Annotated in this window: 46 protein-coding genes and 1 pseudogene (1 of these 47 only partly in view); 17 read left to right on the top strand and 30 right to left on the bottom strand. The window is 59.7% G+C overall.

The window, feature by feature from the left end; genetic code table 11:
- Window positions 1–198: 198 nt before the first annotated feature.
- From HB633_RS28345 to HB633_RS28330, 4 genes are all read left to right on the top strand, one after another.
- Window positions 199–1,068, top strand: coding sequence for an ABC transporter permease subunit (locus HB633_RS28345; protein ID WP_255581245.1), 870 nt, complete (start codon window positions 199–201; stop codon window positions 1,066–1,068).
- The gene (locus tag HB633_RS28340; RefSeq protein WP_255581244.1) at window positions 1,065–1,775 is read left to right on the top strand and encodes an ABC transporter ATP-binding protein; all 711 of its coding nucleotides are present in this window, start codon (window positions 1,065–1,067) and stop codon (window positions 1,773–1,775) included. Before HB633_RS28345 ends, HB633_RS28340 begins: the two co-directional genes overlap by 4 nt.
- 86 nt (window positions 1,776–1,861) lie before the next feature.
- Window positions 1,862–2,848: an NrtA/SsuA/CpmA family ABC transporter substrate-binding protein gene (locus tag HB633_RS28335; protein WP_213781482.1), complete on the top strand. Its 987-nt coding sequence runs from the start codon at window positions 1,862–1,864 to the stop codon at window positions 2,846–2,848.
- Window positions 2,848–5,115, top strand: coding sequence for a molybdopterin-dependent oxidoreductase (locus HB633_RS28330; protein ID WP_213781481.1), 2,268 nt, complete (start codon window positions 2,848–2,850; stop codon window positions 5,113–5,115). Before HB633_RS28335 ends, HB633_RS28330 begins: the two co-directional genes overlap by 1 nt.
- Here the strand turns inward: HB633_RS28330 and HB633_RS28325 are convergent.
- The 8 genes from HB633_RS28325 to ahpC form a co-directional block, all read right to left on the bottom strand.
- A complete protein-coding gene (locus tag HB633_RS28325; protein ID WP_213781480.1) occupies window positions 5,106–6,224 on the bottom strand; it encodes an LLM class flavin-dependent oxidoreductase in 1,119 nt (372 codons plus the stop codon). The two genes, HB633_RS28330 and HB633_RS28325, sit on opposite strands and share 10 nt — an antisense overlap.
- A 20-nt stretch (window positions 6,225–6,244) precedes the next feature.
- Window positions 6,245–7,447: an acyl-CoA dehydrogenase family protein gene (locus HB633_RS28320; protein WP_213781479.1), complete on the bottom strand. Its 1,203-nt coding sequence runs from the start codon at window positions 7,445–7,447 to the stop codon at window positions 6,245–6,247.
- A 13-nt stretch (window positions 7,448–7,460) separates the two neighbouring features.
- Window positions 7,461–8,396, bottom strand: coding sequence for an ABC transporter substrate-binding protein (locus tag HB633_RS28315; protein ID WP_213781478.1), 936 nt, complete (start codon window positions 8,394–8,396; stop codon window positions 7,461–7,463).
- A gap of 131 nt (window positions 8,397–8,527) precedes the next feature.
- Window positions 8,528–10,117 (bottom strand): rhodanese homology domain-containing protein, encoded by a 1,590-nt coding sequence (locus HB633_RS28310; protein WP_213781477.1) that lies wholly within the window; start codon window positions 10,115–10,117, stop codon window positions 8,528–8,530.
- Window positions 10,118–10,170: 53 nt separating this feature from the next.
- Complete coding sequence (locus HB633_RS28305) at window positions 10,171–11,247, bottom strand: LLM class flavin-dependent oxidoreductase (protein ID WP_213781476.1); 1,077 nt, start codon at window positions 11,245–11,247, stop codon at window positions 10,171–10,173.
- A gap of 175 nt (window positions 11,248–11,422) precedes the next feature.
- A complete protein-coding gene (locus tag HB633_RS28300; RefSeq protein ID WP_213781475.1) occupies window positions 11,423–11,887 on the bottom strand; it encodes a hypothetical protein in 465 nt (154 codons plus the stop codon).
- Window positions 11,888–12,080: 193 nt separating this feature from the next.
- Complete coding sequence (gene ahpF / locus HB633_RS28295) at window positions 12,081–13,670, bottom strand: alkyl hydroperoxide reductase subunit F (RefSeq protein ID WP_213781474.1); 1,590 nt, start codon at window positions 13,668–13,670, stop codon at window positions 12,081–12,083.
- A 129-nt stretch (window positions 13,671–13,799) separates the two neighbouring features.
- Window positions 13,800–14,363 carry an alkyl hydroperoxide reductase subunit C gene (gene ahpC / locus HB633_RS28290; protein WP_213781473.1) on the bottom strand — a complete coding sequence of 188 codons (564 nt, stop codon included), beginning with the start codon at window positions 14,361–14,363 and terminating at the stop codon, window positions 13,800–13,802.
- Window positions 14,364–14,574: 211 nt separating this feature from the next.
- Between ahpC and HB633_RS28285 the strand changes: the two genes are divergently transcribed.
- Window positions 14,575–15,270 (top strand): NAD(P)-binding domain-containing protein, encoded by a 696-nt coding sequence (locus tag HB633_RS28285; protein ID WP_213781472.1) that lies wholly within the window; start codon window positions 14,575–14,577, stop codon window positions 15,268–15,270.
- A gap of 44 nt (window positions 15,271–15,314) precedes the next feature.
- On the opposite strand, the gene HB633_RS28280 is transcribed toward HB633_RS28285, so the two are convergent.
- Window positions 15,315–16,958: an ABC transporter substrate-binding protein gene (locus HB633_RS28280; RefSeq protein WP_276572790.1), complete on the bottom strand. Its 1,644-nt coding sequence runs from the start codon at window positions 16,956–16,958 to the stop codon at window positions 15,315–15,317.
- A 279-nt stretch (window positions 16,959–17,237) separates the two neighbouring features.
- Here HB633_RS28280 and ribA point away from each other — a divergent pair, with 279 nt between their 5' ends.
- Window positions 17,238–17,888 carry a GTP cyclohydrolase II gene (gene ribA, locus HB633_RS28275; RefSeq protein WP_056365674.1) on the top strand — a complete coding sequence of 217 codons (651 nt, stop codon included), beginning with the start codon at window positions 17,238–17,240 and terminating at the stop codon, window positions 17,886–17,888.
- A 31-nt stretch (window positions 17,889–17,919) separates the two neighbouring features.
- Window positions 17,920–18,393 (top strand): type II toxin-antitoxin system HicB family antitoxin, encoded by a 474-nt coding sequence (locus HB633_RS28270; protein ID WP_346730385.1) that lies wholly within the window; start codon window positions 17,920–17,922, stop codon window positions 18,391–18,393.
- Here the strand turns inward: HB633_RS28270 and HB633_RS28265 are convergent.
- From HB633_RS28265 to HB633_RS28250, 4 genes are all read right to left on the bottom strand, one after another.
- Window positions 18,332–19,054, bottom strand: coding sequence for a 2OG-Fe(II) oxygenase (locus HB633_RS28265; RefSeq protein WP_213781471.1), 723 nt, complete (start codon window positions 19,052–19,054; stop codon window positions 18,332–18,334). The two genes, HB633_RS28270 and HB633_RS28265, sit on opposite strands and share 62 nt — an antisense overlap.
- 94 nt (window positions 19,055–19,148) lie before the next feature.
- Window positions 19,149–19,784: a recombinase family protein gene (locus HB633_RS28260; RefSeq protein ID WP_213781470.1), complete on the bottom strand. Its 636-nt coding sequence runs from the start codon at window positions 19,782–19,784 to the stop codon at window positions 19,149–19,151.
- A 137-nt stretch (window positions 19,785–19,921) separates the two neighbouring features.
- Window positions 19,922–20,407 carry a hemerythrin domain-containing protein gene (locus HB633_RS28255; RefSeq protein WP_255581242.1) on the bottom strand — a complete coding sequence of 162 codons (486 nt, stop codon included), beginning with the start codon at window positions 20,405–20,407 and terminating at the stop codon, window positions 19,922–19,924.
- Between the two features lie 28 nt (window positions 20,408–20,435).
- The gene (locus HB633_RS28250; protein WP_213781469.1) at window positions 20,436–22,727 is read right to left on the bottom strand and encodes an ATP-dependent DNA helicase; all 2,292 of its coding nucleotides are present in this window, start codon (window positions 22,725–22,727) and stop codon (window positions 20,436–20,438) included.
- 109 nt (window positions 22,728–22,836) lie between these two features.
- Here HB633_RS28250 and HB633_RS28245 point away from each other — a divergent pair, with 109 nt between their 5' ends.
- From HB633_RS28245 to HB633_RS28230, 4 genes are all read left to right on the top strand, one after another.
- Window positions 22,837–23,382: a DUF4142 domain-containing protein gene (locus HB633_RS28245; RefSeq protein WP_213781468.1), complete on the top strand. Its 546-nt coding sequence runs from the start codon at window positions 22,837–22,839 to the stop codon at window positions 23,380–23,382.
- 34 nt (window positions 23,383–23,416) lie between these two features.
- On the top strand, window positions 23,417–23,710 hold the full coding sequence (locus tag HB633_RS28240) for a hypothetical protein (protein ID WP_213781467.1): 294 nt from the start codon (window positions 23,417–23,419) through the stop codon (window positions 23,708–23,710).
- An 85-nt stretch (window positions 23,711–23,795) separates the two neighbouring features.
- A complete protein-coding gene (locus HB633_RS28235; RefSeq protein ID WP_213781466.1) occupies window positions 23,796–25,580 on the top strand; it encodes a thiamine pyrophosphate-requiring protein in 1,785 nt (594 codons plus the stop codon).
- Window positions 25,581–25,874: 294 nt separating this feature from the next.
- The gene (locus HB633_RS28230) at window positions 25,875–30,089 is read left to right on the top strand and encodes a CheR family methyltransferase (RefSeq protein ID WP_346730384.1); all 4,215 of its coding nucleotides are present in this window, start codon (window positions 25,875–25,877) and stop codon (window positions 30,087–30,089) included.
- Window positions 30,090–30,097: 8 nt separating this feature from the next.
- Here HB633_RS28230 and HB633_RS28225 read toward each other — a convergent pair whose 3' ends face one another.
- The 9 genes and pseudogenes from HB633_RS28225 to HB633_RS28185 all read right to left on the bottom strand — a co-directional run bounded on the left by HB633_RS28225 (window position 30,098) and on the right by HB633_RS28185 (window position 39,435).
- Window positions 30,098–30,517, bottom strand: a complete 420-nt coding sequence (locus HB633_RS28225) for a cytochrome c (protein WP_346730383.1) — start codon at window positions 30,515–30,517, stop codon at window positions 30,098–30,100.
- Between the two features lie 179 nt (window positions 30,518–30,696).
- A complete protein-coding gene (locus HB633_RS28220; RefSeq protein WP_213781465.1) occupies window positions 30,697–31,800 on the bottom strand; it encodes an acetate/propionate family kinase in 1,104 nt (367 codons plus the stop codon).
- A gap of 4 nt (window positions 31,801–31,804) precedes the next feature.
- Window positions 31,805–34,192: a phosphoketolase family protein gene (locus tag HB633_RS28215; protein WP_213781464.1), complete on the bottom strand. Its 2,388-nt coding sequence runs from the start codon at window positions 34,190–34,192 to the stop codon at window positions 31,805–31,807.
- 169 nt (window positions 34,193–34,361) lie between these two features.
- The gene (locus tag HB633_RS28210) at window positions 34,362–34,808 is read right to left on the bottom strand and encodes a hypothetical protein (RefSeq protein ID WP_346730382.1); all 447 of its coding nucleotides are present in this window, start codon (window positions 34,806–34,808) and stop codon (window positions 34,362–34,364) included.
- Window positions 34,809–34,846: 38 nt separating this feature from the next.
- Window positions 34,847–36,142 carry a sorbosone dehydrogenase family protein gene (locus HB633_RS28205; protein ID WP_213781489.1) on the bottom strand — a complete coding sequence of 432 codons (1,296 nt, stop codon included), beginning with the start codon at window positions 36,140–36,142 and terminating at the stop codon, window positions 34,847–34,849.
- A gap of 67 nt (window positions 36,143–36,209) precedes the next feature.
- Window positions 36,210–36,377: a hypothetical protein gene (locus HB633_RS28200; RefSeq protein WP_213781462.1), complete on the bottom strand. Its 168-nt coding sequence runs from the start codon at window positions 36,375–36,377 to the stop codon at window positions 36,210–36,212.
- A 77-nt stretch (window positions 36,378–36,454) separates the two neighbouring features.
- Window positions 36,455–36,820, bottom strand: a pseudogene (locus tag HB633_RS28195) (DUF3175 domain-containing protein).
- 80 nt (window positions 36,821–36,900) lie between these two features.
- Window positions 36,901–38,442, bottom strand: a complete 1,542-nt coding sequence (locus tag HB633_RS28190; protein WP_213781461.1) for an FAD-dependent oxidoreductase — start codon at window positions 38,440–38,442, stop codon at window positions 36,901–36,903.
- Window positions 38,443–38,514: 72 nt separating this feature from the next.
- Entirely contained in the window at window positions 38,515–39,435 is a 921-nt protein-coding gene (locus tag HB633_RS28185; RefSeq protein WP_213781460.1) for a LysR substrate-binding domain-containing protein, read from the bottom strand.
- A 109-nt stretch (window positions 39,436–39,544) separates the two neighbouring features.
- Between HB633_RS28185 and HB633_RS28180 the strand changes: the two genes are divergently transcribed.
- Window positions 39,545–40,801 (top strand): MFS transporter, encoded by a 1,257-nt coding sequence (locus HB633_RS28180; protein WP_213781459.1) that lies wholly within the window; start codon window positions 39,545–39,547, stop codon window positions 40,799–40,801.
- Between the two features lie 21 nt (window positions 40,802–40,822).
- Here HB633_RS28180 and HB633_RS28175 read toward each other — a convergent pair whose 3' ends face one another.
- Window positions 40,823–41,761, bottom strand: a complete 939-nt coding sequence (locus tag HB633_RS28175; RefSeq protein ID WP_213781488.1) for a hypothetical protein — start codon at window positions 41,759–41,761, stop codon at window positions 40,823–40,825.
- A gap of 322 nt (window positions 41,762–42,083) precedes the next feature.
- On the opposite strand from HB633_RS28175, the gene HB633_RS28170 reads away from it, so the two are divergent.
- Entirely contained in the window at window positions 42,084–42,941 is an 858-nt protein-coding gene (locus tag HB633_RS28170) for an NAD-dependent protein deacetylase (RefSeq protein WP_213781458.1), read from the top strand.
- Here the strand turns inward: HB633_RS28170 and HB633_RS28165 are convergent, their stop codons facing one another.
- Window positions 42,942–43,793, bottom strand: a complete 852-nt coding sequence (locus HB633_RS28165; RefSeq protein WP_213781457.1) for a PA4780 family RIO1-like protein kinase — start codon at window positions 43,791–43,793, stop codon at window positions 42,942–42,944.
- A gap of 760 nt (window positions 43,794–44,553) precedes the next feature.
- Window positions 44,554–44,985, bottom strand: coding sequence for a hypothetical protein (locus HB633_RS31055; RefSeq protein WP_255581237.1), 432 nt, complete (start codon window positions 44,983–44,985; stop codon window positions 44,554–44,556).
- Here HB633_RS31055 and HB633_RS28160 point away from each other — a divergent pair.
- Complete coding sequence (locus HB633_RS28160; RefSeq protein ID WP_255581235.1) at window positions 44,984–46,651, top strand: hypothetical protein; 1,668 nt, start codon at window positions 44,984–44,986, stop codon at window positions 46,649–46,651. The genes HB633_RS31055 and HB633_RS28160 overlap by 2 nt on opposite strands.
- A 373-nt stretch (window positions 46,652–47,024) precedes the next feature.
- On the opposite strand, the gene HB633_RS28155 is transcribed toward HB633_RS28160, so the two are convergent.
- On the bottom strand, window positions 47,025–49,130 hold the full coding sequence (locus HB633_RS28155; protein ID WP_213781455.1) for a phospholipase C, phosphocholine-specific: 2,106 nt from the start codon (window positions 49,128–49,130) through the stop codon (window positions 47,025–47,027).
- 598 nt (window positions 49,131–49,728) lie between these two features.
- Here HB633_RS28155 and HB633_RS28150 point away from each other — a divergent pair.
- Complete coding sequence (locus HB633_RS28150) at window positions 49,729–50,835, top strand: catalase family protein (protein WP_213781454.1); 1,107 nt, start codon at window positions 49,729–49,731, stop codon at window positions 50,833–50,835.
- A gap of 53 nt (window positions 50,836–50,888) precedes the next feature.
- On the opposite strand, the gene HB633_RS28145 is transcribed toward HB633_RS28150, so the two are convergent.
- On the bottom strand, window positions 50,889–51,251 hold the full coding sequence (locus HB633_RS28145) for a glyoxalase superfamily protein (RefSeq protein WP_213781453.1): 363 nt from the start codon (window positions 51,249–51,251) through the stop codon (window positions 50,889–50,891).
- Between the two features lie 322 nt (window positions 51,252–51,573).
- Between HB633_RS28145 and HB633_RS28140 the strand changes: the two genes are divergently transcribed.
- Both HB633_RS28140 and HB633_RS28135 read left to right on the top strand, forming a co-directional pair.
- A complete protein-coding gene (locus HB633_RS28140; protein WP_213781452.1) occupies window positions 51,574–52,011 on the top strand; it encodes a hypothetical protein in 438 nt (145 codons plus the stop codon).
- 223 nt (window positions 52,012–52,234) lie between these two features.
- The gene (locus HB633_RS28135) at window positions 52,235–54,055 is read left to right on the top strand and encodes an FUSC family protein (protein ID WP_213781451.1); all 1,821 of its coding nucleotides are present in this window, start codon (window positions 52,235–52,237) and stop codon (window positions 54,053–54,055) included.
- A 13-nt stretch (window positions 54,056–54,068) separates the two neighbouring features.
- Here the strand turns inward: HB633_RS28135 and cyoD are convergent, their stop codons facing one another.
- The 3 genes in view from cyoD to cyoB are tightly spaced (each overlapping or abutting the next) and all read right to left on the bottom strand, a layout consistent with a single transcriptional unit that may run on beyond the window.
- Window positions 54,069–54,398: a cytochrome o ubiquinol oxidase subunit IV gene (gene cyoD / locus HB633_RS28130; RefSeq protein WP_213781450.1), complete on the bottom strand. Its 330-nt coding sequence runs from the start codon at window positions 54,396–54,398 to the stop codon at window positions 54,069–54,071.
- The gene (gene cyoC, locus HB633_RS28125; protein WP_213781449.1) at window positions 54,399–55,016 is read right to left on the bottom strand and encodes a cytochrome o ubiquinol oxidase subunit III; all 618 of its coding nucleotides are present in this window, start codon (window positions 55,014–55,016) and stop codon (window positions 54,399–54,401) included.
- On the bottom strand, window positions 55,016–55,424 hold the final stretch of the coding sequence (cyoB, locus tag HB633_RS28120) for a cytochrome o ubiquinol oxidase subunit I (RefSeq protein WP_213781487.1). It continues 1,574 nt past the right edge of the window; 409 of the gene's 1,983 nt are visible here — the last part of the coding sequence; the start codon falls outside the window, past its right edge; it ends in the stop codon at window positions 55,016–55,018. Before cyoB ends, cyoC begins: the two co-directional genes overlap by 1 nt.

Below are 55,424 nucleotides of genomic sequence, written 5' to 3'. Positions count from 1 at the left end.
TAAGACGAAACGCGCGAAAGCCTCAAAAGCAGCAACCCGGCATCAACCCCAACCCCCGCGCCACCGTCCTCCCCCTTCTAAGCATAGAAGTTTTATGTGGTTCCAGTATTTTCCCGTTTGTTTAACATCGTGTAGATAGCAGCTTGTTGCTGCTAGCAAAAGCTCGCCGATCACCCGGACAAAAGGAGTCTCCCACCGATGGCAGATGTATTCGCCCGCGGGTCATCCGTTCTCCAGCCCGCCGATGCCGGCACCCCCGCGGCGGCCGCGCGCAAAGGCAACCATGCCGCCCCTTTGGCGCCGTGGCTGCGCTACGTTTCATGGAGCATGCCGCTTTTGCTGCTGATCGTCTGGGAATTGTTCGCGCGTCTCGGCGCTCTGTCGCCAAACGTCTTGCCCGCGCCATCGAAGGTTGCACTTACCGCGTTCCAACTGGTGAAAGAAGGGCGTCTTATCGGCGATATGGCCGTCAGCCTGTTGCGCGCCGCAACAGGTTTCGTGATCGGCGGGTCGATCGGTTTCGCGCTGGGCACGGCCGTCGGCTTTTCAAAAGTCGCTGAGGCGTTTCTTGATCGGAACGTCCAGATGCTGCGCGCCATTCCGTTTCTTGCGGTGTTGCCGCTTGTGATCGTCTGGTTCGGCGTGGGCGAAGCGGGCAAGATTTTCCTCGTATCGCTGGGCGTGATGTTTCCCATCTATATCAACACGGTGCTGGGCATTCGTCAGGTCGATCCCAAGTTGATCGAACTGGGCCGCGTGCTCGGGCTGTCAAATCGAACGCTGATCCGTCGCATCGTCTTGCCGGGCGCATTGCCTTCCGTGCTCGCAGGCGTGCGTTATGCGCTCGCGACCGCATGGCTCGCTTTGGTGGTCGCCGAGACGATAGCGACGAGCACGGGCATCGGCTTTCTTGCGATGGACGCCCGTGAATTCCTGCGCACGGACGTGATCGTGTTGACCATCGTGATCTATGCCGTGATCGGTGTTCTGGCCGATGCGCTTGCGCGCTTTCTCGAACGCCGCTTGTTGTCATGGCACGTGAATTTCGCAAAGGTGCCGCGCTCATGAATTCATTGTCGAAGTCACCGGACGCCGCTGTTGTCGTTCGCAACTTGCGGCGCGTGTACGGCAAGCGTGTCGTCATCGACAGCCTGAACCTGCGGATCGAACGCGGCGAATTCGTCGCGCTGCTCGGCGAAAGCGGCTGCGGCAAGACCACGTTGTTGCGTGCGCTGTCGGGTCTCGATCCTATGGATGGCGGCTCTATCGACGGACCGCGTCTGCCTGCCATCGTGTTCCAGGAGCCGCGTCTTTTGCCGTGGGAAACGCTCGAGCAAAACGTTGCGTTGGGTCTTCCTCCCGGTCCGCAAAGCCGTGCGGCGGCGCAAGCGGCGCTGGAAGAAGTGGGTCTCGGTGAACGTCTCGAAGACTGGCCGCGCAATTTGTCCGGCGGCCAGGCGCAGCGCGTGGCGCTCGCGCGTGCGCTCGTGCAGGAACCTCAGTTGTTATTGCTCGATGAACCCTTTGCCGCGCTCGACGCGCTCACGCGAATCAAGATGCAGCGGCTGGTGAAGCATCTGATCGAGCGTCATCAACCGGGCGTACTGCTCGTGACGCATGACGTGGATGAAGCCATTGCGCTCGCCGACCGCGCGCTGATCATGCGCAACGGCGTGATCGCTGCTGAGTATCAGGTGACGGAGCAGACAAAGCCGGCTTTGCGCGACACGCTGCTCACGCAACTCGGTGTGGACGCCGATACCGCCGCGCACTAATCAGATTACCTAACTAATTTTCATGTTTCCGCGCACCCGTCTGAACGACGGGCGCGATCCCGCTCACCTGTTCTTAACCAAACGCCATGTCAATCGCAAGCACGTCCCTGTGGTCTCGCCGCCGTTTTCTTCAAAGCACTGTTGCTGCATCGGCGTTAGCCACAGGACTTGCTGCGTGTGGCAGCCGCAAGACTGATACCGTTCGCCTCGGCTGGGGGCTCGGCGGCTTGCCGATGCTCGCCAAGGTCCGTGGCGAATTTGAAAAGTCACTGGCGAAAGACAATATCAAGGTGCAATGGATCGGACCGTTTCCGAACCACGCGCCATCGCTTGCGGCTGTCACCGGCGGCAGCGCCGACTTCAGTTTCGGCGGCAGCACGACGCCTGCGCTCGCAGCCATGATCGCAGGTTCGCCACTCGTGTTCACGCAATTTTGCGTGGTCGATCCGCGCAGCACGGCGATCATCGCGAAGGATGGATCGGGCATCGACAAGATCGAGGATCTGGTTGGCAAGACGGTCGCAGTTAACCGGTCGGGCCTCGGCGAGTTCCTGCTTGTTGCTGCGCTCGAAAAACACAAAGTGCCACGCGATGCCGTGAAGATGGTGTACCTGAATCCGCCGGATGCGGCGCCGGCCTTCTCGCAAGGCAAGATCGATGCATGGTCGATGTGGAGCCCTGGCGTCGATATCGCGCGTGCGAATTACAAAGGCCACAACATCTTTTTAGAAGGGCGCGATCTTGATTTCCAGATCGATTTCAATTCGTACGTGACTACGCGCAAGTTCTCCGAAGACAACGCCGATATCGTCAAAGCGGTAAATGCGGCGTATCAGCAGGAGGCAAAATGGGCATCGGACAATTCGCAGGAAGCCGAGACCATCGCGCAGCAACAAGGTCACTACAGCGACGAGGTTCGCAACACGCTTGCGAGCATGCAGCGCAAGTTCAACATGCACGGTGTCGCCGATAAAGCCTTCGTTGGTGAGCTGCAGAAGGCGGCGGACTGGCTCGCGGCACGCAGCGTCCTGCCGCAGAAGATCAACGTTTCGGACTATCTCGCGAAGGTTTGATGACGCGGTACACGGCATCGCATTGGGGCATATACGAGGTTCACGAAACTGGACCCTCGCTGCGCCCTTGGCGCGAGGATCGCGATCCGTCGCCGATCGGTTTGCATATGCTCGACGCTACGCGCAGCGATTTACGCGTCAAGCGTCCCGCTGTTCGGCTGGGATGGCTCGAAGGAAAGCGAACCCGGGCGCGCGGCAAGGAACCGTTCGTCCAAGTCGAGTGGGACGAAGCGCTCGACCTGGTTGCAAACGAGCTCCAGCGCGTACGCGATACCCACGGCAACGAAGCCATCTTCGGTGGTTCATATGGCTGGGCCAGCGCCGGCCGATTTCATCATTCCGTCGGGCAATTGCACCGGTTCCTGAACACGCTCGGCGGTTATGTGCGCAGCGTGGACAGTTATAGCCTTGGTGCGGGACGTGTGCTCTTGCCGCACATCGTGGCCCCGATGGACACCGTCCTCGCCGCTAGCGACGACTGGGACACGCTCGCCGAACACACGCGTCTTGTCGTGAGCTTCGGCGGCATGCCGCACAAAAGCGCGCAGATCGATCCGGGCGGCGCGGGGCGGCACCGGTTGCGCGGCGGGATGGAACAGCTTGGCAATCGCGGCGTACGCGTGATCAATATCGGCCCGTGCAGCGAGGATGTGGAGCAGGGCGGCAACGTGGAGTGGCTGCCCATTCGTCCCAATACCGATACCGCCATGATGCTCGCGCTCGCGCACGGCGTGATCGTCGATCGACGTCAAGACCGCGCGTTCCTGCGAACGCATTGTGTCGGCTATGAGAAGTTCGAAGCCTACGTGCTTGGTCGTATCGACGGCACGCCCAAGGACGCTTCGTGGGCGGCGCGGATCACGGGGGCATCGGCGGAGCGCATCCGGGCGTTGTCGAAGGAGATCGGCTCTGAGCGGACCTTGCTCACCGCAACGTGGTCGCTGCAACGCTCGCATCATGGCGAGCAGCCTTTCTGGTGCGTGATCGCACTGGCCGCGATGCTCGGGCAAATAGGCTTGCCCGGCGGCGGTTTCGGTCTTGGCTATGGCGCGACCAATTCAATCGGGTATCGTGGCGCACGTTTCGAAGGACCGACGCTGCCTCAAGGGCGCAATGCGGTAGGCGCATTCATTCCTGTTGCGCGGATTGCAGACATGTTGCTTGAACCGGGCGCTGCTTTCGACTACAACGGCGCGCGCCATCAATATCCATCGATCAAACTCGTGTATTGGGCGGGTGGCAATCCGTTTCATCATCATCAGGATTTGAACCGTCTGGTACACGCGTGGCAGCGGCCCGAAACCATCATTGCGCATGAACAGTTCTGGAACGCGCACGCGAAAATGGCTGACATCGTGTTGCCGGCGACCACCACGCTCGAGCGCGATGACATCGGTTTTTCATCGCGCGAGGCGCATATGGTCGCTATGCGTCGTGTGATCGAACCGGTTGGCGAAGCGCGCGATGACTTCGATATCTTCAACGCGCTCGCGCAACGGCTGGGTGTGTCGTCCGTATTCTCGGAGGATCGCGACACGAACGCATGGCTCAAAAAACTCTACGATGAAGCGCGCCCGCGTGCCGCGAAGGCGGGCATAGCGTTGCCTTCCTTCGATACTTTCTGGCAGCAGGGGCTGCTGGATTTCGCAGGCCGCGAGGCGCCACCGAGTTTTCTCCGGCGTTTTCGCGAGTCGCCCGAAGCGCATCCATTGCCGACGCCATCGGGGAAAATCGAGATCTTCTCGGAGCGCATGGCGAGTTTTGGCTACGAAGATTGTCCGGGATATCCGTGCTGGTTCGAACCGGCGGAATGGACGGGTTCGAAGTCTTCAGGCGAGGAACTGCATCTGCTGTCCGACCAGCCCGCCACGAAGCTTCACAGCCAGCTCGATCATTCCACGTTGAGCCGCGCAGCGCGGCCTCATGGACGTGAACCGCTGAGCATCCATCCATCGGATGCGGTCCGGCTTGGATTGAATGATCACGATCCCGTGCGGGTTTTCAACGCCCGTGGCGCGTGCATTGCGATCGCTCGCGTCACCGCGACCGTCATGCCCGGCGTAGTGAAGTTATCGACAGGTGCATGGTTCGATCCCGGCGATGACATCGAAAAACATGGCAATCCGAATGTGTTGACCGCGGACCGGCCGGCGTCGAAATTATCGCAAGGGTGCTCGGCGCAAACCTGTTTGGTAAGCGTCGAGCGGTGGCACGGACCCTTGCCCGATCTCACCGCTTTCACGTTGCCGGAGTTCGTTCAGGCCTGAGCCGGTTCGAGTTCCTTTGCCTCGCTCTTGCTATCTTCCTTCGCTACGGCCGCGTGCACGAGCGGCAGCAGGTCGCGTCCATAAGCGAGCGCGTCTTCAAGCGGATCGAAGCCGCGAATCAGGAACGTCGAGATGCCGAGACGGTAATACTCGATCAACGCTTCAGTCACCTGTTCGGGCGTCCCGACCAGAGATGTCGAGTTGCCGGCCGCCTTCGTCAGCGCGGCGATTCCCGTCCACAGACGTTTATCGACAACGGTGCCTTTCGCCGCCTCTGCGAGCAGACGTTGCGAGCCCACGTTCTTCGGGTCGCTCGGACGGCGCGTGAAGTTCGGGTTGCTCGTCACCACTTGCTTCGCACGTTCCAGGATTGATTCAGCCCGGGCCCACGCAGCGTCTTCTGTGGCAGCAATGATCGGCCGCAATGAAAGGCTGAACCGGATTGCGTGTTCGCGTCCGTAAGGCCGGGCCGCTGCACGCACGCGTTCGATCGTTTCCGCGACTTGCGCAAGTGACTCGCCCCAGAGCGCGAAGACATCGGCATGCTTGCCTGCAACCTGGATCGCCGCATCCGACGAGCCGCCGAAATACACCGGCAAATGCGGCTTCTGCACCGGGCGGATCAACGACCGATGTCCACGTACTTTGTAGAACTCGCCATCGTGATCGAACGGTTTTTCGCTTGTCCACGATTGTTTGACGACGTCGAGGTATTCATCGGTACGTTTGTACCGATCGTCGTGTTCGAGGAAGTCGCCATCGCGTTGTTGTTCCGTATTGTCGCCGCCCGAAATGATGTGGACCGCCGTGCGTCCCGCGCTGAAATGATCCAGCGTTGCAAGCTGGCGGGCGGCGAGTGTCGGTGCAACAAAACCCGGTCGATGTGCGAGCAGAATCCCCAGGCGCTTTGTCTGCTGTGCGACGAACGACGCAATCTGGAACCCATCCGGCGACGCACTGGAATGCGCGATCAGCACGCGATCGAAACCACCGTATTCATGCGCTTGCGCAACGGCCGCGATGTACGGCGGATTGACTGCGGGACCTTGCGGCAAGTGGATTTCGCTCGATTCCTGATGGCTGACATAGCCGATGAATTCAACGCTCATGATGTGTTCCCTTGAAGAGATTATTGAAGCGTGGCGAATGCGGCACGGCCGAGGGCGCCCAGCAGTGCATCGTTTTGTGGCGTATGGATCCGCGAGCACAGCACGTCGCGGTGATGCCGTTCAAGCGCGTTATTGCGGCTCAAGCCCGGATTGCCGCTTGCTTCCACGGCAATCTCGACCGCGTTGATGGCATTCTGCGTAACGAGAAACTTGATAGCCGGCGCTTCATCCAGCGGTATGCGACCGTATGCGCCGGCATCCAGCAACACGCGGTTGTTCAGCAGCAATGCATCTATACGTCCCAGTGTCTGCTGGAAACTGCCAAGACTCGACAAGGGCGCGCCAAGGTTCGCAGGTTTGCGATCCGCGGCCCAATGCGCAAACCAGTCGCGCGCGGAACGGGCGACGGCATCATAAATGGATGACAGCAATACGTTCATCCACAACGTGGTGAGCGGGTCCATGCCGGCGACATTCGCTTCGGGATGATTCAGATCGACAGCATGCGCAGCGGGGACGCGCACGTTCTCGAAGATCACTTCATGGCTGCCGGTTGCCCGCATGCCGAGGTGATTCCATGGTTCGCCGAAGCGGATGCCCGGCGTATCGCGATGCACGAGGAACGTGCCGACGCGCGGCGCGGCTTCGTCCGTTCGACCCCAGACGGCGAACCACGTCAGGCCGGGACTGCCGGTTGAATAGATCTTGCTGCCGTTGAGAATCCATGCATCGTCGGAATCGGTCAGGCGTCCTATCGTACCGGGCAGACCGCCGCGCGATGGCGAACCGAGTTCCGGTTCGACGCGCAACGAGTTGATGAGCGCGCCGTTTTCCACCGCGTCGCGCGCGACCTGTTCCTTCAACGCTTGCGGCCAGTTGGGATTGGCTTGCAAACGCAGATGGTAAAGCGATTGCATGACAAGGATCAGCGCCGTCGATGGTTCACCACGCGCGACCGCATGAATGACTTTGCGAACCTGCGGCAACGTGGCCTCGCGGCCGCCGAGCGCGCGCGGAACGGTCAACGCGAGCAACCCGGCGCTGCGAAGGCGCGCCAGATTGTCATGTGGAAAGATCGCGTCGCGATCGAGCGCGCCGGCCGTTGCCGCGAACGCTTGCGTGAGCGCGGCGAGCCATTCATCTGCGGCGGCGCTGTCAAGGTCGGCGAGTGCGTCGAGCGCGGCTGGATCTTGAAGGTCGGTGTCGGGATGCCGTACGGTCATGAGAAAAAATCCGTTAGTGCGCGGTGAATTGAGTATCGAAGCTTGGCGTGACGTCGAGCGTCGTTTTGATCACGCCCGCGCGAACGTACAGGTCGGCGGTGCGCTGCTGTTCTGCGATCACCGTTTTATCGATGACTATTGGTTTGAGCTGCGCCCGCTGATACACGACCTTGAGGACATCGACCGGCAAGTGCGTCACGCGTGACTGGATCGCCGCAACCTCATCCGGATGAGTCAACGCCCAGCGTTGACCTTCCGCCACGCGATGCACGAAGTCATCGATTTGGGCACGCTTGGTTGCAAGCGATGTATCAGTTGCAGCCTGGAAACTCAGGCCGGAGGACAAACCCACGCCATTCGCGACGCTGCGGTTTTTGTCGCGCAATTCGCCGAGTGCAACGTACGGGTCCCACGTGGACCATGCATCGACGTTGCCTGACTCGAGCGCCGACTTGGCGTCGGCGGGTTGCATGTATTGGAACGAAACTTCGGAGAGCTTGATGCCCGCGCGTTCGAGCGTAGCGACAGCAAGATAGTGACCGATGGAACCGCGCGTGGTGGCAATGCGTTTGCCTTTCAGATCGGCCGCGTTTTTTATCGATGAACCGTCCGGCACGAGAATCGCCAGGTCAACGGGTGTCGATCGCGTGGCGGCCACCGCGCGAACTCGCGCGCCTGCGGCGTACGCGAAGATCAACGGGGCATCGCCGAGACCGCCTACATCGATTGCGCCTGCGTTCAAAGCTTCGCCCAGCGGCTGCGCGGCGGGAAAATTGAACCACTCGATCTTGTACGGGACGTCTTTAAGCTGACCGGAGGCTTCCAGGATGCCGCGCGTTTGCAACTGCTGGTCGCCGACTTTCAGAACCGTTTCAGCGTTCGATGCAAGCGGGCAGAGCGCTGTGATTACTGTCAGCGCGGCGATCGACAGGAGACTGCGTCGTTTCATGAATCATCCATGCAAGAGAAAAGATTCACGATACGGACCGTCGTGACATTAGACAAACGCATTGTTCTGCTTTGCTAATCGTCGAAATTGGAATGACGCGCGCGCGGCCCGTGCGCGTCATTCGCGCTGCTTCAGATTACAAAAAAGCCGTGCGTACCGTCGCGTTCCAGTTGCGCGACCAGCCCGTATTCCCATTCGAGGTATGCGTTCATTGCTTCGCGCGGCGCGTCGGTGCCTTCATAGGGACGGCGGTATCTGTCGATACGCGGTGACGCCAGATGCGTCTCGCCTTTCTCGAGCGGCAAGCCGGCCGCGATCCACGAAGCCGTGCCGCCTTCGAGCAGCAACACGGGCTTACCCGTCAGCGCCGCGACGTCGGGTCCGGCGAACGCCGCGAGCGCGCTCGTTCCGCACGTAACAACGTATTGCTTTGCGTCGGGCAATGCGGGGAGGTCTTCGGGCAAACGCGAACGCACGGCCCACCACGCGCCTGGGATATGTCCCTTCACGTGATTGGCGCTCGCGGTGAAGTCGAGCACGATAGTCTTGCTCGACGGATCGTCGAGTAAAGCTGCGAGATCCTTCGCGGTGATCGCGGGGAGTGGCGACGGTTGCGCTTTTGCGCCTCGCCACGGGCCTTGTTCGGTCAACGCGGCATCGGCTGAATCATCGATTACGTAGACGTCGTTGTTCATCTGCGCGAGCCATGACGCCGTCATATTGGCGCGTACGCCATCGTCATCGAAGAGCACGATGCGCGCGCCGCGAACCGGCGCGAACATCTCCGTTTCCTGCACGAGCTGACCACCCGGCGCACCCTGGAAGCCCACGGCATGAGCGTGCTCGTATTCGGCTGGCGTGCGGACATCGAAGCGATATGTCGTGCGTGTCGAGTCTTCCGCCCAACGTTGCGTGTCCGCAAACGTCGTGCGCTTTACGCCCGCGCGATCCGCAACTGAACGGGCCGATGCACGCGCGGCTTCGTCGGTGCGGCCGTCATCGATTGCGAATTGTTTTGCGCTGCCGTGTGCGAGCGTCTGCCCTGCAAGCAGCCAGCCGATCGTGCCGTTGCGCAAAGCCGATACCGGATTCGGCAGTCCCGCATTCACAAGCGACTGCGTACCGATAATGCTGCGCGTGCGCCCCGCGCAATTCACGATCACGCGCGTCTTCGGATCGGGCGCGAGCGCGCGGGCGCGCAACACGAGTTCGGCGCCCGGCACGCTGATGCTGCCGGGAATGTTCATCGTCTGGTATTCGTCGTAGCGGCGCGCGTCGAGCACGACCACGTCCTCGCCGCTTTTCAGCAACGCATCGACCGCTTCCGCCGATAACGCCGGCGTATGCTGTTTCGCTTCCACGAATTCACCAAACGATTTGCTCGGCACGTTGACGTCGCGGAACACTTCACCGCCCGCACGTTCCCAGCCTTTCAGGCCGCCGTCGAAAACAGCGACATCGGTATAACCAAGCGCTTCAAAACGTTTTGCGGCGCGTTGCGCGAGGCCCTCGCCGTCATCGAGAAGAACGATCGGCACGCTCTTGCGCGGCAATTTCGTCAATGCATCGAGTTCGATTTTCGACAAAGGCAGGTTCGCGGCGAACAACGGATGACGCTGCGCGTGCGGATCTTCCTCGCGTACATCGAGGAAGGCGATTTCGCGCCTGGAAAGAAGGGCATCGCGTACGTCGTTGAAACTGCGCAGTGGGGTGGCGCTCATGAATGAAGTCGTTCCTTCGAGGGAGGAGTGGTGCAGTGAGACGCGACGACGCCTCAGGCGGCGTGCGCAACACGCGATGTCAGCTCGCGGGTAAGCGGGATCAATTCGCGGCCATAGTCGAGGGCGTCCTCGAGCGGATCGAAGCCGCGAATGAGGAACGTGGTGACGCCGAGCGCGTGATACTCGGCCAGTGTTTCTGCGACTTGCGAAGGCGTGCCTACGAGCGCGGTTGAATTCGAGCGGCCGCCAATCTCTTTGGCCACGCCGGTCCAGAGGCGGTCATCGGCGCGCACGCCATCGCCGGCGGCCGCGAGCAGGCGCCGCGCGCCTTCGCTTTGTTGCGGGGTGGCTTCGCTTAAGCCCTGTTCCGCGCGCAGGCGCCGGGTCTCGGCGAGGATATGTTCCGCGCGTTCCCATGCGGCCTTTTCGGTAGCCGCGAGGATCGGCCGGAACGATACCGAGAAGCGCACGTCACGCCCATGTTTTGCCGCTTCGGCGCGAACGCGGGTCACTTGTTCGTGAACCTGGTCCTTCGACTCGCCCCAAAGCGCATACACGTCCGCGTGCTTGCCAGCCACTTCGAGCGCCGGCGCCGATGCACCGCCAAAGTAGATCGGCACGTAAGGCGCCTGCTTTGGCTTGACTTCGGAGAATGCTTGTTCAAAGCGGTAGTAGCGGCCTTCGTGATCGAAAGGTTTCGATTCGGTCCATACGCGCCGCAGGATCTGCAGGTATTCATCGGTGCGGGCGTAGCGTTCATCGTGCGAAAGAAAATCGCCATCGCGACGTTGTTCGGTATCGCTGCCGCCCGAGATGAAGTGCACCGCGAGGCGTCCGCCGCTGAGTTGATCTAGCGTGGCGAGTTGGCGCGCCGCGAGTGTCGGCGCAACAAAACCCGGCCGATGCGCGAGCATGAAATGAATGCGCTCCGTGACGCCGGCCGCGTAGGCGACGGTCAGCATGGCGTCAGGACTAGTCGATTGATAGGGCACGAGAATGCGGTCGAAGCCGGCTTTTTCATGCGCCTGCGCGAACTCGCGCGTGTAGTCGATATCGATAGCGGGACCGCGCGCCAGATATGTTTCCGACACCTTCTGCTGCTGGATCATGCCGATGAATTCGACGCTCACGAACGCTGCTCCTCGTTGGACTGCACTGTGAGGCAGTGCGCGAAGAAACGCTTCATGACGCCTGCCGATTGCCTTGAAGGCTAACATCGGCATATGCAAATCTTAAATATCAATCCGAGCTAAACATATCGGAATGGTGGGGTTGAGCCAAGGCTTTCAATACTCCAACGCCGCGCTAAGCTCCTTTCCCTGACCCCGACCTGGCGCTCGCAGGCGACCGTGCTTTCCATCGAATGGTTGTCTCGTTGCCGACCACCTCGTCCATCGCCGATGCAATCAGTTCAACCCGTTCCTCGCGCGTAAAGCTGGAATAGGCGACGCCATCCACCACGCCATGTTTCTTGAGCAAATGAATTGCGGCCGACCGGTTCGCTTTTTCCAGTTCCAGGTCTTCCTGCGCCTGCATCAATGCCGCGGTCAGACTCGCAACCGCTGCTTTTTCCTGCGCGACATCGAATTGCATGAGGTCCATCTTGACCTGAAGCTCCGGCGCGCTTGCCGATACTCGAGTTTTCAATTGCGCCAATTCACGCCGTAATGCGCTTTCGCGTTCAAGTGTCCGTTCGAGTCTTTGCGTCACGGCGGGATTGGAACGTACGCCGCGAAAGAGGGTAGAAAAGGTGTTGTCCAGGATTCCCATGACCGTTGACCTCGGGCAGATGTTTGTCAGCTTCCGATATCAACGGCAAGCCAATAGAAAACTTTAGCTTTTCATCAGATGATTAAGAACGAAAAAACAAAACGCCCGATAATCAATCGCATCGCGATTATCGGGCGTTCCGTGAAACGAATTGACTAGCGGATTAAAATCCAGCCGGCAATATAAATTAAAATCAGGCAACCACTTCTTCAGCCGCAACTTCAACCTCTTCCGATACCGAATTGCGAATCAGATAATCAAAGGCGCTCAGCGATGCCTTTGCACCTTCTCCAACTGCAATCACGATCTGCTTGTACGGCACTGTGGTGACGTCGCCCGCGGCAAACACGCCCGGCACTGACGTTGCACCCTTGGCATCGACCACGATTTCACCGTGACGCGACAACTCAATCGTGCCCTTGAGCCATTCCGTATTCGGCACGAGACCGATCTGCACGAACACACCTTCCAGCTCGATGTGCTTCGCTTCACCCGAACGCAGGTCCTTGTACGAAAGTCCGTCGACCTTCTTGCCGTCGCCGGTAACCTCCGTGGTCTGCGCTTGCGTGATGATCGTTACGTTCTTCATGCTGCGAAGCTTGCGCTGCAAAACGGCATCGGCACGCAACTCGGCGCCGAATTCGATCAACGTCACCGCGCTGACAATACCCGCCAGATCGATCGCTGCTTCCACGCCGGAATTACCGCCACCGATCACGGCCACGCGCTTGCCCTTGAAGAGCGGACCATCGCAATGCGGGCAATACGCCACGCCATGATTGCGATACTCCTTCTCGCCCGGCACGTTGATTTCGCGCCACCGTGCGCCGGTTGCCAAAACGATCGTCTTCGCTTTCAGCACCGCGCCGTTGGCGAGACGCACTTCGTGAATCTTGCCCGGCACGAGCGCTTCGGCGCGTTGCACGTCCATGATGTCCACTTCGTAGCTCTTGACGTGCTGTTCCAGTGCCGTCGCGAATTGCGGTCCTTCCGTCTCTTTCACGGAAACAAAGTTTTCGATGGCAAGCGTATCCAGCACTTGTCCGCCGAATCGTTCTGCCGCCACGCCAGTCGAAATGCCCTTGCGCGCTGCGTAGATAGCCGCAGCCGCGCCGGCAGGTCCGCCGCCGACGATCAACACATCAAATGTGCCTTTGCCTTCGATTTCCTTTGCGGCCCGCGCGCCGGCATTGCTGTCGAGCTTGGCGAGGATTTCCTTCACGCCGGTACGGCCCTGGCCGAACACTTCGCCGTTCATATAGACGGTCGGTACGGCCATGATCTGGCGCTTCTCGACTTCGTCCTGGAACAACGCGCCGTCGATGGTGACCTGGCGGATACGCGGGTTGATGAGCGCCATCACGTTCAGCGCCTGCACGACTTCCGGGCAGTTCTGGCATGACAGCGAGATATACGTTTCAAACGAATAGTCGCCGTCGAGCGAGCGGATCTGTTCGATCACGGCGTCGTCGAGCTTGACCGGGTGGCCGCCGGTTTGCAGCAGCGCCAGCACGAGCGATGTGAATTCATGGCCCATCGGAATGCCTGCGAAGCGGATGCCCGTGGGCTTGCCCGGTTCGCCGATGGAAAACGACGGCTTGCGTTGGTCGTCGTCGCGCTTTTCGATCACCGCAATGCGGTCCGACAGCGTGGCGATTTCTTGAAGCAGGTCTTTCAGCTCGACCGATTTCGGCGAGTCATCGAGGGAAGCGACGATCTCGATCGGCCGGCTGACCTTTTCCAGATACGCTTTCAACTGAGTCTTGAGGTTGGCTTCCAGCATGGCGGTTTCGAGTCCGTTTAAAGATGGTTTTTGTTCGAGAGGCGTGCTGACAGACATCCGGGCCGCGAACGGCCCGGACAGTACAGCGCTTTACAACTATTTTTAAGCTTTTTTCGGCTACGAAGCAGCTTAGATCTTGCCGATCAGGTCGAGTGACGGGGTCAGCGTTTCAGCGCCCGGCGTCCACTTGGCAGGGCAAACTTCACCCGGATGTGCCGCGATGTATTGCGCTGCCTGAACCTTGCGCAGCAATTCGCCAGCGTCGCGGCCAATGCCGTTGTCATGGATTTCGCACAGCTTGATCTCGCCTTCCGGGTTGATCACGAACGTGCCGCGCAGCGCCATGCCTTCTTCTTCAATCAGCACGTCGAAGTTGCGCGAGATTGCCAGCGTCGGATCGGCAATCATCGGATACTCGATCTTGCCGATCGTGTCCGACGTGTCGTGCCATGCCTTGTGCGTGAAGTGGGTGTCGGTCGACACGCTGTAGATTTCCACGCCCAGCTTCTTGAATTCTGCATAGCGGTCGGCCAGATCGCCGAGTTCCGTCGGGCAAACGAACGTGAAGTCAGCCGGGTAGAAGACCACGACGGACCACTTGCCCTTCAGGCTTTCGTCGGTAACCGGCACGAATTCGCCATTGTGAAAAGCAGTTGCTTTGAACGGTTTGACCTGGCTGTTGATGATCGGCATTGCGTGAGTCCTTGTGTTGAAGTGTTGAAGTGGTTCAGGAATGAGATGAAGTATGCGGGTTTGCCCTTGATTAGGAAAATCGAATGATTCAATGAGGCCGATGCGAATTACCTATGGGTCACGCCGCGGCGGGCATTCTAGCGCGTCCGGCGATCTCAGGCATAGCCGTTGCGCGCCTTGTGCAACGGGCATCTAAACGAAAGGAGGGTGTATGAAGATTGGCATTATTGGTGCGGGAAACATTGGTCAGGTACTGGCGCTTCGATGGGTCGAGCATGGTCACGAAGTGTTGATCGGCAATTCGCGGGGGCCGAATACGCTGGCTGAAGTCGCGGCTGAAACGGGCGCGAAGGCCGCCGAACTTGCCGATGTCGTCCGCGGCGCCGACGTGATCGTGGTGACGATTCCTGAAAAGAAGGTGCTGAATCTGCCGGCGGAATTGTTCGCGGAAGTGCCGGAAACGACGGTGATTATCGATACGGGAAATTATTATCCGCGTGAGCGCGATGGACGTATTGATGGAATCGAGTCAGGCATGCTGGAAAGCGAGTGGGTCGCCCAGCAGATTGGGCGTCCGGTCATCAAGGCGTTTAACAATATCTACGCGGCGCATTTGCGCAATCACGGCAAGCCTGAAGGCGCAGAGGGACGCATTGCGCTGCCGGTATCGGGCGATAACGCCGACGCCAAGGCAGTGGTCCTGCAACTGGTCAACGAAATAGGCTTCGATGCCTTCGATAACGGCGGAATCGATAACTCCTGGCGCCAGCAGCCGGGAACGCCGGTCTACACGAAGGACTTCAATCTGGAAGGGCTGAAGGCGGGATTGCAGAAGGCCGACAAGACGCGCACGCCCCAATGGAGCGCGACGGACAAGAGCCCGGGAAGTTTCGAGCAACCGGCGTAGGGGTAAAGCGGCGGATCTGCGCGCCCGCCGCGCTTTCTGAAAACTCAGTCCAGCGATACCCCGTCGAACCGATGCCCGCCCAACGGGCTCAGTTCGTAGCCTTTCACGTTTTTCGTCATCAACTGGAACGCGTTGGCATGCGCAAGCGGCGTGTAAGGAACCTGATCCTTGAACACGACTTGCGCCTCTTCATAAAGCTTCGTGCGGGCGTTCTGATCGGTTATCAGGCGTGCCTTGCCGAGCAGATCGTCGAATTGCTTGTTGCACCACTTCGCCATGTTGCTGCCGTGAACAGCGTCGCAACCGAGCGTGGTGCCGAGCCAGTTGTCCGGGTCGCCGTTATCGCCCATCCAGCCGTAGAGGATGGCATCGTGCTCGCCGGCCTGTTTTGCGCGCTTGTTGTACTCGGCCCATTCATACGAGACGATGTTCGCCTTCACGCCAATCTTCGCCCAGTCCGACTGGATCAATTGCGCCATCAGCCGGGCGTTCGGGTTATAACCGCGCTGCACGGGCATGGCCCAGAGCGAGATGGCGAAGCCGTTCGGAAAACCCGCTTGCTTCAACAGATCGCGCGCCTTGGCGGGGTCGTACGGCGCGTCCTTCAGCGCCTTGTTGTAGGACCATTGCGAAGGCGGCATCGGGTTCGACGCGACGGTCGCCGCGCCTTCGTAGACGCTCTTCAGGATGGCTTGTTTATCGATGGACATATCCAGCGCGCGCCTGACCAGCACGTTGTCGAGCGGCTTGTGCGTGGTGTTGTAGCCGACATAAGCCACGTTGAATCCGACGCTCGAAAGCACCGCGAGCTTCGGGTTGTTGCGTGCGCTTTGAATGTCGGCCGGCCGGGCGTACGACGTCATCTGGCATTCGCCGCCCGTGAGTTTCTGCATGCGCACGGCGGCATCGGGCGTGATCGCAAAAACCAGCTTCGAGATATGCACGTCCTTCTTGTTCCAGAAGTCGGGATGCGCGTCATATCGAATGGTCGCGTCCTTCTGATAATCGCGGAACACGAACGGTCCCGTGCCAACGGGCTTCTGGTTCAATTCCTCGGCCTTGCCCGCCTTGAGCAACTGGTCGGCATATTGGGCCGAAACAATGGACGCAAATTCCATCGCGATATTGCGCACGAAAACCACGTCGGAGGTGCGCAACGTAAAGCGCACGGTGTAGTCATCGAGTTTTTCAACCGATGCAATATTCTTGTCGTAACCGAGATCGCTCAGGTACGGGAAGCTGACCGGGTGCGCCTTCTGGAACGGATTTTCCGGGTCGATCATGCGCTTGAACGTAAAAACGACGTCGTCGGCGTTGAAGTCGCGTGTGGGTTTGAACCAGTCGGTGGTCTGGAACTTGACGCCGTGCCGGAGATGGAACGTGAAAGTCTTGGCGTCGGGCGACTCTTCCCACTTCTCGGCGAGACCGGGAACGAGGTCGAGCGAACCGCGCTTGAATTCGACGAGCGTGTCGTAGACGGCGTGCGCGCCGGCATCGAAGTCCGTGCTGGTGGTGTATTGCGCCGAATCGAAGCCCGCCGGACTGCCTTCCGAGCAAAACACCAGCGTTTTGCCCGCCGCCTGAGCCGAGGTGGAGATGGCGCCGGACGCAGCAAGTGCGATCAATACGGAGCCCGCCGCGCGGGCCATGCGGGGAAGGGTGAAGGACGAGCGGCTTTTCTTGGGCATGGAGGATGGTCGGGTAGTTGTCTATGTAGCCATGTACTTTACCAACCGGGGAATTTTTATCGAAGCGAGACGTTCTTCTTTCGATATGCCAGATTCGTCTCGTATGCGTCGAATTTCATGCGGGAAGCGGCGGTTGCACGTCACAGGCTGCAAATATTTCGCGGGCGTTTTAACATGTCGGACCGGGCGGCACCGCATAACGATAAATTTACCGGTTCAGCCGGCGGGCAAAAGCCTTCCCGCACGCGGCCCGCGCCCTTAAATGCTGTACAAGAGAACATGAAAAACGTTTCCGATTCAACGGCATCGACTGCCGAAGCTGTCAACGACGAATGCGTCGAACTCGTGGCGAAGGCCACGATTCCCACGCGCTACGGTGTGTTTGAGTCCCATGTGTATCGCGTGAAAAGTACCGGCGCGGAACATTTGACGCTGATCATGGGCGATGTCGCCAACGGCGAATCCGTGCTTTGCCGCCTGCATTCCGAATGCGTCACCGGCGACGTATTCGGCTCGTACCGCTGCGATTGCGGCGAGCAGCTCGATCTGGCAATGCGGTATATCGCTGCGGAAAATCGCGGGATCTTGCTGTATTTGCGCGGCCATGAAGGCCGTGGGATTGGGCTTGCGAACAAGATTCGCGCGTATGCGCTGCAAGAACAGGGTTACGACACTGTCGATGCCAACCTGCATCTTGGTCTTCCCGACGACGCACGGGAATACGATTCGGCCGCGGCGATCTTGCGCGCGCTGGATGTGCGCTCGGTGCGCCTGATGAGCAACAACCCGTCGAAGTTCGATACGCTGCTCAAGCACGACATTCCGGTTTGCGAGCGCGTTGCCCTGGCTATTCCGATGCGCGAGGAGAATGAGCGATATATCAAGACGAAGCAGGTCAAGTTTGGGCATTATTTCGACGAGAACGAATAAGCGAACGTTCGCCTGACCTGCAGCGGGTCCCATGTTTTCTTACCCCGTGAAAATGGAGCGGGATTCGAATAACACGTTTCTCGTGACCTTCCCGGATATCCCCGAGGCGGTGTCCATGGGGCACGACGAAGACGAAGCGCTGCTCAATGCACTGGACGCGCTCGAGAGCGCCATCAAAATCTACTTCGATGAAAAACGCGAAGTTCCGCCACCTTCGAAACCAAAAAAGGACAAACGGTCGTCAAACTACCTGCACTCGTGGGTTCGAAGGTACTGCTTGCAAACGAGATGGTCCGTTAGGGGGGGGTGGAAGTCGGAATTGGCACGCCGTCTCGTTCCTCCAAGCTCGACGCCATTGAAGCGGCGTTCGCCAAGCTCGGCAAGCAACTGGAAGTTTCTATTTCATAATCCATTGAGGACACTCGGGGGCAGGCGTTGGCGATTCACGTTGCATCGTGGAAAATCACGCCAACCGTATGCCGGTGCCCCGAGCGCAGTCGGCTGACTCCGTGCCGCAGATTCACCCTATACACGCCGCGCGTCCCGTTCACCGGCCTGTGGTGCACGGCAAAGATCACGGCATCGCCTTGAGCCAAAGGCACGACTTCAGCCCGCGATTGCATGCGCGGCCGCTGTTCGGTCATCACAAATTCACCGCCTGTGAAGTCGCGCCCTGGAACGGACAGCAGGATTGCCAACTGAAGCGGAAACACGTGCTCGCCGTACAGGTCCTGGTGCAGGCAGTTGTAATCGCCTTCATCGTATTGAAGGATCAAGGGCGTTGGCCTGGTTTGCCCCGCAGCATGGCATTTATGAATGAAGTCGGCATGCGCCGCGGGATAACGCGTGTCGATACCCATTGACGCGTTCCACCGGTTCGCGACCGGCGCGAGATGGGGATAAACCGTTTCGCGTAACGTGCCGATAATCCCCGGCAACGGGTAAGCGTAGTACTTGTATTCGCCGCGCCCGAAGCCATGGCGGCCCATGACCACGCGGCTTCTATACAGGTCATCTTGCGCATAGAGCGCCGAGAGCGATTCGCATTCTGCGGCGGTCAGAAGTTTTTCGACGGTCGCGCAGCCGTATCGATTCAAATCGTCTTCTATCTCGTGCCAGTCGATTGTGTCGATGCGCGCGGCAATGTCTGTGTTCAAAAGGTCCATCGGCGATGTCTCCTTGCAGATTCAATCTACCGATTTTCCGCGAGTCCAGCTTTCCGGGCACGCCGGATGTTGCGCTTTCATTCCCGTTGACCTGCTAGTGGTCCATACGCGTCGACGCTGCCGCAGCGGCAGCGCCGTCCCGAGGCGCGGTCTGTCTCGAAGCCGCGTCGCGCAAACGGATGATCGTCTGGCGCGAGGTGCTGAGAATCCGTGCGACGGCAGTCACAGTGCTGCCCGAAGCCAGCGCGCTGAGCGCCTGCTGCCGCTGCGAGGCAGACAGTGACGCCGGACGTCCCTGCGGCGCGCCGACTTGCTTGGCGATGGCGGCGGCATCGAGTGCACGGGCGCGCTTGGCGTCGCGTTCGAGTTCTGCAGCGAGTTGAAGTATCCGCACGGGCGAGTTGTTGCCGTTGACGCAAAGATCGTTTTTGCCCGCTTCAAGGCAAATGGCGTGCGCCCGTCTGACAGCAATGGCGTTGAGCGTGGAAACGACGTCGCCAATGCCGTTGCCGAGATAACCCAAGCGAGAAACAACCAGCGTGTCGCCAGGCTTGATGCGGCGGATGGCTTGCTGAAGAGCCGGGCGCGACGTTGCCGCGGTCGCGTTGCTGCACTGATCGACCAGCACGGAACCCATGTCAACGAGAAAACCAGCAGCATCGATTTCAAACAGATCGCAGTCGCGAACCTGCTGGCGGCCGCCGGTGTTGATATAGACGAAAAGGGTCACAGGTTCCCTCCAGAGAAAGCCGCGTCCCTGACGCCGGACGCATGCAAGGGGCCAGAACGGGCCCGCGGTTTGTGCGCATGTTAGCAAAACTGCGGACCCGCTCAACGCGCCTGCTGAGTTTGGAGCTTTCAGCGCGTTCAGTGGGCGGTGGCGACTTCCGTGATTTTGTTTTGAAGCGCCTCACGGCGTTTTGCGATGCGCTCTCCCATTGCCACCAGATCGAGTTTGGTTTTTCGAAGCTCGGGGAACAATTCCGATTCTTCTTCCTCGACGTGATGATTCACGCTTTCGGTCAACACCTTGAATGTGGCGTCGAAGCCTTCGTCGCCGGCTTTCATGGTCGTGAATTTATCGATCAGCGTCTTGACCAGAAAGTGTTCCACGTACGCTTCGTTGACATCGTCCTTGTCGTCCTTGCCGAGCGCGGCCTTCGCCGCCGGGTACAGGATTTCTTCTTCCACGATCGCGTGCATGGTGAGCAGCTCGCATGCACGCTGAACCAGCGTCGCCTTGCGCTCGAGGTCGTCTTCCTCGGCGCGCTCGAATGCTTCGAACAGCTTTTCCACTGCGCGATGCTCTTCTTCCAGCATCGTCAACGCGTCCTGCTTTTTGGTGTCGGCCATGACGGCTCCTTGTGTGGGGGTGACACACTCAGAGCAATACGGGTGCCCGAGGCCTGCTCACATGGCGCACGATTTCCACTTCCCACCACGCCGGGAACAACCGGCGTACTTCGGGGCGGGCAAAGCGGTCGTCGATGAGATAAAGCACGCCACGATCCTGTTGTCCCCGGATCACCCGGCCGGCCGCCTGAACCACTTTTTGCAAGCCGGGAAACAGATACGTGTAGTCGTATCCTGCGCCGAAATCGCGGTCCATGTGCGCTTTCATGTGCTGGTTGACCGGATTGAGTTGCGGCAATCCGAGCGTAGCTATAAACGCACCAATCAAGCGTTTACCCGCGAGATCGATACCCTCTCCGAAAGAGCCGCCGAGCACGGCGAAACCGATGCCGCTGCTCGATTCAGTGAAGCGAGCGAGAAATGCGCGCTGATCGGCTTCGCTCATCGAACGCGTTTGCTGCCAGACCGGGATGTCAGGAAACTCGCAGCGCAACGCGTTTGCCACTTGATCCAGGTATTCGAAGCTGCTGAAAAAGCTGAGGTAGTTACCGGGCATACGCCGATACTGCGTCGCGATGAGCTCGACGAGCTGCGACACCGATTGCTCGCGATCGCGATAACGCGTGGACACGTTCGCCACCACGCGGACCTTTAGTTGTTCCGCGTGGAACGGCGAAGCGACATCGACGTCCATGCACGTCTCAGGCAGGCCGAGCATATCTCGATAAAAATGCGCAGGCGCGAGCGTGGCAGAGAATAGCGCGACCGAATGCGCCCGCGCGAAACGCGCCTTGAGGTGCGGCGCGGGCACGCGGTTGCGCAAGCAGAGCACGCTTTGCTGACGCGGGCGCGAAAGGGTGATATCGAAGACGGAATGCGTGTCGAAGCGTTCTGCGATGCGCACGAAATGCATGGCATCGAAGTAGAAACGCAGCGTGTCGCGATCAAGCGCGGCCGGCTGTTCGCCGATGAACTCCGTGACGATCGCAATCATGTTTTCCAGTGTTTCCAGCAACCGCGCGGGCAACGTTTCCTGCACGGCGTACTCGACGGTTTGCTGGCTTGCGAGCGTTCTCCACGCACGGCCGATCTTGTCGAAAGCGCGCTTGAGCGGTGCCGGGGCGGTGCGGCGAACGTTGCGAAAACGCGTTTCGTCGAGCGTGGCGGAATACATTGCGCGCGCGCGTTCCACCAGGTTGTGCGCTTCGTCGACGAGCACGCTCACGCGCCATTCCTTCGACTCGGCGAGCGCGAAGAGCATTGCGCTGGTATCGAAGTAATAGTTGTAGTCGCCGACGATCACATCGCTCCAGCGCGCAAGTTCCTGGCTCAGGTAATACGGGCACACCGCATGCCCGAGCGCGATCGTGCGCAATGCATGTCGATCGAGCTGTGCAACGTTCAACGCGGCAGCGCGCGCTGACGGAAGCCGATCGTAGAAGCCTCGCGCAAGCGGACAAGACTCACCGTGACAGGCTTTGTCGGGATGCTCGCAAGCTTTGTCTCGCGCAACCAGTTCGAGCACGCGCAGCGGGGTTTCGCGGCGCAACGTGTTGAGCGCATCGAGCGCGAGTTGGCGGCCGGAGCTCTTGGCGGTAAGGAAAAAGATCTTGTCGAGTTGCTTTGCGGGCCATGCCTTCAGCAAGGGAAACAGACTGCCAAGCGTCTTGCCTATACCCGTCGGTGCCTGCGCCGTTACGCAGCGCTCATGCATGGCGGCGCGATAAATCGAGGCCGCCAGCTCGCGTTGCCCGGTACGAAAGGATGCGTGCGGGAAACCCATTACGCCCAGCGCCGTGTTGCGCCGCGCGGCGTGTTCGAGTTCTTGATGTGCCCAAGTCAGAAAGCGCGAACACTGCAGTTCGAAATGCTCACGCAGCGCTTCTGCGGATTGCGTTTCTGTGAATACCGTTTCTTTCTCGCTGGCGATATCGAAGTAAACCAGCGCGATGCTGATCTCACGCAACGCCATTTTCTTGCAGCACAGCCATCCATAAATGCGCGCCTGCGCCCAGTGTAAATGGCGATGATTCTCTGGAATGGCATCCAGTTTCCCGCGATACGTCTTGATCTCCTCGACCTGGTTCAGGACAGGGTCGTAACCGTCCGCGCGACCGCGCACGTACAGCGCGCCGAAAGTGTCGGAGAGCGTGATTTCGGCTTGGTAACGGTCGTGGCGGCGGCCGGCGACGATCTTGTGCCCGGCCATGCCTTGCCGAGCAGTAGGCGATGGCGTAAAGCGCAGATCGAGATCGCCTTGCTTTGCAGTGAACTCGCAAAGCGCGCGGACCGCGACGTCGTAGCTGGGTTGCTCGGGCATTTTTACTGTATGGATGTACAGTAAATATTAGCACGCCCGAGTCGTTTGGGTACGAGGGTTGCTGTGGTCTCTATACGAAGTCAATCAATTTCGATCTACGGAGAACTGAATGAAGACCACGACTCTTTCCACATTGCTCGCCGCTTGCCTGATCACAAGCGCCCCGCTGGTACATGCACAGACGGAAGCCGCGTCCACGACGACGGCAAACCCGCTTTCCGATACCGACAAGGCCTTTGTGCAAGCGGCGTCGATGTCCTCGTCCACGGAGATCGACGCGGGCAAGATCGCGATGACCCATTCCAGTGACAAGGACGTGAAGTCGTTCGCGCGTCACATGATGATGGATCACACGAAGCTCACCGTGCAGCTGAAGATGGCGGCGCCCAAGGGCGTGACGGTACCGAAGGACAATTCCGACACATCGATTCTGGACTCGCTCAAGCCACTTAAAGGCAAGGACTTTGATACGGCCTATATCAGCAAGGTTGGTGTCGAAGGACACAAGCAAGCAGTCGATGCGTTCCAGAAGGAAATTTCCGATGGACAGAATGCTGACCTGAAGAAGGCTGCTCAAAAGGCGCTGCCGACGATCCAGGACCACTACAAGATGGCGCAGGACCTTGCGACGAAGAAGGGTGTGTCGGCGCAGTAAGGCATCTGCTGATTGGAGCTCAAGGAGTGAACCGATGAAAGATGGAAAGCGAATTTTACTGGCGGGATTGTTTGCGGTTGTATCGACGGTTGCGTTGGCACAAAGCGGCGGCGCAGGCGGCAGCTCGGGTGGCGGAAATGGTAACGGCGGTACGGGTGGCGGCAATGCGCACAGCGCAGCAACTGCCGGCATGACAAGCGGTGGCGACCCTGCATCCGGGACGATGTCAAAGAACGGCACCTCGCACAAGAAGATGGCCCGCAAGTCCGCGACGGATACCACCAACATGCCGGGCGCGAATGCAAGCAGCGATACGAAAGGGCAGTAACCCATTGAAAATGGTTGAGTGAAAAAAGCGCGGCCTTGCAGTCGCGCTTTTTCACATGAACGCAGACAACGTGCAGGAGAATGCAATGGCGCAGACAGTAAGCGACTTTATCGTGGGAAGGCTTCATGCCTGGGGCGTGCGCAAGATGTTCGGATATCCCGGAGACGGCATCAATGGCGTTTTCGGCGCGATGCGCCGCGCGCCTGACATGATCGACTTCATTCAGGCGCGACACGAGGAAATGGCCGCGTTCATGGCATGTGCGCATGCCAAGTTCACGGGCGAACTCGGCGTATGCATCGCGACATCGGGACCGGGTGCATCGCACCTGATCACGGGTCTCTACGATGCACGCATGGATCACATGCCCGTACTCGCCATCGTCGGGCAACAGGCTCGCACTGCACTTGGCGGGCATTATCAACAGGAACTGGATCTATCGTCGATGTTCAAGGACGTCGCCGGATCATTCGTGCAACAGGCCACGGTGCCTTCTCAGGTGCGCCATCTCGTCGACCGCGCGGTGCGGATTGCGTTATCCGAGCGGCGCGTGACGGCGATCATCTTGCCGAACGACTTGCAGGAAATGCCTTATGAGGAACCGGAGCGGGCGCATGGGACGTTGCACTCGGGCGTCGGCTGGAGCGCACCCAAGGTGGTTCCGTATGCGGCGGATTTAGAGCGCGCGGCGGCCGTGCTCAACGAAGGGCGGCGTGTCGCCATCCTCGTGGGGGCAGGCGCGCTGAACGCGAGAGACGAACTGATTGCGGTTGCCGACAAGCTCGGTGCGGGCGTTGCGAAAGCGCTGCTCGGCAAGGCCGTCTTGCCCGATGACTTGCCTTGGGTTACAGGTTCCATCGGCCTGCTTGGAACGGAGCCGAGCTACAAGCTGATGACCGAATGCGATACGTTGTTGATGGTTGGTTCAGGTTTTCCTTACGCCGAATTCTTGCCCAAGGAGGGCCAAGCGCGCGGCGTCCAGATCGACTTGAAGGGCGACATGCTGAGCTTGCGATATCCAATGGATGTGAACCTGCAAGGTGACGCGGCCGAAACCCTGCGAGCGCTGCTGCCATTGCTCGAGCAGAAGACAACCGGCAGTTGGCGTGACCGCATCGTGCGATGGAACCGGAGCTGGCACGAGACCCTCCACGACCGCGCGATGCAAAGCGCCACACCGGTCAATCCGCAACGTGTAGCTGTCGAGTTGTCATCGCGTTTGCCGGACAACGCCATCGTCACGAGCGACTCAGGGTCGTGCGCGAACTGGTATGCACGCGACGTTCAGGTTAAAAGCGGCATGATGTGTTCGCTGTCGGGCGGTCTTGCATCCATGGGCGCAGCGGTTCCGTACGCGATTGCCGCGCGCTTTGCCTATCGCGACAGGCCCGTGGTCGCATTGGTCGGCGACGGCGCCATGCAGATGAACAACATGGCCGAGCTGATCACGCTGATGAAGTATTGGAAGCCCTCCGACGCCGCGTGGGTCTGCGTCGTTTTCAATAACGAGGATCTGAACCAGGTGACGTGGGAGCAGCGGGTGATGGAGGGCGACCCCAAGTTCGAAGCATCGCAGCAGATTCCCGACGTGCCGTACCACAAGTTTGCGGAACTCATCGGCATGAGGGGCGTTTACGTGGACGACCCGGAGCGCTTGGGCGGAGTATTCGATGAGGCCTTTGCTTCGGACCGGCCGGTTCTTGTTGAAGTGAAGACGGACCCGAACGTGCCGCCGCTGCCGCCGCATATCACGGTGAAACAGGCGAAGGCGTTTGCATCGACTTTGCTGCAAGGCGATCCGGAGCAAGTAAGCGTGATCATCGATACAGCCAAGCAGGTGCTGTCGAGCGTATTGCCTTCGAGGAGCTAGGTAAGCAGGCATGGTGTGCCGATTACCCGGATGCAATAAAGTGAGCGATAAGACGTTTTTGAGGGGATATTGTCCGAAGATGCCTCTACGTCAGATCTCTGGGCATCGGGCAGACGAGGACGGCCAATAGCACTCGCGTTGCGCGCTACTCGTGCAGTGAGTACTGTTTCAATCCGCATCAGGGTTAAAATTACGGATTGATCCGAAAACGGAAAACCCCGGCCAGCCAAGCGACCGCTGCCGGGGAAGCGGCGTCTGTCGACCATTGAAGCGTTATCAACCGAGGCCCACGGAGTGAGTGAGACATCAACATCAACGGTGCCCCCACGCAGCGATGGCGCTGGCCGCGAGATTGCGACCGGTGACGGCCCTGGAGACGCGCATCGTTCGAGTTCGCTGGGTTTTCCGGTTGTCGGCATAGGTGCGTCTGCAGGGGGCGTTCAGGCGCTCTTGCGCTTCTTCGAAAACGCACCGGCTGATATGGGCATGGCATTCGTCGTCGTGTTGCATTTGTCGGCCAAGCATGTGAGCAGCGCGGACAAGGTCCTGCAAAACGTGACCCGCATGCGGGTGAAACAAGTCAGTGGCCCGACGCCCATTGAAGCAAATCACGTCTACGTCATCGCGCCCGGCAAGAGCCTGACAATGACCGACGGTTACCTGAATGCACGCGATGTCGAGCCCAATACGGGACGCCCCGTCAGTATCGACAAGATGTTTCGCAGCCTCGCCGAGGCGCACGGCCAGTACGTCATGTGCATTGTCATGTCGGGCACCGGCAGCGACGGCGCGGTAGGCATCGCCACCGTGAAGGAACGCGGCGGCGTCACCCTTGCACAGGAACCGAACGACGCCGAATATGCGGAGATGCCGCAAAACGCCATCCAGACGGATCAGGTCGATCTGGTTCTGCCAGTCGTGGAAATGCCGCAACGCTTGCTGGATATCTGGAACAACGCGAAACGTATTGCACTGCCGGAAGTCGATCCCCCCGCGGCAAGCCCGAATGATCGAGCCGACCGGCGTGGGGAGGCGGAGGTCGCGCTGCAGGACATTCTGTCGACGTTGCGCTCGCGCACTGGTCACGATTTTCGCTTCTACAAGCGCGCGACCATGCTGCGCCGTATCGAGCGGCGCCTGCAGGTGAACAGCGTGCCGGACCTGCTCGCGTACCGCGATCTGTTGCGGGAGAACCCGCGGGAAACGGGCGCGTTGCTCAAGGACATGTTGATCGGCGTGACGAGTTTTTTCCGCGATCGGGAAGCCTTCGAATCAATCGAACGCGATGTCTTGCCCATGCTGTTCCACGGCAAGAACAACGGCGATCAGGTGAGGGCGTGGGTTGCGGGATGTTCGTCGGGAGAAGAAGCGTACTCGCTCGCCATGCTGCTGACCGAGCAGCGGGAACTGCTGCGTTCCACTGCCAACATCCAGGTGTTCGCGACCGATATAGATGAAAGCGCGGTCGCCCGTGCGCGCGCCGGCGTGTACCCGGAGTCGATCATGTCGGACGTGCCGCCGTCTTCGTTGCGGCAGTTCTTCGTCAAGACGGGTTCGCATTACGAAGTCGTGAAGAGCATCCGCGAGAAGATCCTGTTCGCCATGCACAACGTGCTGCGCGATCCGCCGTTTTCGCGGCTCGATATGGTCTCGTGCCGCAACTTGCTGATCTATCTCGATCGCGGCGTGCAGCATCAGGTTCTCGAGATGTTCCACTACGCGCTTTATCCCAACGGGTATCTGTTCCTTGGTAGCTCCGAGTCGGCCGACTCGGTGGAAGACCTGTTTACGGTCGTGGATAAAAAGAGCCGGGTGTACCGGGCGAAGGCAGCCAAGCTGCCGAACCGGCCCGCGCTGACGTCGCCCGCCATGTCGAATCAAAGTAGCTACACGAGTATCGAAGAAGAAGGGTATGCACTGATCCCAGGACGCCGCAACTTTTCGTTCAGCGCGCTTCACCAGCGCGTGCTGGAGCAATACGCGCCGCCGAGTGTGATCGTGAACCGCGATTCGAAAATCGTGCATATGTCCGATAACGCCGGCCGTTTCCTGCGCTACGTCGGCGGCGAGCCTTCGAGCAACCTGATTGCGGTGGTGCTGCCCGAATTGCGGCTCGATCTGCGCACGGCGCTGTTCCAGGCGGTGCAGACGGGCAACAGCGTGGAAGCGCGACGCGTGAAACTACAGCGTGACGGGCATTCGTCATTTGTGAACATGACGGTGCGCCCGTTTCATGACGCCGCCGCCGATGCCGATTTCATCCTCGTGCTGTTCGACGAGGTGCAGGAGGCGATGACAGAAAGCGCAGTGGCAGCTGAGCATGGCACGGGTCACGATACCGTGATGCAGCAACTCGAACAGGAATTGCACCTGAGCAAGGAGCAACTGCAGACGACTATCGAGCAATATGAAACGTCGACAGAAGAGCTGAAGGCGTCGAACGAAGAATTGCAGGCCATCAACGAAGAGTTGAGATCCGCAACGGAAGAACTCGAGACCAGCAAGGAAGAGCTGCAGTCGGTCAACGAAGAACTCATCACGGTCAACGCGGAACTGCAGGCGAAGATCGAGGAAACCGGCAAGGCCAACGACGACCTGCAGAACCTGATTACGTCCACGGACATTGCAACGGTCTTCGTTGATCGCGGGATGTGCATCAAGCGCTATACGCCAAGTGCTACCACGGTGTTCAACCTGATCGGTGCGGACGTGGGGCGTTCGCTTTTTGACATCACGCACAAGCTGAACTATCCCGAACTCGCCAATGACGTCAGCGCAACGTTCCAGTCGTTGAGGCTGATCGAACGGGAAGTGGCGACCAACGACGGCCGCTGGTTCCTCGCGCGCCTGCTTCCGTACCGGACGGCGGACGACCGTATCGATGGCGCGGTGTTGAGTCTCGTTGAAACCACCGCGCGCCGCCGTGCCGAAGCAAGCGTGCGCGCCGGTGAAGAACGCCTGCGGCTCGCCGCACAGACGACCAACGACTTCGCGATCATCGTGCAGGATCCGGACGGCCGTATTGTGAGCTGGAACGCCGGGGCCGAGCGCGTGTTCGGTTATTCGGAGCACGAGGCGGTGGGCCAGAATATCGACGTGATCTACACCTCCTCGGATAACGAGGAAGGCGTTGCGGCCCGCGAGCGCGAGATCGCTCAGCACGACGGCCGCGCGGATGACGAACGCTGGCACGTTGCGAAGGGCGGCCGCAAGGTGTACTGCAGCGGTGTGGTGACGCCGCTGAACGATCCTAAATTCACGGGCTACGCGAAGATCGTGCGCGACCTGACCGACCGCAAGTCGCAGGAGGACGCGCGCCAGATTCAACTTGCGGAAGAGCGCTCGGTACGCGCGCAGGCCGAGGCCGCGAACCGGCTGAAGGACGATTTCCTGGCTGTGCTGTCGCACGAGTTGAAGCATCCGCTCAACCTGATTCATGTGAAGGCGGAGATGTTGCCGCGGATTCCGGAGGCGCGCGGCGTGCCCGCCATCCAGATCGCAGCAGATGCGATTCAACGGGCGGTTCTGGGCCAGGCGAAGATCATCGACGACTTGCTGGATTTGTCGCGCGTGCGCACCGGCAAGCTCGCGCTGAATCTCGCGACGAGTGACGTTGCGCAGATGCTCGCGACCATTGCGAATGCCATCGAGACCGACGCGGCGTCGCGTGGCATAACGCTGTCATTCGATGGACTCGCCGTGCCGTTGTGGACCAAGGTCGATCCTGTACGCTTCGACCAGATCGTATGGAACCTGCTCTCCAACGCGCTGAAGTTCACGCCGCACGGCGGCTCGGTTTCCGTGCGTCTGACGCAGGAAAGCGACGAGTTGCGTATCGATGTCACCGATACCGGCCTGGGCATCGACGCGCCTTTGTTGCCGCATGTCTTCGAGATGTTCTCGCAAGGCGTCGAAGCGCGGCGCAGGACGGGCGGCGGCATGGGTATCGGGCTTGCGCTCGTCAAGCAACTCGTGGAGATGCACGCGGGCCGCGTGCTCGCGCATTCCGAAGGTGCGGGGCGCGGGACGATGATGAGTGTCTGGTTGCCGCTGGTCGATGACCGTCCGGAAAATGGCATGGAGCAGGAGCGCAACGGGTCGCTCTCCGGCGTGCGCGTGCTTGTGGTCGACGACGATCCGGAAACCGCCAGTGCATTCGCTGCGTTGCTGCAGCTCGAAGGCGCGGTGGTCGCAACCGCGCACAGCGGCAGCGAAGCATTCACGTACCTTGAACATGAACTCGTGGACCTCATGCTTTGCGACATCAGCATGCCCGGCGTGGACGGTTATGAACTCATCGATCAGGTTCGTGCAAACCCGCGTCTCGCGAGCTTGCCCGCGATTGCGCTGACGGGCTACACGAGCATTGCGGACGAAAATCGCGCCCGCGTGAAGGGGTTCGATCTTTCATTGGCGAAACCCGTATCGCTCGATGCGTTGATCGCCGCCGCCGAGCAAGTGCTTTTGTGGCGCGGCGCGCACGGCGGTGGCACGCATTCCAGGGGATAAAGCGAGCGCTATTTGTGGATGTCGTTGCGCAGCTGGATGACATCGCGCGTGGTGACCGGCGAAGCGCTGTTACCCCAGGTCGTGCGGATGAAGGTCAGTACTTGCGCGATCTCCGTGTTCGTCAACGTGCCCGCATACGCGGGCATGTTTTTGCGCGGCGGTCCTCGCTGGGTGTCGGGCGAGTTGCCGCCTTCGATCATCAGGCGAATCAGCGAAGTGGTATCGGTGCTCAGTACGGACGGATTGCCCGCGAGCTTCGGATACTTTTGCGGCATGCCTTGTGCCTGATCGCCGTGGCATTCCGCGCAATACGAGAGATAGATTCCCGCGCCCGACCGTTCGATGTGACCTGTACGCGTGGCCGCCACCGTCTGCTTCGCGCCGAGCGATTGAGGCACGTACGTGCCCGATGGTTTCTCGGGCGGCAAGCTCTTCAGCTAATGCGCGATGGCTGCCAGGTCATTGTCGTTCTTGTACTGCGTGCTGTCTTCCACGACCTGCACCATGCTGCCGAACGTGACGAGGCCTCCGCAATGAGACGTGACATCAATTGCTCCGGCTCGGTCGACACTGAATCGATCAAGCCATGAGCAATCCACGTACCCTACTAAATACTTTCAGTCAGAAGCGTGCGGCAATGACGCGCGATCTGCCTTTCTTCCTGTGTCTCGATCACATCGAATGGGATATCGAGGAAATCGAGACCTTCGCAGATGCGTTCGCGAATGGCGCCGGCATGTTCGCCGATACCCCCTGTGAACACGACGCGGTCGAGGCCGCCCATCAAAGCCGCGTATGCGCCGATCGTCTTGCGCACTGCCGTGCAAAAGACATCGATTGCAAGTTCAGCGTCCGCGTCGCTGCGTTGCAAAAGCGACTGCATGTCGTCGTTCGAATCGGAAAGACCCTTGAGGCCGCTGTCCTTGTTGATCAGATGTTCCAGCGCATCGGCGTCCATGCCGCCCGTTCGCATCAGATAGACGAAGACGCCGGGATCGAGATCGCCGGTACGCGTTGCCATTGGAATACCGCCGGTTGGCGTGAGGCCCATGGTGGTATCGATTGAACGGCCATTGTGGATCGCGCAAAGGCTTGCGCCGCTCCCCAGATGCGCGACCACGAGGCGTTCGGGAAGGTCGTCGCCGAGACTCGCCACGATCGATTCATACGATAAGCCATGAAAACCGTAGCGCACCACGCCTTCATCGGCATAGTGCTTCGGCAAGGCAAGATGCGTGGCACGGGCGGGCATCGTCTGGTGGAATGCGGTATCGAGGCAGGCGTAATGCGGGACGTCCTTGAAGATGTCCTGTGCCTGTTCGAGCAACGCGAGTGACTGTGGCAGATGCAGCGGCGCAAATTGCACAGCTTCGCGAAGGGTTTGCGTGACTTTGTCCGTGATCAGCGCATGCGTTCTCAAATGCGGTCCGCCATGCACGATTCGATGACCAACCGCGGCCAGCGGCTCTTCAAGATGCTCGTGCAAGGCGTCGGCCATACGCTGAAGCGCGTCATGCTGCGACTCCATTACATGGCTTTGCTGAACGTCTATTGATCCTTCCGAAGAACGCATGCTCAGCGATCCATCTTCACGACCAATGCCTTTCGCGCTCCCCGTCAGCCACGCTTTTTCGTCGCCGCTGTCCGGCGTAAACACGCCAAACTTGAGCGACGAGGATCCGCTGTTCAACACCAGAATGTCGTGTGCCATGGCGTCAGTTTTTCCACGCCCAGTTGCGGATCTCATCACGATCGATGCCTTCCGCATGCGCGTAGCCAATGCTCTCGTTGATCTGGTCCTTCAACCAGTTCTTCGTATGCGCGCCTGTATCGCGCAGACGTGGCACGCGATCGATTACATCGATACACAACGAGAAGCGGTCCACCTGATTGATGATCGCGAGTTCGAACGGCGTGTTGATGTTGCCGCGCTCACGGTATCCATGCACGTGCATGTTCTCGTGATTCGTGCGGTTGTACGTGAGCTTGTGAACCAGCGTCGGATACGAGTGGAAGTTGAAGATAACCGGCTTTTCGCGCGAGAAAATCGAATCGAAATCACGATCCGACAAGCCGTGCGGATGATCGGTATCGGGCATCAGACGGAAGATGTCGACCACATTGACGAAGCGGATCTTGAGGTCGGGGAAACGCTCTTTCAGGATTTCGACAGCGGCCAACGACTCCATGGTCGCGATGTCACCGGCGCACGCCATTACCACGTCGGGCTCGCTGTTCTGATCCGTCGACGCCCAGTCCCAGATGCCAATGCCCTTCGCGCAATGCGCGAGCGCCGCTTCCATGTCGAGATACTGCAAATGCGGCTGCTTGTCCGCGACGATCACATTTACGTAGTCACGCGAACGCAGGCAATGATCCATCACGCTCAGCAGGCAGTTCGCGTCGGGCGGCAAGTAGATGCGCACGACTTCGGGACTCTTGTTCGTGACGACATCGAGAAAACCCGGGTCCTGATGCGTAAAACCATTGTGATCCTGACGCCATACAAGAGATGTGATCAGCAGATTCACCGAAGGCACGGGCGCGCGCCAGTCGAGTTCCAGTTTTGCTTTTTCGAGCCACTTCGCATGCTGGTTGAACATGGAATCGATCACGTGCACGAACGCTTCGTAGGTCGCGAAGAGGCCGTGCCGTCCTGTCAATACGTAACCCTCGAACCATCCTTCGAGCGTGTGTTCGCTGAGCATTTCCATGACGCGGCCATCGGTCGACAAAGCGCCGCCGTCGCTGTCTTCAGGCTTGAATTCCGCAATCCAGCGCTTGCCCGATGCTTCATACACGCCATCGAGTTTGTTGCTCGCGGTTTCATCGGGGCCGAAGAGCTTGAACGAGTTCATGTTGCGCTTGATGACGTCGCGCAGCCACGTCGCAAGCACCGCGGTTGGCGATTGATACGTGCCGCCGGCGTCCTTGACCTTGTACGCGTAGTCGCGAATGTCCGGCAGATCCAACGAGCGGCGCAGACGTCCGCCATTCGCATGCGGATTCGCGCTGATACGACGTTCGCCCTTCGGCGCCATCTCGCGCAGCTCTTCAATCAATGTGCCGTGTTCATCGAAGAGTTCTTCCGGCTTGTAGCTGCGCATCCATGTTTCCACCACCTTCAGGCTTTTCGCGTTGGTCGCCGGGTCGAGCACGGGCACCTGGTGGGCACGCCAGAAATCCTCGACCTTGTGACCATCGACTTCCTTCGGACCGGTCCAGCCTTTAGGGGAACGCAGGACGATCATCGGCCAGCGCGGACGCGTGGTGTCGCCCGTTGAACGCGCGTGCGCCTGAATCGCGCGGATCTCGGCGATGCACGTCTCGAGTGTCTGCGCCATCAATTCATGCATGGCTGCGGGGTCCGAGCCTGACACGAAGTGCGGCTTGTAGCCGTAACCCGTCATCAGCGCTTCCAGCTCTTCCTGCGGGATGCGCGCGAGGATGGTCGGGTTCGCGATCTTGTAGCCGTTCAAGTGAAGGATTGGCAGGACCGCGCCGTCCTCGACAGGATTGAGAAATTTGTTTGAATGCCACGACGTGGCAAGCGGCCCCGTTTCGGCTTCACCGTCGCCGACCATCACGGCCACGATCAGGTCGGGGTTATCGAAAGCCGCGCCGAAGCCGTGCGAAAGGCTATACCCCAGCTCGCCGCCTTCGTGGATCGATCCCGGCGTTTCAGGCGTGCAGTGCGACCCGATTCCCCCCGGCGACGAAAACAGCCTGAACAGGCGCAGCATGCCGGTTTCATCGGCGCTGCGATCGGGATAGACCTCGGAGTAATAGCCTTCGAGATACGAGTTCGACAACGTTGCCGGCGCGCCATGACCCGGGCCCGAGACGAACATCACGTTCAGGTCTTCCTTGATGATCAGCCGGTTCAGGTGGACCCAGGTGAAGGACTGGCCGGGATCGGAGCCCCAGTGCCCGAGAAGGCGTCGCTTGATGTGTTCTGCTTTAAGCGGTTCGCGCAGAAGCGGATTGGCGCGCAGATAGATCATGCCCACCGACAAATAATTGCAGGCGCGCCAATATGCATCGATCTTGCGTAATTCGTCGGGGGAAAGGCGCGGGGAAGTGGAGGTTGCCTGTGTGTCCATGTCGTGTCCGTTGATATCCGTTGAAAGATGTTGCGGTGTCACTCTGGTTCGGCCGTCTTGCTTTGGCCGGGTCACTCATGCGGGTCGCTCGCGATCAGGCACTTGCGTATTGTGCCGTGTGTAGAAGGATAACGTTGTAACTCCACCATGACATGAATCAAAGACAGCGCTATGACTTGGTGGCGCGGCCCGGCGGCGTGGCATGGAAGAGGGGATTGAAACCGGCGGAAGGCGCCGGTTTTTGTGCGGTTTTCGCAGTTTTTTTGGCGCCCGTGCTGCCTTTGCCGCCGGCGCCTGTAAGTTGGCTCATGAGTTCGTCGTCAGGTTCATCATCAGCGGGTTCTTCCGGGGCTTCCTGTTCCTCCTGCGCGGCAACCCGACGGCCGCCAACGTGCTCGACGACGTTGAAAAATTCCTTCGATGGATTGCGGAAGGCGCGCCCGGGCATCATGGTGATGGCGACGACTTCGTGCAGTGACTTGCCGTCCACGCTCTTGCGTTCAGGTGCTGAGTGCCAGTCGATCGCACTGTTTGCAAAGCCGGCGATCACGCGTTCGAGAACAGCGGGTGACAGCACGCCGCCATCATAAAGATTGATCAACGTGGCTTCGGCCACGGCAAACAATCCATTCGCCGATGCAGCGCGCCGTGCCATCAGTTCCCGGCCGTATGCTGCGCCGGCGTGACGCGCCAGACGGCGTTGCCGACGTCGTCGGCCACGAGCAATGCGCCCGCATGATCGAGCGTGACGCCAACTGGCCTCCCGCGCGCATCGCCGTCGGACGATAAAAACCCCGTGAGGATATCTTCGGGCGGTCCCGAAGGTTTCCCGCCGGAAAACGGCACGAAAATCACTTTGTAGCCGCTGCGCGGCTTGCGGTTCCACGATCCATGCTGACCGATGAATGCCCCATTGCGATACTTTTGCGGGAACAGGCTTGCATCGTAAAAAGTAAGTCCTAAAGACGCCGTATGCGACCCGAGCGCGTAATCCGGAGGAATGGCTTTCGCGACCATTTCCGGGTTCTGCGGCTTCACGCGCGTGTCGACATGCTGGCCATAATAGCTATACGGAAAGCCGTAGAAGGCCCTGTCTTTCACTGATGTCATGTAGTCGGGCACGAGATCATTACCCAGCTCATCGCGCTCGTTGACCACGGTCCAGAGCGCGCCGTTTTCCGGATTCCACGACATGCCGTTGGGGTTTCGCAAGCCGGATGCAAAGATGCGCGATTTCCCCGTTGCCCGGTCGATCTCCACGATCGACGCGCGTCCTTCTTCCGCTTCAATGCCGTTTTCGCCCGCATTGCTGTTGGAACCGACCGTGGCATAAAGCAGCTTGCCGTCGCGGCTTGCAATGAGGTTCTTGGTCCAATGATGATCGATAGGACCACCCGGCAAGTTTGTCAGCTTTTCACCCGGCCCGCTTATCGATGTGTCGCCGGTGTGGTACTTGAAGTGCACGATTGAATCCGTATTCGCTACGTACAGATCGTCGCCGACCAGCACCATACCGAACGGCGAATGCAAGTTGTCGATAAAAACACTACGTGTATCGGCTACGCCATCGCCCTTGGTGTCGCGCAAGAGGATGATGCGGTCGGGGCTGACCACGCCTGCGCCGGCGCGTTTTTGAAATTGCTTGGTGATCCAGCCTTTGATGCCGGCCTTCGCGTCGTGCTGAGCCGGCGCGTTGCTTTCGGCTACAAGCACGTCGCCGTTAGGCAATGTCGTGAGCCAGCGCGGATGGTCGAGTCCTTTTGCAAACGCGTTCACCGTAAAGCCCTGCGCGGCGGTCGGCATCGTGCCTTCGGGCCAGGGTTTGGCCGGCGCAACGTTGAGCGTAGGAACGAGGGTAGTGTGAGGCGGAGGCAGTGTAGGCGACGGGCCGAAACCGATCGACCCGTCGGACGCAGCGTTTGCGCAACCGGTCAGCACGCCTGCAATCATCGCGACCGTGGCAAGCGAGTAGAGCGGCGTGCGAAACGTGTGAACACGGATGTAATCACGGATGTAATCACGCACCGCCGATTCCTTCGATGACCTTGCCCGTGCCGTCGCACGTCGCACATGGCTGGCCGTCCTTCTTGCCCGAACCGTTGCAGGCCGGGCAGATGTTTTCGCCGGTGCCCGGGGTGCCGGGGGCGGCTTCATCGCCGGGATTAAGTTCGGTGTTCTCGGGCATGACGCCTCCTCAGGTACTCGCACAACGTGGCCGGCGGTTTGCGGCTGCCAGACAGGAGACGCAGCAAGTAACGTTCCTCAGGGCTTGCGGCCGAACGCTTCGCGTAGTCGCTTCTTCGCGTTATCGAGTACGGTGCGCCGCGATTTCGGCAAGTTACGCCCCGCACGGTTGATGTAGAAATTCAGCATCGACATGGCCGATTGGAACGGCGTGCCCTTGCGCCGGTTGCTGCGCGCCGACGATTTCTTCAGCGAGTCCGCGATCTTCTGCGCGTTGCCCTCCTTGAAGATGTCCCTTTGAACGTCCATTGCGTCGCTGGTTTCTATCACGTGATGCGACCAGCGTGTCGAACCGGATGCTTTCGTTGTCTTCGGTCCTCAACGCCTTCGCGGTCGCGCGGAATGCAGCATCGCGCGTCTTTGCATCAGGCGCCCGGAGCGCATTCGACGGATGAAAGGTCGCGGTGACCATACGTCCGTCCTGCTCGAATGGATCGCCTATTAGTTTCGTTGCCATTGGCCCATCAGCCTTCGTTGCCTGCGGCGCGGCGCGCTTCATCTAACGTCAGCGTTGAACGCATTGCTTCGGCGAGCCTGGCCGTTGGCGCTTCGCGATCGCACGCGACAACGGCCGCGACTTTGCCGTCCTTCATCAAATAAGCGATGAAAACCTGCGAGTCGAGATCGCCGTCGATCACTACATCGTCGTGCTCGATTGCATGGCCGAGGTATTCGAAGCGGTTGCTGAAATGATAGGTCCAGAAATAGGGCACGCCCGTGTAGTGTTCGGCGCCACCCGCCATGTTCAGCGCGGCGACGCGTGCGTGTTGCTGCGCGACGCGCCAATGTTCTACGCGCAAATGTGTTTCGGCGCGTGGCAGCGGGAACTGCGCGACGTCACCGGCCGCGTAGAGCGAAGGCGCCGCGCGCATGGCGGTATCGACGGGAATGCCGCCGTCATCAGCGAGCGTGACGCCTTGCAGGAACTCTGTCGCCGGCCTGATACCGGTTCCTATAAGCACCACGTCCGCTGGAATCTTCTCGCCGTTATCGAGTTCGACAAGGTGAACGGCATCATCGCCAATGAACGCCTTCACCTTCGATCTCATGCGAAACACGACGCCGTTCTTCTCGTGCAGCCGCTGGAACATCAGCCCGAGTTCATCGCCGAATTGCGCCGCGAGCGGGATCTTTCCCGGCGCGATCACCGTTACGTCCAGGCCGCGTTTCCTGAGCGATGACGCCACCTCCAGCCCGATAAAACTTGCGCCCACGATCACCGCGTTTTTCGCGCCTTCGAGCGAGGCGACGAGCACGGCAGCGTCATCGCGCGAACGCAGCAAATGCACGCGGCGTAAGTTCGCACCGGGGACGTCCATGGGTTTGGGGATACCGCCGGTGCAGATCAGCGCGGCGTCGTAATGCAATGTGAGGTCGTTGGGCAGGTCGATGCGTTTATCGGCGGAATCGAGTTTGATCACCTGGGCTTCGATGCGCTCTATACGCTGCTTCGTGGCATAACCTTCCGGCAGCAGCGACGGGACTCCGTCGGGCGGCATATCGCCTGCGGGCACGAATTTGCTCAGCGCGGTGCGGTCATATGGCTCGCCGGACTCCGGCCCGATCAGCACGATACGTCCGTCGAAGCCCGCTTCACGCAGCGCGGTACACGCTGCAGCTCCCGCCGCGCCCGCGCCGATGATCGCCATCGTGCGGGTATCGGCGGTATGGACGCGAGCGGGCGGTTCGTCAGCTTCGGGTGACACGAGCACGTTGCCGCTCTCGACAGATACCGGATACTGCTTCAAGCCGACAAGCGCCGGCGGTTCGATCACGCTGCCATCCGCGATCGCAAACGTGCCCTTGTGCCACGGACAGACGATACGACCGTTGCATACGGCGCCATCCTCGAGCGGCGCGCCTGCATGCGGGCAATCCGCCGAAAACGCGTGAACGCTGTCGCCTTGCCGCACGAGCAGGATGGGCGTATCGGACAACGTTACCCGTATGCCCCGGTCGGCGGGAATATCGTCCAGTTTCGCTGCATGCTGCATCAGTCCTGCCATGTCGCGCTCCCGTCTGTCGTTCACGACGGATTCAGCAAAAAGCGGGCCGTCGGGACGGGGCGTGGAAGCCGCTTAGGCCGCCATGCGTTCGAACGATGCCGATCCGCCGCGCACCGAGTCGAGAATGATCGATGCAAGCCGCTCGACAGGCGGCGCGGATTTCGCCGATGCACGCAGGAGCGACAGCGGCAACGACGGCAATGCCGGCAAGCCTGCGGCATGTTCATCGAGGGCGCACACCGACCTTGGCAAACCGTATCGCGTGCGCACTGTCAATCCGAGTCCCGCGGCGGCCGCGGCCCACAAGCCGGACAAGCTCGGACTCGTGAACGCGACGCGCCAGCGGATGTTCGCGCGATCGAGTTCCGCAGTCGCTGCGCTGAAGAACAGGCACGCGCGATCAAACGCCACCAGTGGCAACGGTTCATCGGCGTCCGGATTCCAGGGCAGCGTGGACGAGCCGATCCAGCACATCCGTGGTTCGGCGATAAGTTCATGCTGCACGCCTGCCCGGACTTCCCGCGCCGCCGACGCCGGGTCGCCCCAGATCAGCGCGAGATCGAGTTCGTTCGAATCGATACGCTCGAACAACTCGGTATTGCGCGCTACACGCGCTTCGATGCGCACCTTCGGATGCGCTCGCGAAAACCGGCCGAGCACGTCGGGCAACATGATTTCGCCGAAATCCTCCTGCAGCCCGAGCCTGATCCAGCCTTCGAGATCGGGGCCACGCACGGCGACGGCGGTCTCGTCGTTGAGGTCGACGAGACGGCGCGCGAAGCGCAGCATGGTTTCGCCGGCATCCGTGAGCGCGAGGCTGCGACCGGCCTTTTTGAACAACGGCACGCCTGTCTGCTCTTCGAGTTTCTTGATCTGCGCGCTGACCGCGGAGGTCGAACGCCCGACCCGATCCGCCGCCTTCGCAAAACTTCCGAGTTCCATGCCGACCACGAACGTGCGCAGCGATGCAACATCGAAATTGGTGTGCGACATGACGGACCATCCTGTTTTATCGAAGTGTCGATGCAATATTACTTGATATTCAGGACCATCGTGATGGCCCACACTTGGGGTATCGAATCTGAACGGACGCCATAAAGCGATGCAAACTCAATGCGCAATCCCTCTGGCCCAAACGGCCAGACGTAATCTCGACGCATCTCACCGCTGGAAAGTCCTCGGCGTGGGCGTTGCGGCGAATGTCAGCTTTTCGGCGGCGATCGCGGGCATTCCGACCACGGCCGTCTGGCTGCGCGCGGATTACCACCTCGGCAACGCCGCGCTCGGGCTGGCGCTCGGCGCAATGGGACTGGGCGTCGCGATATCCGAATTGCCGTGGGGCGTGGCGACGGACCGATGGGGCGATCGCCCGATCCTGCTGACCGGCCTCGCGACCGTCGCTGTCGCGTTCCTGGCCATGATGCTGTTCGTGGTGCCATCGGCGGCGTCGGTGCCTTCGTTGTTGTGGCTGGTTTTATCAATGTGCGGCGTCGGCCTGCTCGGCGGCAGCGTCAACGGATCGAGCGGACGCGCGATCATGCGCTGGTTCCAGGAAGGCGAACGGGGCCTCGCGATGAGCATCCGCCAGACCGCCGTGCCGCTCGGCGGCGGCCTTGGCGCGCTGATCCTGCCGTGGCTCGCATCCACGGGTGGTTTCCGGCTCGTCTATGGCGTCCTGGCGGCGATGTGCGTGGCGGCAGGTTGTCTCGCGTGGCGATGGCTTCACGAGCCGCCGGAAACGCCCGTGCACGCAGCGACCGCGCCGCACGTTCCGGTCGCACCCGCCATCAGTCCCCTGCGTGACACGATGATCTGGCGCGTGGTGCTCGGCATCGGCATTCTCTGCATTCCGCAATTCGCGGTGCTCACGTTCGCCACCGTTTTCCTGCATGACTTCGCGCACGTCGGCTTGCCCGGCATCACTGCCACGATGGTCGCCGTCCAGCTTGGCGCCATGATCATGCGCGTCTGGAGCGGCCGTTTCACCGATAAACACGGCAACCGGCGCGCTTATACGAAGGTCTCGACGTTGATTGCGGTTGCGGCGTTCGTCGCGCTTTCGGCCGGGACGGGATATGGGTTATCCGAAGGCTGGCTGATCGGTTTTATTGTGTTCGCAGGGATTTGCGTGTCCGCGTGGCACGGCGTTGCTTATACCGAACTTGCCACGCTGAGCGGAAAGGATCGTGCAGGAACTGCGCTCGGAATGACGAACACGGCCGTGTATGTGGGTTTGTTCATCACGCCTTTGTCGATTCCGCATTTGCTCGCGGTCGGGTCGTGGGGCGTGGTCTGGCTGGTTGCGGCCGCGTGCGCATTGGCCGCTTATCCGTTGTTCCCAAAACCCGTCAAAACGTGAGGACGCGCATTCGTATGAACGCTAGAACCTCACGCCTATGCCCGCTTCAATCACATCGGCATCGCGGTCATAACGGGTGACGACGCGGTTCCATGTGAGCCGCGTCAGCCAGTATTTTCCGAGCCGGTAACTGGCTGACATGGAAACCAATCCAGATACGCGGCCATCGCCCGTACGATTTCCGGGAAGTGTGTCGTTCTGCGTGATCGCGATGTACGGACCGGCTCCCACCGCAAGCGTGAAGCGGTCGTTGAAAAACCCTCGCGTTGCCCAGAGTTGCAACGCCACGCCGTCGCGGCGACTTTGCGTGTTGCTGGCTTCGTGAATGTAGGACACGGTTCCATCGATATAACGGGTAATGCCTCGCCGATACTCCACGCTTTGCGCAAACGAAGTCTCTGAGTCGTAGCTGTTAAGGATTGATTTTCCGAGCAGGACTGTCAGCTCGTTGTCGGTGACCCGGGACGTTCTCGATGTCGGCGTTTGGCGCGGGCCGGGTTCGCCGCTTGCATCGAGTTGATAACCGACGCCGAACAAAAGTGAGCTTGTATCTGGACCGCCGAACGCCTGCACGTGGTTGAACTGCATTTGCGCGATCCAGCGGCGGTCGAAGTAATAGGCCGCGCGCGCGCTCCACACTGCGCCCCAGCCATGTGTATTCGAATACGTGCCGCCGGCGCCCGCAGCGGTGGTGTCGAAGTATCTGTACGGCCCCGCTCCCGCCGATAACTCGAACCGGTCACGCCAAAGCGGCAGCCGTGCCCAGAGTTGCACGGTCTGTCCATCACGATGATGGTCCGGAATATGTCCTTCGTTGATCCACGAGAAACTCCACGCAGCATATCTCCCGAGTCCTTCGCGATAACTCCCTTGCCATGAGTATGAGTTCTCCCCCCGGCTTATTAACGGTCCAGCCAGAATGTTCAATTCCTGGGCGTAAGCCGAACTTGAAAATATCAGCGCGCTAAATAAAGCGCCACTAAATAACGACGTGCAAAACGATGCACCGAGATTGTTTCGATGAGCGAGTCTGGACGCGGACACTGGTCAATTATTGAGTTGTATTTTTACGAAGGACTCTTTGCCATGGGCAAAAAGGCTCTGAAAAGAAAGGGCTGAAAACCGTTTATCTTCTGCAGTTAAAGCCAAGGCTATCGCAAAGAAAGGCGTCCGTGTTGCTCGGGCTTCTTGCTGGAAACGTACCGTTTCAAACATGCGAAAAGTGAAATTCCGCCGGCTCGCGTCCAAGCAAACAAACCGCATTGCCGTTACTATTTCGGCAATGAATACTCCCTACGCCAGCGCGCCTGCCGCGCTCTCCGATCCGCTTCAAGCGTTTGTCGAACGCTATCCGCGACTGTTTGTATTGACCGGTGCGGGAATTAGTACGGAATCCGGAATACCCTGCTACCGCGACAAGGAAGGGCAGCGAACGGGCCGAGCGCCCATTCTGCTCAAGGATTTCCTTGGGTCCGAATTCTCCCGTAAACGGTATTGGGCACGCAGCATGATTGGCTGGCCGATGCTCGCTGGCGCAGCTCCGAATGCGGCGCATCTGGCGGTGGCACGGCTGGAGCGCCTTGGCGTTTTTCATCGGCTGGTGACGCAGAACGTCGATGGCTTGCATACGAGCGCGGGCAATACGGACGTGATCGAACTGCATGGCAATATTGGCCGCGTGCGCTGTATGGATTGTGGCGACGAGACGCCACGTGCTGCACTCCAGCAACGGCTCATTGCCGATAACCCCGGCTTCGTCGGACTGGCTGCGTTGCCGGTTGCGGACGGTGATGCGCAACTCGAAGGCTTCGACTTCAACGCGGTCCATGTGCCGGCTTGCACGCGCTGCGGCGGAATGTTGAAGCCAGACGTGGTGTTTTTTGGTGAAGGCGTGCCGCGCACGCGCGTCGATGCGGCTGCAGCCGCGCTCGATCAGGCCGATGCAATGCTCGTGCTCGGCTCTTCACTGATGGTGTATTCGGGCTTTCGATTTTGCGAGTGGGCTACCCGTGCGGGCAAGCCCATCGCTGCGGTCAATCTGGGGCACACCCGGGCGGATGCGCTCCTGCAGTTCAAGGTGGAGGCGCAATGCGGGCCGGTGTTGTCAGGGCTCGCCGATGCGATCGAAGGCAATCGGTAGTCAGTCGCCAGCTTCCTGCTCGCGCCGGATGCGCGCTTCTTCTTCCAGCCGGATATCCTCGATCTCCTGCATCACGGCTTCGAGATCGACCGGGGTTGTATCGACTTCTACGTGGCCGGTGAGTTTTGTATCGACGGTGAGCAAACCCGCTTCATACAGCGCCCACATTTCCTTGCCGTAGTTCGCCTTCAACAGTTCCGGCGCGAACTGGCCGAAGTAAGTGGCGAGGTTATCCACGTCACGTTGCAACATGGCGGACGCTTCGTTGTTGCCGGCGGCATCCACGGCCTGCGGCAAGTCGATGATCACCGGTCCATCCGATGCAAGCAGGATGTTGTATTCCGACAAGTCACCGTGGATCATGCCCGCGCACAACATGCGCACGACTTCGCGCAGCAGCGCCTCGTGCAATTCGAGCGCGCGATCGTGGCTCATGTCGACATCGTTCAGACGCGGCGCAACGTCGCCTTGTGCGTCCACCACGAGTTCCATCAGCAGCACGCCGTCGGTGCAGATGTACGGCTGCGGTACGCGCACACCCGCGTTCGCGAGCCGGAACAGCGCATCGACCTCGGCGTTCTGCCACGCTTCTTCCTGCATCTGGCGGCCGTAGCGCGTGCCTTTATCCATTGCGCGTGCTTGCCGGCTGTTCTTCACCGTGCGTCCTTCGCGATACGACGCGGCCTGCCGAAAGCTGCGCTGCTTCGCGTCCTTATAGACCTTCGCGCAACGCGTTGAATCGCCGCTACGCACCACGTACACGGTCGCTTCCTTGCCGCTCATCAACTGACCGATGACCTCGTCGATCAGTCCTTCTTCCAGCAATGGCAGCAGTCTTTTTGGCGTTTTCATGAGGCCGCCGCACAGGAAAGGACTTCGTGGGAAGCACGAAGAGGGCGGGAGGCAGAGAGGCAGGAAATTGGAATCATGGCGGATTATAAAGGCAACGCGGACGAGCACGGGGAGAACGGAGACGTTGCCATGGGGTGTGTTTGTCGAGAGCGCGGTGATCCTGGCAAATAGGGCGGCTTGCTTCGATGCTGTTTTGGACGCTTCTTATAGATGAATTAGAAAAAGAGCATTCGGTCTTCGGATACTCACTGGATTATCAAATGAGAACGCGAAGCTCAAGTTCTCGAAAAGGCGTCCGTTATTCAGGTTGGCGGTACGTATGACTCTGTGTGGCGATTATCGATTGCTGTTCATATGTGCCGAGCCGTTTGGCAAATTAGCAAGTTGAGCCGAATCTTGCAGTGGGCAAGGATCGGTGCCCGTCGGGAGCGGTTCTCAGGGCGAGAAAAGGTTTCATTTCTGATCCGTGGATAAATTCATTTCATATGATAAATAAGCCGTGGGTCAGGGCGATGGATATAAGCACGCATTTAAACCTTTTAAATCAGGCGCTGTTAAATATGATGATTATATTTTTACCGATTATTGATTAGACGTTACATCTTGTTACGCGTTTTTTACTGGTTCAAAACGTTTCGTCTATGTAACATTCATTCGGACCTTAAGGCTTGGTTGCGTATTTATCGCGAGCTTTCTTTTCTGCGATACGCCATTTCTACCGGTCATTTTCCCCGATTCAAAACCTTCACCTAGTTCCTGTTCAGAGGCGCCTGGGGCACCGCTGTGTCTGAACCTGTTTTATCGCTACGACCGGGCGATCATCGAAAATGAAAACGAACGCGTTACTCAGCTTTTCAATATATTCAGTTCTGCTCGCGTTGGCCGCATGCGGCGGCGGTGGCGGTCCCGGCGACGTTGCGAGCGGTGGAGGCGCGGCCGCCGCTGCGAGCGGAAATAGCTCGAGCACCGCTTCGGGTACGTCTTCGACGGCGTCCGGCAGTCCTGCCAACAGCGCATCGGGAACAACCGGTAACGCGGGGGTATCGACCGGAGCGACCCCGGCATTGGTCTCCCCATCGGTCGTGACAAGCGCTGTCTTGAGCATGACGTGCGCGGCGCCGGTCACGAGCGCTGCGTCATTGGGCAGCGGACTGATCACGGTCGATACCCCCAGCGCCGACGGTACGCGCATGTTTGCATCGGGCTCGACCTTCCAACTGGCGATATCCGCTAATCCCCCTGCGGCCGACACACTTACATGGACCATTAACGATGCGCTCGGCAAGACGGTCGCGAGCGGCAGCTTTGCGGCGCCGTCGGGCGGCAGTGCGACGACGCTCAATTGCACATCGACCGTGGCGGGTTACTTTGCGGTGTCGGCGACGCTTGCGAAGGCGGGCGGAAGCGTCCCGACGGCGGGCACGCGCCCCATCGGTTTCGCAACCTTCGGCGTCTTGCCCGATGTCACCAGAATACTCCCGGCTCCCATCTATGCTCGTCAGGAGCAGCACCGATTTGGCATGCAGGGCTTCAACGGCTGGACCGCGATGCTCAATGCGCTTGGAATCAGCTCGACGATCGATGACAGGCAGCTATCCAGCACGCAGCCGAACGGCGCCAACAGTTTCGCCGCCACGGCCATGACTACGGATACTGGTTATGCAAGCGGTCAGATCATGCGGCTCGTGCGTCTCGACGGGATCCCCGGATGGGACAGCCCAACAGGCGCATTCAACGACAGTTCGTACTTGCCGAGCGACCAGCCGGGTTATCAGACGTACATGAGCCAAGTTGGTTCGGAAACCGAACTAATGCGCGAGAAGTATTTTCCGGCGATGTCGAGCAACTACTATCAGGTCACGTGGGAGCCGGACCAGACGTGGCTGGGATCGGATGCGGATTTCGTGGCGCTGTACAAGCTCGCCTACACGGGCCTGCATGCGACGGACCCCAACGCCGTCGTGATGGGACCGACGGGCGCGTTTCCGTCGCTGACCACCAAACGTTTGAAAATGATGGCGCCGCTTGGCCTTGCGCAGTACCTCGATGGCATTGCGACACATGGATACTACGACGCCGGCACATCGCCATCGCACCCGCCGGAGCGTCAGGCAACCGATCCAGATCCCGCCAACGCCGCGAACGCGTTGACGAACGAGATGCGCAACTTGCGGCAGGAGATGCAGGCGGATTACAGGCCGGGCATGAAGTTGTTCGTGACCGAAACCGGCATCAGCTACGACCTGGGCACATCGTACGGGCCTAACTATCCAACATCGAACGTGCTGTTTGCACAGGGCGCGATCGTGGCGCGCACGCACATCATCTTGCTTGGCGAGGGCGCGGACCAGACCTACGTGTTCTACGGCGCGGATTATCCGGGCGAGACGGGTTACGGCACGTTCTTTGATCTATCGAATGCGCAGGGATCGTTCGGCGCGAGCAATGTCAGCCCGAAGCCCGCGGCCTTGGCGGTCGCGGCGATGACGCGCGTGCTCGACGGCACGACCACGCTTGGACCTGTGAACGGCACGCCGTCGGGCGTCTACGCATATGCGTTCGAGCAGCGCGGGACGGGCAACGCGGTGACGGCCTTGTGGACGCACAACAATGCAGTGTGGAGCGCGAGCGGCGGCTTCAGCCAGACCTACAGTGTGGGCTACGCGCTCACGGTGGATGCCCCAGGAACGAACGGCACGGTCCAGGTCCTGGACTGGATGGGCAATGCATCGAGCGTTGCGTACAGCAACGGCGTAGTGTCGCTAAACCTGACGGAATCGCCGTTATATGTGGTATCGAAGAACGCCGGCGTGGCACATGCGAATTCGACGCGACCGGTAGGCTATGCGGGAACGTAAGAGAAAATCAAGCGCCTGGAACGTTTGAACTTGCCCGAGAGCACTGGTGGCGAAGCGTGTGGATGTAAGGGTGCGGAGGGGGAGGGGTTCAACTGTTGGTGGTTATGGCGTCGAGCGTTCTTTTGGGGTACCAAACAATTGTAATTGCACGCTTGGGACACTTATGAGCCGATTGTTGAAAGGCGTTTTCTTTGCTTCGTTTCTTTGTCGCCGTTGGACAAAGAAATGAAGTGCCGCCACGCACAGTGGCCAATAGTGCTAAACAAATCAGCCAAGACAGAACGCGCGAAGACCCAAAAAGCAGCAACCCGGCTTCCCCCAGATTGCTGCCAAACCCTAAAAGCCCGCGCAGCGCCTTCGGGCATCAAAGGCGTCAACCCCCCAGTGCAGGATCCGTCATGCTGCTCTTGCCCGTCTCCACATGCCCGGCAAAGCGCCGCACGAAAGCGCTATCCGTATCGATGGTAATCGTCACGTCATACCATCCAAACGATTCACGCAAGTCCAGATACACTGTCTCCGTCCCGCCGCCGCGAATCGGTTGCTTGATCGTGGCGCCGGTTTCGTAAGCGCTGGTGATCGTAAAGGTGCATTTTCCGGTGCCGAGATTCTTCAAGCGCAACTGAAGGTTGCCATTGGCGACGTCGTAGCCCTCGACAACTTCGGCAATCGCCTGATTGTCACTCCACCAGTGCTGCTCGACGGCCTTTCCGGCAAAGCGCCGAAGGAAACCGTTGGGGCCGTGAATCACGTAATCGTAGGCATTGGAAGCGCCCAACGGCAACTCGTCACGCAGACGGTTTCCGGCCCCGACCGTATAGCAATTCGGCGCTGTCGTGCTATTTGCGGTAAAGACCAGGAATGTCGCGCCGACGCTACCCGTGTTGATGAAATCGAACGTGACGCCGTTGGTGGTGCCTGCGTGTGCGTGAACGAACAACTCATAAGGCAGCGCACGTGCCTGCCGTACACCGGGTTCCTGTTTCGGAACCGCCTGGATAGCGGGCGGGATGGGAACATAATCGGGATGACGAATTTTCTGAACGGGGGCATAGCCGCTCGTATCGGGCAACGTCGGAACAGCTGCGTTCGGGTTCTTGAAGTTGAATGCCGACGTCAAGTCGCCACAAATCGCCCGGCGCCACGGCGTGATGTTCGACTCGATAACGTTGGGGCGCGAACCAAAACGCTTTTCGATGAATTGAATCACCGACGTATGATCGAAAACTTCCGAGCACACGAAACCGCCTTTCGACCATGGTGAAACAACCAGCATCGGCACCCGCGTCCCCAGGCCATACGCGCCGCTCTGATATGTCGAATTTCCCGGGAAAATCTCGTTGACAGTGCTGACCGAGGACTTGCCGTTGGCGTTGGACGTCGGCGGGAACGGCGGCACGACGTGATCGAAGAAACCATCGTTCTCGTCGTAGTTGATGAGCAGAACCGTCTTGCTCCAGACTTCCGGATTCGAGGTGAGGATCTGCAGCACCTGATCGACATACCATGCGCCGTAGTTCGCTGGCCAGTTCGGATGTTCCGAGAACGCTTCCGGCGCGACGATCCACGAGACCTGCGGCAGCGCGTTGTTTTGCACATCGCGTTTGAGGATATCGAAGTAGCCGTCGCCTCCTTGCGCATTCGTGCCTGTACGTGCCTTCTGATATAGCGCGCTACCCGGTTGTGCGTTGCGATACTGGTTCAGGTAAAGCAGCGCGTTGTCGCCGTAGTTGCCAATGTACGGATCGTTGGTCCAGCCCCAGGAACCATTGGCGTCGAGTCCCGTGCCCGCGTCCTGATAGATCTTCCACGAGATATTCGCTTTCTCGAGCACTTCCGGATACGACCCCCAGCTATAGCCGAGCTCCGCGTTGTCGATAACAGGTCCGCCGCCGTTGCCATCGTTGCCAATCCAGCCGGTCCACATGTAATAGCGATTCGGATCCGTCGATGAATTGATCGAGCAGTGGTACGCGTCGCAGATCGTGAAGGCATCGGCGAGCTGGTAGTGAAACGGAATGTCTTCACGCGTGAGGTACGCCATGGTCGTCGTGCCCTTGTACGGCACCCATTGGTCGTAACGGCCGTCGTCATAGGCGCCTTTGCCCGACTTCCAGTCATGCGGCAAATCCTGGATGAACTGGTTGCCGAGATCCGGCGCGCTGGGACGGAACGGCAGCACCTCGCCCAGGCCCGCGGCCAGCGGTTGATTGAAAACCGGCTTGCCATTGGGCAACGTGACGGCGCGGGTATCGCCAAAACCGCGCACGCCTTGCAGTGTGCCGAAGTAATGATCGAACGAACGGTTTTCCTGCATCAGTACCACGATGTGCTCGACGTCCTGAATGCTGCCGTGCACGTTGTTGGCGGGGATGGCGAGTGCGTTGCGAATGCCTGCGGGCACGACGCCCATTGCAGTGGCGGAACCGGCGGCCTGTACGGCGGCCCTGAGGAAGTCACGTCGGCTTTTTAAGGTCATGGGTTTTTGTCAGTCGGGGTGGGGGAAGAGAGTTGCGGGTCGTACATCGATATCACTCCGCCTCGTGAATCACGGGAGGCAGCAGGGGGTCGGACGCAGGCGAGGCGGGTGATTCTTTCGGTGGGGCAAGGCTTGATACAGCCGTGGCTGGCTGCGTCTGCTGCAATGCCCAGTTCTGGATATCCGACGAACTAGCCGGGAGAGGCGCGGCAGTATTGGTTTGCGGTAATGAAGACGGGGCGGACGTGGAAGGCGCATCGTGGTCGCCGCAGGCGGCGAGCATCGTGCAAAAAAGCACCGCACAAAGCATCCAGGCGATGGTGACGGATCTGTTGAACACAAGCGGCCTCTGGACGATAGGCAAACGTTGTCACGCGCGAACGCATGACGCCAAATGAACTAGCGAGAGGATAGAAATTACACGTGTAGGAATTATTAAATAAAGGAAATAACTCGCATGGCGTAATAATTAAGTAATAAACATGTTTGATGAAAGTAGGCTTTTGTGGATGTTGAGCAGTGGTTCGGGAACAGCGATTGCGCGAACAACTCGGTAACTGGCTTGTTAAGTTCATATAAATTCCCTGGAGTCCCCACCATGTCTGTGCCGTTAAGCATCCGCCCTTTGTTGTTCGATTCCACTTTCGAGCAGATCCCCGCCGACGAAACGGAGACCACGCAGGAACTGGTCAAAACGCTGCGAGGCATTCTCGAAACCACGTCGGCCGACTATGGTCATGCAGTACGTAGCGTTCACGCGAAAAGCCATGGCTTGCTGCAGGGTGAACTGACCGTGCCTGAGGGTTTGCCGGCCGAACTCGCACAAGGCGCATTTGCTAAGGCGGGGAGTTTTCCGGTCGTCATGCGTTTCTCGACGAACCCCGGCGATATCCTCGATGACAAAGTCTCAACGCCGCGCGGCCTCGCGTTGAAGATCATCGGCGTGGAAGGGGAGCGGTTACCTGGCGCTGAAGGACAGGTGACGCAGGACTTCGTGATGCAAAACGCGCTTGCGTTCACCGCTGCAACGCCGAAGGCTTTCCTTACCACGCTCAAGGCGCTGGCGAAGACAACGGATAAAGCGCCGGGAATGAAGCAGGCGTTATCGGCGGTTTTGCGGGGAACCGAGGCTGCGGTTGAAGCCTTGGGCGGGGAGAGCGGCACGTTGAAAAGCCTGGGCGGTCATCCGAAAACAAACCTGCTCGGCGAAACGTACACGACCGTGGTGCCGGTTCTGTATGGCTCGTACTACGGGAAAATTGCGATCGTGCCGGTATCGCCGGAACTCGCTGCGTTGAAAGACGCGCCCGTCGATCTGGACGATAAACCCAACGGCTTGCGCGAAGCGGTCAACGAATTCTTTGCAACCACGGGCGGCGAGTGGGAAGTGCGGGTGCAGCTCGCGACCGACATAGAGAAGATGCCGGTCGAGGATGCATCGAAGAAATGGTCGGAGGAAGACAGTCCTTTCGTGACGGTTGCTCGCATTCGCGTGGCGGCTCAGCCCGCGTGGACCGACGCCCGCTCTGCGGCAGTCGACGATGGCCTCGCCTTTAGCCCGTGGCATGGGCTGAGCGCGCATCGGCCCATAGGCGGAGTGCAGCGTTCACGCAAGCCGGCTTATGAAATGTCGTCGGGCTTTCGCGGCCAGTTCAATGGCTGTCCAATGCACGAACCAAAGTCGCTCGACCGCTTGCCCGACTGACGACAGAAAGGTTTCATTGAACGCCCGGTTTGTGTCATGCAAACCGGGCGTTTTTATTCGGCGCGCTCGCAAAAGCTGATGCGGTTGCCGAAAGGATCCGATACCGCAACCACGCGTCCCCAAGGCATGGTCTCGATACCCGGCCGCGCGTGCCGATAGTTCTTTTCCGTGAGTTCGGCGTGCAGTTCGTCGATACCTTCGACGGGAACGAACAACGCCGACCCCGGAGTGGCATCGCCATAATGCTCACTCAAATGCAGCGTCATTTCATCGCGCGAAACCTGCGCGTAGAGCGGAGCGTCTTCCGAAAACGGGTGTTCCCACTCCCATCTGAATCCAAGGAAATCAACGTAGAACTCCTTGGCTTTATCGACTGAAAAAATGCGGAAGATCGGGATGGCGGGCGAGAGTTTCAAAGCATTCTCCAACGCGTTTGAGAACGGCGAATCATGCCCCAGATCGGCTCGCTTGCCCACCCATTGAAGCCGTCAAACGTTTGCAGATCGCTCCCATTTGTCCCGCGCACGGATATATGAAAAATTCGTTAAAGCTTCTCCCTTGCATGCCGTAAAGGCGTTGTCAGCGGCAGCTTACGAGCGCCGCAACAAGTTCGCGCGGGGGGCCCGCATGTACGGGCAAGCGCGGACTGACCATAAAACAATATCGCAGTCCGGCCGCTTGGGACACGCGCTTTTGCAGCGTGTGCTTGCGGCCGGGCAGAGAGCACGGGAGAAGACGATGGCAACCGACACGGCGCAGCAAGTCCTGCAGCTCGGCGACTATGCAAAGCGGCTCGGCGCGGCACGCGATCGGAGCTACACGCTGGCACGTGAGGTGGAGCGATCACGAGGCATCCTCGATCTCATGGCGCATGATCCGGCGAGCGACCCGGCGCTGTGCGAGTGCGCAACGCAGGCGCTCGAGTTGTTGTGCGAGAACCTGGTGCGTTTATGTGCGCTGACCGACGAAGCGTCAGCGAATGCCGAAGCGCTCGCCAGCTTGCCTCTCAAATATTTCTCGAACGGGAGCGGCACCGCGGGCGAACTGGACGCGGCGGTTGCTTCGCTTGCCGAGGCGACGTCGACGGCAGAGACCGAACTCGTCGATCTTGCGCAGGTTGTTTCAGAAGCGTGCGAAGCCGTCGATGAAATGCGCCGGCCCGAACAAATCGGGTAAACCCCGAAGCACGGATTTTTGACGCGGTAGTATTCGGGTATACGCGAAACGCGAGACGTTTCGTGCGCGCTCATTGGCAAGACGTTCACCGGCGATCCCGGCTGAATTTTTTGCCCGACGCAAACAGGAGGGTTCGCTGCGATTGATCTAATCGATATGCATCGGACTCGTCGTATCGGAAACGGCCACAAGCCGTAGCCGGCACTTGCCCCGGGTATTACACATGTCCATTGCCTCCATCGCGCAGATTTTTCATCGCGCGCAACGTCATCGGTTCGCTGCCGGTGCGTCTCATGCATTCAGTACACCCGTTCCTTCATCCCGCCTGCTGTCTTCCCTCCTTGGATCCGATCCTGGCTCGTTGCGCCTGCATACCGCGTTGCGCAGTGCGCTTGCGTGCCTGCTGACCGGGTTCGTGACGATCGGCTGGACCGTCGCAACACACCAACCACCGACGCTCGCCGCATTTGCACTGTTGCTCGCGATGATCGCGCCGCTGTTTCTCCGCGATGCAAGATGGCGCGGCTGGTTGGCTTCTCTCGCTGCAATCTACGGCGCAGGCTGTGTGAGTTTCGTTGCCGCGAGTGCGCTTGCAGCGTGGCCGCTTGTCGCCGATGCCGCGTTTCTCGCAGTGCTCTTCACCGGCATGCTGGTACAGGCGTGTGGACCGCGTGCGCTTGGCAGTGCAATGACCGCCGTCGTCGCGTTTTACCTTGGGCTGTATCTGCATCCGAGCTTTTTGCATGTGTGCATGACGCTGGGGTTATCGATGGCAGGCGTCGGCATTGTGGTGCTCACCGGGCGCGTACTCGTACCCACGCGTGCGCGCGCCACCTTGGAGCGCGCGCTCGGTACGGTTGCGCAGCGCGCGGCGCTCGTACTCGCCGATCGCCGCGCAGACGAAGCGCAAGCCATCGCACATTTATCCTCCCTGAACGAAGCGGCGCTGGCGGTTGAAGAGCAACTCGATCTGCTCGACTTTTCCGGCGCACAGCGACTGCGCGCAAGGTTGATCGATGTGGAAGTCTCCGCGTCCGTGCACGCAAGAGAAGGCGCGCTTTCCGATCAGACCGGCGACCGTCTGCGGATCGCCTTGAGACGTCTTGCGCGCGCGGGTCGGGACGCAGCGAGTTCGACCATGCGCGCCACCGTGACAAAAACGTCCGTGGCGTCCTGGCGCGGGCTTCTATCGTGGCTGCCCGCAAGCCGGGCCACGACGGCCGCGCTGATCGCCATGTTGATCGGGCATTCGGTATCGCCGGAACGCTGGTTCTGGGCAGTCATCACCACGTTCGTGGTGTTCCTCGGTACACGTTCGCGCGGCGATACCATTCGCAAGACTGGCGAACGTGTTCTCGGCACGCTGGCCGGTGTTGCGGTCAGCGCGATGCTCGTGGCGACGCTTCACGGCATGCCGGCGTTCATCGTCGCCGCAATGATCGTGTGCGTTTTCGGATGGGCTTATTTCATCCTGACTTCTTACGGGCAAGGCGTATTTTTTATCACCGTGCTGGTCGGGCTTATCTATGGCGAACTGGGCTTCGCGATCGGACCTTTAGTCGAGATGCGCGTGGAAGAGGTTTTCGTAGGCTGCGCGGTATCGGTCGCGGTCGCCGTATTGATGATGCCGCTGCGCACATCGCATCATATTGAAGCGAAGGTGGAGGGCGTGCTCGCCGCACTCGACGAGATCAAGCGCATAAGCGAAACATCATTCGATGCGCACGCAAGCATGGCGTCCATGCGTATGCTCGACCGTCGCTGGCACGAGTTGCAGGTGGCGCTCCGGCCCTTGCGCACGCAGCGCGTGTTCGCGTGGAATACGCAGGTTGAACTTGCTATTGGACCGCTCTTTGCGTGCGTACAGACCGCAAGGGAGCTGACCGGTATGACAGCGCGCGGCGCCAATCAAACCACTGCCTTCAGTGAGACTCGCGCCCGTCTTGCAGGCGCCATGTCACTGTTCGCGTTGCGTTCGGGGCGTGCCGCTGCGCCTTCAATGAGTCACGAGACCGGTTCGAGCGAACTCGCGGCGGCACGATAAAACAAGGACCGGATCAACGCGACATCATGTTCATGCTGACGTTGTGCATGATCCATATCGATCCACCGATCAGGATCACCGCCGTCATCACGGTAAAGCCGAACGCCATGACGTTCCAGGATTGTTCCGACGATGCATTCAGATGGAGAAAATAAACCAGATGAACGACAACCTGGATCAACGCGAGCACGGCAATCAACAAGACCGCCGTGCTGGTTTGCACGCCATGCCCCATCACGATGAAAAACGACGCCGCCGTCAAGATCACCGACAACGCGAAGCCAATCAGGTAGGACCGCACGCTGCCGTGCGTCTCACCGTTGTGCACGTTTGAATTCGACATTCAGGCCACGCTCGCGAGATAGACAAATGTAAAGACGCAGATCCACACCACATCCAGGAAGTGCCAGAAAAGACTGAGGCAGGTGAGCCGGCGCAACATGGTTGCGCTCAGCTTGCCTTTGAAGATCACCTGGCCTGCGAGTACCACCATCCATATCAGACCAAGCGTCACGTGCAAACCGTGCGTGCCGACCAGCGTAAAGAACGACGACAAAAACGCGCTGCGATCAGGCCCGTTGCCTTCGGCTACGAGATTCGAGAACTCGCGAATCTCGAGCACGATGAACGAAACCCCCAGCAAGAACGTCACCGCGAGCCAGAACAGCAGCGCGCCACGGTTCTGCTTCTGCGCGCCGATCATGCCGAAACCGAACGTGATGCTGCTGACCAGCAGGATCGCCGTTTCTATCGCGACGCCCTTAATCTCGAAGAGATCCTTGGCGCTCGCGCCACCCGCGAACTGATGGCTCATCACCGCGAATACGGCAAACAGCGCAGCGAAGATCACGCAGTCGGTCATCAAGTACAGCCAGAAACCAAACACGCTATGCGACTCGGGGTGATGGTGCGCCGCAGGACCATCGTCGGCGAGATGCACGGTATTTACTTTTTGCAGCATTATTTGATCTCCTGCGCGAGCGCCGCATGGCCGCGGCCTTCTTCAATCCGGCGAACCGTTTCCGCCGGGATGAAATAACCACCGTCCTCGACGCTCGAATGCACGATCACGCTCACCACGATCCCGATCAAGCCAACGATCGCGAGCCACCATATATGCCAGACCCCGCCAAAGCCAAGCAGTAAGCTGAACGCACCGATAAACACGCCGGCGCCCGTGTTGGAAGGCATATGGATGTCGTGGAAATGAACCGGCTTTTCAAGCTCTCCGGTTTCCTTGCGATGGGTGAATTCATCGAGTCCGTGAACGTGCGGGATGACGGCGAAGTTGTATGGCGCCGGCGGTGAACTCGTGGCCCATTCGAGCGTGCGGCCATCCCACGGATCGCCGCTCAAGTCGCGGTTCTCT

Source organism: Caballeronia sp. dw_276 (assembly GCF_018449635.1).
Classification (GTDB): domain Bacteria; phylum Pseudomonadota; class Gammaproteobacteria; order Burkholderiales; family Burkholderiaceae; genus Caballeronia.
This window is presented reverse-complemented; position numbering and strand designations above follow the sequence as displayed.

What these genes read in the sequence shown, in the direction of transcription:
- HB633_RS28250 (WP_213781469.1), bottom strand. Translation starts at nt 22,727, where the DNA reads ATGCCCGAGCAACCCAGCTACGACGTCGCGGTCCGCGCGCTTTGCGAG.
- HB633_RS28205 (WP_213781489.1), bottom strand. Translation starts at nt 36,142, where the DNA reads ATGATTGCAGGCGTGCTGACCGGTTGCGCAAACGCTGCGTCCGACGGG.
- HB633_RS28330 (WP_213781481.1), top strand. Translation starts at nt 2,848, where the DNA reads ATGACGCGGTACACGGCATCGCATTGGGGCATATACGAGGTTCACGAA.
- HB633_RS28185 (WP_213781460.1), bottom strand. Translation starts at nt 39,435, where the DNA reads ATGTCGCACACCAATTTCGATGTTGCATCGCTGCGCACGTTCGTGGTC.
- HB633_RS28200 (WP_213781462.1), bottom strand. Translation starts at nt 36,377, where the DNA reads ATGCCCGAGAACACCGAACTTAATCCCGGCGATGAAGCCGCCCCCGGC.
- HB633_RS28315 (WP_213781478.1), bottom strand. Translation starts at nt 8,396, where the DNA reads ATGAAACGACGCAGTCTCCTGTCGATCGCCGCGCTGACAGTAATCACA.
- cyoD (WP_213781450.1), bottom strand. Translation starts at nt 54,398, where the DNA reads ATGTCGAATTCAAACGTGCACAACGGTGAGACGCACGGCAGCGTGCGG.
- HB633_RS28190 (WP_213781461.1), bottom strand. Translation starts at nt 38,442, where the DNA reads ATGGCAGGACTGATGCAGCATGCAGCGAAACTGGACGATATTCCCGCC.
- HB633_RS28155 (WP_213781455.1), bottom strand. Translation starts at nt 49,130, where the DNA reads ATGACCTTAAAAAGCCGACGTGACTTCCTCAGGGCCGCCGTACAGGCC.
- HB633_RS28215 (WP_213781464.1), bottom strand. Translation starts at nt 34,192, where the DNA reads ATGGACACACAGGCAACCTCCACTTCCCCGCGCCTTTCCCCCGACGAA.
- HB633_RS28300 (WP_213781475.1), bottom strand. Translation starts at nt 11,887, where the DNA reads ATGGGAATCCTGGACAACACCTTTTCTACCCTCTTTCGCGGCGTACGT.
- HB633_RS28280 (WP_276572790.1), bottom strand. Translation starts at nt 16,958, where the DNA reads ATGCCCAAGAAAAGCCGCTCGTCCTTCACCCTTCCCCGCATGGCCCGC.
- HB633_RS28180 (WP_213781459.1), top strand. Translation starts at nt 39,545, where the DNA reads ATGCAAACTCAATGCGCAATCCCTCTGGCCCAAACGGCCAGACGTAAT.
- HB633_RS28285 (WP_213781472.1), top strand. Translation starts at nt 14,575, where the DNA reads ATGAAGATTGGCATTATTGGTGCGGGAAACATTGGTCAGGTACTGGCG.
- HB633_RS28245 (WP_213781468.1), top strand. Translation starts at nt 22,837, where the DNA reads ATGAAGACCACGACTCTTTCCACATTGCTCGCCGCTTGCCTGATCACA.
- HB633_RS28240 (WP_213781467.1), top strand. Translation starts at nt 23,417, where the DNA reads ATGAAAGATGGAAAGCGAATTTTACTGGCGGGATTGTTTGCGGTTGTA.
- ahpC (WP_213781473.1), bottom strand. Translation starts at nt 14,363, where the DNA reads ATGCCGATCATCAACAGCCAGGTCAAACCGTTCAAAGCAACTGCTTTT.
- HB633_RS28335 (WP_213781482.1), top strand. Translation starts at nt 1,862, where the DNA reads ATGTCAATCGCAAGCACGTCCCTGTGGTCTCGCCGCCGTTTTCTTCAA.
- HB633_RS28235 (WP_213781466.1), top strand. Translation starts at nt 23,796, where the DNA reads ATGGCGCAGACAGTAAGCGACTTTATCGTGGGAAGGCTTCATGCCTGG.
- cyoC (WP_213781449.1), bottom strand. Translation starts at nt 55,016, where the DNA reads ATGCTGCAAAAAGTAAATACCGTGCATCTCGCCGACGATGGTCCTGCG.
- HB633_RS28270 (WP_346730385.1), top strand. Translation starts at nt 17,920, where the DNA reads ATGTTTTCTTACCCCGTGAAAATGGAGCGGGATTCGAATAACACGTTT.
- HB633_RS28345 (WP_255581245.1), top strand. Translation starts at nt 199, where the DNA reads ATGGCAGATGTATTCGCCCGCGGGTCATCCGTTCTCCAGCCCGCCGAT.
- HB633_RS28320 (WP_213781479.1), bottom strand. Translation starts at nt 7,447, where the DNA reads ATGACCGTACGGCATCCCGACACCGACCTTCAAGATCCAGCCGCGCTC.
- HB633_RS28255 (WP_255581242.1), bottom strand. Translation starts at nt 20,407, where the DNA reads ATGGCCGACACCAAAAAGCAGGACGCGTTGACGATGCTGGAAGAAGAG.
- HB633_RS28165 (WP_213781457.1), bottom strand. Translation starts at nt 43,793, where the DNA reads ATGAAAACGCCAAAAAGACTGCTGCCATTGCTGGAAGAAGGACTGATC.
- HB633_RS28150 (WP_213781454.1), top strand. Translation starts at nt 49,729, where the DNA reads ATGTCTGTGCCGTTAAGCATCCGCCCTTTGTTGTTCGATTCCACTTTC.
- HB633_RS28265 (WP_213781471.1), bottom strand. Translation starts at nt 19,054, where the DNA reads ATGGACCTTTTGAACACAGACATTGCCGCGCGCATCGACACAATCGAC.
- ribA (WP_056365674.1), top strand. Translation starts at nt 17,238, where the DNA reads ATGAAAAACGTTTCCGATTCAACGGCATCGACTGCCGAAGCTGTCAAC.
- ahpF (WP_213781474.1), bottom strand. Translation starts at nt 13,670, where the DNA reads ATGCTGGAAGCCAACCTCAAGACTCAGTTGAAAGCGTATCTGGAAAAG.
- HB633_RS31055 (WP_255581237.1), bottom strand. Translation starts at nt 44,985, where the DNA reads ATGCGCGTACCGTCGGCGCTGGGGGTATCGACCGTGATCAGTCCGCTG.
- HB633_RS28160 (WP_255581235.1), top strand. Translation starts at nt 44,984, where the DNA reads ATGTTTGCATCGGGCTCGACCTTCCAACTGGCGATATCCGCTAATCCC.
- HB633_RS28135 (WP_213781451.1), top strand. Translation starts at nt 52,235, where the DNA reads ATGTCCATTGCCTCCATCGCGCAGATTTTTCATCGCGCGCAACGTCAT.
- HB633_RS28170 (WP_213781458.1), top strand. Translation starts at nt 42,084, where the DNA reads ATGAATACTCCCTACGCCAGCGCGCCTGCCGCGCTCTCCGATCCGCTT.
- HB633_RS28340 (WP_255581244.1), top strand. Translation starts at nt 1,065, where the DNA reads ATGAATTCATTGTCGAAGTCACCGGACGCCGCTGTTGTCGTTCGCAAC.
- HB633_RS28310 (WP_213781477.1), bottom strand. Translation starts at nt 10,117, where the DNA reads ATGAGCGCCACCCCACTGCGCAGTTTCAACGACGTACGCGATGCCCTT.
- HB633_RS28325 (WP_213781480.1), bottom strand. Translation starts at nt 6,224, where the DNA reads ATGAGCGTTGAATTCATCGGCTATGTCAGCCATCAGGAATCGAGCGAA.
- HB633_RS28220 (WP_213781465.1), bottom strand. Translation starts at nt 31,800, where the DNA reads ATGGCACACGACATTCTGGTGTTGAACAGCGGATCCTCGTCGCTCAAG.
- HB633_RS28140 (WP_213781452.1), top strand. Translation starts at nt 51,574, where the DNA reads ATGGCAACCGACACGGCGCAGCAAGTCCTGCAGCTCGGCGACTATGCA.